The sequence below is a fragment of the Enterobacter cloacae complex sp. IR5459 genome, assembly GCF_049238005.1.
Classification (GTDB): domain Bacteria; phylum Pseudomonadota; class Gammaproteobacteria; order Enterobacterales; family Enterobacteriaceae; genus Enterobacter; species Enterobacter hormaechei_C.
The window spans coordinates 226,204-283,074 of the sequence record NZ_JBMKIG010000007.1 but is presented as its reverse complement, the minus strand read 5'-3'; the positions used below and the strand labels follow the sequence as shown (position 1 = coordinate 283,074).

Annotated in this window: 55 protein-coding genes and 4 tRNA genes (2 of these 59 cut by a window edge); 17 read left to right on the top strand and 42 right to left on the bottom strand. The window is 56.4% G+C overall.

The features are described from left to right. The 4 genes from ACOTX4_RS16625 to ghrB form a co-directional block, all read left to right on the top strand. Nucleotides 1-380 carry the 3' portion of a sugar phosphate isomerase/epimerase family protein gene (locus ACOTX4_RS16625; RefSeq protein ID WP_032608229.1) on the top strand. 370 nt of this gene lie to the left of the window's left edge, so the window shows 380 of its 750 coding nt (coding positions 371-750); its start codon lies off the left edge, out of view; it ends in the stop codon at nt 378-380. Between the two features lie 3 nt (nt 381-383). Continuing rightward, a complete protein-coding gene (locus tag ACOTX4_RS16620; protein ID WP_022650188.1) occupies nt 384-1,322 on the top strand; it encodes a sugar kinase in 939 nt (312 codons plus the stop codon). Between the two features lie 117 nt (nt 1,323-1,439). Next, entirely contained in the window at nt 1,440-2,720 is a 1,281-nt protein-coding gene (locus tag ACOTX4_RS16615; protein ID WP_001089079.1) for an MFS transporter, read from the top strand. Between the two features lie 27 nt (nt 2,721-2,747). Then, nucleotides 2,748-3,722 carry a glyoxylate/hydroxypyruvate reductase GhrB gene (gene ghrB, locus ACOTX4_RS16610; protein ID WP_045332941.1) on the top strand — a complete coding sequence of 325 codons (975 nt, stop codon included), beginning with the start codon at nt 2,748-2,750 and terminating at the stop codon, nt 3,720-3,722. 58 nt (nt 3,723-3,780) lie between these two features. On the opposite strand, the gene cspE is transcribed toward ghrB, so the two are convergent. Continuing rightward, entirely contained in the window at nt 3,781-3,993 is a 213-nt protein-coding gene (gene cspE / locus ACOTX4_RS16605) for a transcription antiterminator/RNA stability regulator CspE (protein WP_003860775.1), read from the bottom strand. Nucleotides 3,994-4,237: 244 nt separating this feature from the next. Beyond that, nucleotides 4,238-4,948 (bottom strand): DUF3053 domain-containing protein, encoded by a 711-nt coding sequence (locus ACOTX4_RS16600; RefSeq protein WP_045332942.1) that lies wholly within the window; start codon nt 4,946-4,948, stop codon nt 4,238-4,240. A 330-nt stretch (nt 4,949-5,278) separates the two neighbouring features. On the opposite strand from ACOTX4_RS16600, the gene ACOTX4_RS16595 reads away from it, so the two are divergent. After that, a complete protein-coding gene (locus tag ACOTX4_RS16595) occupies nt 5,279-5,566 on the top strand; it encodes an HTH-type transcriptional regulator (protein WP_003860776.1) in 288 nt (95 codons plus the stop codon). Nucleotides 5,567-5,604: 38 nt separating this feature from the next. Here ACOTX4_RS16595 and ACOTX4_RS16590 read toward each other — a convergent pair whose 3' ends face one another. The 3 genes from ACOTX4_RS16590 to ubiD all read right to left on the bottom strand — a co-directional run bounded on the left by ACOTX4_RS16590 (nt 5,605) and on the right by ubiD (nt 9,678). After that, complete coding sequence (locus ACOTX4_RS16590; RefSeq protein WP_045332943.1) at nt 5,605-7,224, bottom strand: ABC-F family ATP-binding cassette domain-containing protein; 1,620 nt, start codon at nt 7,222-7,224, stop codon at nt 5,605-5,607. 216 nt (nt 7,225-7,440) lie between these two features. Continuing rightward, nucleotides 7,441-8,142 carry an NAD(P)H-flavin reductase gene (gene fre / locus ACOTX4_RS16585; protein ID WP_003860778.1) on the bottom strand — a complete coding sequence of 234 codons (702 nt, stop codon included), beginning with the start codon at nt 8,140-8,142 and terminating at the stop codon, nt 7,441-7,443. 39 nt (nt 8,143-8,181) lie between these two features. Then, the gene (ubiD, locus tag ACOTX4_RS16580; RefSeq protein ID WP_022650184.1) at nt 8,182-9,678 is read right to left on the bottom strand and encodes a 4-hydroxy-3-polyprenylbenzoate decarboxylase; all 1,497 of its coding nucleotides are present in this window, start codon (nt 9,676-9,678) and stop codon (nt 8,182-8,184) included. Nucleotides 9,679-9,847: 169 nt separating this feature from the next. Here ubiD and rfaH point away from each other — a divergent pair, with 169 nt between their 5' ends. Further along, entirely contained in the window at nt 9,848-10,339 is a 492-nt protein-coding gene (rfaH, locus tag ACOTX4_RS16575) for a transcription/translation regulatory transformer protein RfaH (RefSeq protein ID WP_003860779.1), read from the top strand. Here rfaH and tatD read toward each other — a convergent pair. From tatD to udp, 9 genes are all read right to left on the bottom strand, one after another. Continuing rightward, the gene (gene tatD, locus ACOTX4_RS16570) at nt 10,336-11,118 is read right to left on the bottom strand and encodes a 3'-5' ssDNA/RNA exonuclease TatD (protein WP_045332944.1); all 783 of its coding nucleotides are present in this window, start codon (nt 11,116-11,118) and stop codon (nt 10,336-10,338) included. The genes rfaH and tatD overlap by 4 nt on opposite strands. Before the next feature lie 41 nt (nt 11,119-11,159). After that, complete coding sequence (gene tatC, locus ACOTX4_RS16565) at nt 11,160-11,930, bottom strand: Sec-independent protein translocase subunit TatC (protein ID WP_023315191.1); 771 nt, start codon at nt 11,928-11,930, stop codon at nt 11,160-11,162. Nucleotides 11,931-11,932: 2 nt separating this feature from the next. Beyond that, the gene (gene tatB / locus ACOTX4_RS16560; protein ID WP_003860783.1) at nt 11,933-12,475 is read right to left on the bottom strand and encodes a Sec-independent protein translocase protein TatB; all 543 of its coding nucleotides are present in this window, start codon (nt 12,473-12,475) and stop codon (nt 11,933-11,935) included. 3 nt (nt 12,476-12,478) lie between these two features. Continuing rightward, nucleotides 12,479-12,733, bottom strand: coding sequence for a Sec-independent protein translocase subunit TatA (tatA, locus tag ACOTX4_RS16555; RefSeq protein WP_003860787.1), 255 nt, complete (start codon nt 12,731-12,733; stop codon nt 12,479-12,481). Between the two features lie 76 nt (nt 12,734-12,809). After that, nucleotides 12,810-14,450, bottom strand: a complete 1,641-nt coding sequence (gene ubiB / locus ACOTX4_RS16550; RefSeq protein ID WP_022650180.1) for a ubiquinone biosynthesis regulatory protein kinase UbiB — start codon at nt 14,448-14,450, stop codon at nt 12,810-12,812. Then, nucleotides 14,447-15,052, bottom strand: coding sequence for a ubiquinone biosynthesis protein UbiJ (gene ubiJ / locus ACOTX4_RS16545; protein ID WP_045332945.1), 606 nt, complete (start codon nt 15,050-15,052; stop codon nt 14,447-14,449). Before ubiJ ends, ubiB begins: the two co-directional genes overlap by 4 nt. Before the next feature lie 13 nt (nt 15,053-15,065). Further along, the gene (gene ubiE, locus ACOTX4_RS16540; RefSeq protein ID WP_003860790.1) at nt 15,066-15,821 is read right to left on the bottom strand and encodes a bifunctional demethylmenaquinone methyltransferase/2-methoxy-6-polyprenyl-1,4-benzoquinol methylase UbiE; all 756 of its coding nucleotides are present in this window, start codon (nt 15,819-15,821) and stop codon (nt 15,066-15,068) included. A 66-nt stretch (nt 15,822-15,887) separates the two neighbouring features. After that, nucleotides 15,888-17,345, bottom strand: coding sequence for a DNA recombination protein RmuC (gene rmuC, locus ACOTX4_RS16535; protein WP_023315189.1), 1,458 nt, complete (start codon nt 17,343-17,345; stop codon nt 15,888-15,890). A 139-nt stretch (nt 17,346-17,484) separates the two neighbouring features. Beyond that, the gene (gene udp, locus ACOTX4_RS16530; protein ID WP_003860792.1) at nt 17,485-18,246 is read right to left on the bottom strand and encodes a uridine phosphorylase; all 762 of its coding nucleotides are present in this window, start codon (nt 18,244-18,246) and stop codon (nt 17,485-17,487) included. A 259-nt stretch (nt 18,247-18,505) separates the two neighbouring features. Here udp and ACOTX4_RS16525 point away from each other — a divergent pair, with 259 nt between their 5' ends. Further along, the gene (locus ACOTX4_RS16525; protein ID WP_023302906.1) at nt 18,506-19,312 is read left to right on the top strand and encodes a dienelactone hydrolase family protein; all 807 of its coding nucleotides are present in this window, start codon (nt 18,506-18,508) and stop codon (nt 19,310-19,312) included. A gap of 47 nt (nt 19,313-19,359) precedes the next feature. On the opposite strand, the gene metE is transcribed toward ACOTX4_RS16525, so the two are convergent. Continuing rightward, nucleotides 19,360-21,621 (bottom strand): 5-methyltetrahydropteroyltriglutamate--homocysteine S-methyltransferase, encoded by a 2,262-nt coding sequence (metE, locus tag ACOTX4_RS16520; RefSeq protein ID WP_045332946.1) that lies wholly within the window; start codon nt 21,619-21,621, stop codon nt 19,360-19,362. Nucleotides 21,622-21,737: 116 nt separating this feature from the next. On the opposite strand from metE, the gene metR reads away from it, so the two are divergent. Next, nucleotides 21,738-22,691 (top strand): HTH-type transcriptional regulator MetR, encoded by a 954-nt coding sequence (gene metR, locus ACOTX4_RS16515; protein WP_045332947.1) that lies wholly within the window; start codon nt 21,738-21,740, stop codon nt 22,689-22,691. Here the strand turns inward: metR and ACOTX4_RS16510 are convergent. From ACOTX4_RS16510 to pldB, 3 genes are all read right to left on the bottom strand, one after another. Further along, complete coding sequence (locus ACOTX4_RS16510) at nt 22,579-23,478, bottom strand: carboxylate/amino acid/amine transporter (RefSeq protein ID WP_003860795.1); 900 nt, start codon at nt 23,476-23,478, stop codon at nt 22,579-22,581. The two genes, metR and ACOTX4_RS16510, sit on opposite strands and share 113 nt — an antisense overlap. Nucleotides 23,479-23,560: 82 nt before the next feature. Beyond that, a complete protein-coding gene (gene yigL, locus ACOTX4_RS16505) occupies nt 23,561-24,361 on the bottom strand; it encodes a sugar/pyridoxal phosphate phosphatase YigL (RefSeq protein ID WP_045332948.1) in 801 nt (266 codons plus the stop codon). A 31-nt stretch (nt 24,362-24,392) separates the two neighbouring features. Further along, on the bottom strand, nt 24,393-25,385 hold the full coding sequence (gene pldB, locus ACOTX4_RS16500) for a lysophospholipase L2 (protein WP_015570002.1): 993 nt from the start codon (nt 25,383-25,385) through the stop codon (nt 24,393-24,395). A 111-nt stretch (nt 25,386-25,496) separates the two neighbouring features. On the opposite strand from pldB, the gene rhtB reads away from it, so the two are divergent. Further along, nucleotides 25,497-26,117 carry a homoserine/homoserine lactone efflux protein gene (gene rhtB / locus ACOTX4_RS16495; protein ID WP_003860798.1) on the top strand — a complete coding sequence of 207 codons (621 nt, stop codon included), beginning with the start codon at nt 25,497-25,499 and terminating at the stop codon, nt 26,115-26,117. On the opposite strand, the gene rhtC is transcribed toward rhtB, so the two are convergent. The 3 genes from rhtC to pldA form a co-directional block, all read right to left on the bottom strand. Then, the gene (gene rhtC, locus ACOTX4_RS16490; protein WP_023323988.1) at nt 26,114-26,734 is read right to left on the bottom strand and encodes a threonine export protein RhtC; all 621 of its coding nucleotides are present in this window, start codon (nt 26,732-26,734) and stop codon (nt 26,114-26,116) included. The two genes, rhtB and rhtC, sit on opposite strands and share 4 nt — an antisense overlap. A 61-nt stretch (nt 26,735-26,795) precedes the next feature. Then, entirely contained in the window at nt 26,796-28,625 is a 1,830-nt protein-coding gene (gene recQ / locus ACOTX4_RS16485; RefSeq protein ID WP_003860800.1) for an ATP-dependent DNA helicase RecQ, read from the bottom strand. Between the two features lie 90 nt (nt 28,626-28,715). Further along, a complete protein-coding gene (gene pldA, locus ACOTX4_RS16480) occupies nt 28,716-29,585 on the bottom strand; it encodes a phospholipase A (protein ID WP_003860803.1) in 870 nt (289 codons plus the stop codon). Between the two features lie 160 nt (nt 29,586-29,745). On the opposite strand from pldA, the gene yigI reads away from it, so the two are divergent. Then, the gene (gene yigI / locus ACOTX4_RS16475; RefSeq protein WP_006812366.1) at nt 29,746-30,213 is read left to right on the top strand and encodes an acyl-CoA thioesterase YigI; all 468 of its coding nucleotides are present in this window, start codon (nt 29,746-29,748) and stop codon (nt 30,211-30,213) included. 51 nt (nt 30,214-30,264) lie between these two features. Continuing rightward, a complete protein-coding gene (rarD, locus tag ACOTX4_RS16470) occupies nt 30,265-31,161 on the top strand; it encodes an EamA family transporter RarD (protein ID WP_017694744.1) in 897 nt (298 codons plus the stop codon). Nucleotides 31,162-31,244: 83 nt separating this feature from the next. Here rarD and corA read toward each other — a convergent pair whose 3' ends face one another. The 8 genes from corA to lptM all read right to left on the bottom strand — a co-directional run bounded on the left by corA (nt 31,245) and on the right by lptM (nt 38,176). Beyond that, nucleotides 31,245-32,195 (bottom strand): magnesium/cobalt transporter CorA, encoded by a 951-nt coding sequence (corA, locus tag ACOTX4_RS16465; protein WP_032608220.1) that lies wholly within the window; start codon nt 32,193-32,195, stop codon nt 31,245-31,247. A gap of 150 nt (nt 32,196-32,345) precedes the next feature. Further along, nucleotides 32,346-32,402: a YsgD/CorL family protein gene (gene ysgD, locus ACOTX4_RS16460; protein ID WP_212743980.1), complete on the bottom strand. Its 57-nt coding sequence runs from the start codon at nt 32,400-32,402 to the stop codon at nt 32,346-32,348. A 149-nt stretch (nt 32,403-32,551) separates the two neighbouring features. Then, nucleotides 32,552-34,714: a DNA helicase II gene (gene uvrD, locus ACOTX4_RS16455; RefSeq protein ID WP_017383586.1), complete on the bottom strand. Its 2,163-nt coding sequence runs from the start codon at nt 34,712-34,714 to the stop codon at nt 32,552-32,554. 79 nt (nt 34,715-34,793) lie between these two features. Continuing rightward, a complete protein-coding gene (yigB, locus tag ACOTX4_RS16450) occupies nt 34,794-35,510 on the bottom strand; it encodes a 5-amino-6-(5-phospho-D-ribitylamino)uracil phosphatase YigB (protein WP_003860811.1) in 717 nt (238 codons plus the stop codon). Then, nucleotides 35,510-36,412 (bottom strand): tyrosine recombinase XerC, encoded by a 903-nt coding sequence (gene xerC, locus ACOTX4_RS16445; protein ID WP_023315186.1) that lies wholly within the window; start codon nt 36,410-36,412, stop codon nt 35,510-35,512. Before xerC ends, yigB begins: the two co-directional genes overlap by 1 nt. Continuing rightward, entirely contained in the window at nt 36,409-37,116 is a 708-nt protein-coding gene (locus ACOTX4_RS16440) for a DUF484 domain-containing protein (protein ID WP_063937951.1), read from the bottom strand. The genes xerC and ACOTX4_RS16440 overlap by 4 nt, the downstream gene beginning before the upstream one ends. Further along, on the bottom strand, nt 37,113-37,937 hold the full coding sequence (gene dapF, locus ACOTX4_RS16435; protein WP_022646661.1) for a diaminopimelate epimerase: 825 nt from the start codon (nt 37,935-37,937) through the stop codon (nt 37,113-37,115). The genes ACOTX4_RS16440 and dapF overlap by 4 nt, the downstream gene beginning before the upstream one ends. 35 nt (nt 37,938-37,972) lie before the next feature. Next, nucleotides 37,973-38,176 (bottom strand): LPS translocon maturation chaperone LptM, encoded by a 204-nt coding sequence (gene lptM, locus ACOTX4_RS16430; RefSeq protein WP_003860815.1) that lies wholly within the window; start codon nt 38,174-38,176, stop codon nt 37,973-37,975. 136 nt (nt 38,177-38,312) lie between these two features. On the opposite strand from lptM, the gene cyaY reads away from it, so the two are divergent. Continuing rightward, nucleotides 38,313-38,633, top strand: coding sequence for an iron donor protein CyaY (gene cyaY / locus ACOTX4_RS16425; protein WP_003860816.1), 321 nt, complete (start codon nt 38,313-38,315; stop codon nt 38,631-38,633). A gap of 91 nt (nt 38,634-38,724) precedes the next feature. Here cyaY and cyaA read toward each other — a convergent pair whose 3' ends face one another. Continuing rightward, entirely contained in the window at nt 38,725-41,268 is a 2,544-nt protein-coding gene (gene cyaA, locus ACOTX4_RS16420) for a class I adenylate cyclase (protein ID WP_023315185.1), read from the bottom strand. A 350-nt stretch (nt 41,269-41,618) separates the two neighbouring features. Here cyaA and hemC point away from each other — a divergent pair, with 350 nt between their 5' ends. The 5 genes from hemC to ACOTX4_RS16395 all read left to right on the top strand — a co-directional run bounded on the left by hemC (nt 41,619) and on the right by ACOTX4_RS16395 (nt 47,091). Then, nucleotides 41,619-42,560 (top strand): hydroxymethylbilane synthase, encoded by a 942-nt coding sequence (gene hemC / locus ACOTX4_RS16415; protein WP_032634371.1) that lies wholly within the window; start codon nt 41,619-41,621, stop codon nt 42,558-42,560. Next, on the top strand, nt 42,557-43,297 hold the full coding sequence (hemD, locus tag ACOTX4_RS16410) for a uroporphyrinogen-III synthase (RefSeq protein WP_045332949.1): 741 nt from the start codon (nt 42,557-42,559) through the stop codon (nt 43,295-43,297). Before hemC ends, hemD begins: the two co-directional genes overlap by 4 nt. A gap of 20 nt (nt 43,298-43,317) precedes the next feature. Further along, on the top strand, nt 43,318-44,511 hold the full coding sequence (gene hemX / locus ACOTX4_RS16405) for a uroporphyrinogen-III C-methyltransferase (protein ID WP_006812379.1): 1,194 nt from the start codon (nt 43,318-43,320) through the stop codon (nt 44,509-44,511). 2 nt (nt 44,512-44,513) lie between these two features. Beyond that, nucleotides 44,514-45,713, top strand: a complete 1,200-nt coding sequence (gene hemY / locus ACOTX4_RS16400; protein WP_026080629.1) for a protoheme IX biogenesis protein HemY — start codon at nt 44,514-44,516, stop codon at nt 45,711-45,713. A 166-nt stretch (nt 45,714-45,879) separates the two neighbouring features. Then, on the top strand, nt 45,880-47,091 hold the full coding sequence (locus ACOTX4_RS16395) for a hypothetical protein (protein WP_063937955.1): 1,212 nt from the start codon (nt 45,880-45,882) through the stop codon (nt 47,089-47,091). 505 nt (nt 47,092-47,596) lie between these two features. Here the strand turns inward: ACOTX4_RS16395 and ACOTX4_RS16390 are convergent. From ACOTX4_RS16390 to wecC, 12 genes are all read right to left on the bottom strand, one after another. Beyond that, nucleotides 47,597-47,673, bottom strand: a tRNA-Pro gene (locus tag ACOTX4_RS16390). Nucleotides 47,674-47,717: 44 nt separating this feature from the next. Beyond that, nucleotides 47,718-47,804, bottom strand: a tRNA-Leu gene (locus tag ACOTX4_RS16385). A gap of 21 nt (nt 47,805-47,825) precedes the next feature. Further along, a tRNA-His gene (locus ACOTX4_RS16380) sits at nt 47,826-47,901 on the bottom strand. A 67-nt stretch (nt 47,902-47,968) separates the two neighbouring features. Next, nucleotides 47,969-48,045: transfer RNA gene (locus ACOTX4_RS16375), tRNA-Arg, on the bottom strand. A 102-nt stretch (nt 48,046-48,147) separates the two neighbouring features. Continuing rightward, nucleotides 48,148-49,533: a bifunctional threonine/serine APC transporter ThrP gene (gene thrP, locus ACOTX4_RS16370; protein ID WP_023315180.1), complete on the bottom strand. Its 1,386-nt coding sequence runs from the start codon at nt 49,531-49,533 to the stop codon at nt 48,148-48,150. Nucleotides 49,534-49,731: 198 nt separating this feature from the next. Further along, nucleotides 49,732-50,472, bottom strand: a complete 741-nt coding sequence (wecG, locus tag ACOTX4_RS16365; protein ID WP_063937957.1) for a lipopolysaccharide N-acetylmannosaminouronosyltransferase — start codon at nt 50,470-50,472, stop codon at nt 49,732-49,734. Nucleotides 50,473-50,484: 12 nt separating this feature from the next. Beyond that, complete coding sequence (wzyE, locus tag ACOTX4_RS16360; RefSeq protein WP_045332952.1) at nt 50,485-51,837, bottom strand: ECA oligosaccharide polymerase; 1,353 nt, start codon at nt 51,835-51,837, stop codon at nt 50,485-50,487. Further along, nucleotides 51,834-52,913 carry a TDP-N-acetylfucosamine:lipid II N-acetylfucosaminyltransferase gene (locus ACOTX4_RS16355; RefSeq protein WP_022650167.1) on the bottom strand — a complete coding sequence of 360 codons (1,080 nt, stop codon included), beginning with the start codon at nt 52,911-52,913 and terminating at the stop codon, nt 51,834-51,836. The genes wzyE and ACOTX4_RS16355 overlap by 4 nt, the downstream gene beginning before the upstream one ends. Next, on the bottom strand, nt 52,910-54,160 hold the full coding sequence (gene wzxE, locus ACOTX4_RS16350; protein ID WP_045332953.1) for a lipid III flippase WzxE: 1,251 nt from the start codon (nt 54,158-54,160) through the stop codon (nt 52,910-52,912). The genes ACOTX4_RS16355 and wzxE overlap by 4 nt, the downstream gene beginning before the upstream one ends. 1 nt (nt 54,161) lies before the next feature. Continuing rightward, on the bottom strand, nt 54,162-55,292 hold the full coding sequence (gene rffA / locus ACOTX4_RS16345) for a dTDP-4-amino-4,6-dideoxygalactose transaminase (RefSeq protein ID WP_022650166.1): 1,131 nt from the start codon (nt 55,290-55,292) through the stop codon (nt 54,162-54,164). Nucleotides 55,293-55,296: 4 nt separating this feature from the next. Beyond that, on the bottom strand, nt 55,297-55,974 hold the full coding sequence (rffC, locus tag ACOTX4_RS16340) for a dTDP-4-amino-4,6-dideoxy-D-galactose acyltransferase (RefSeq protein WP_022650165.1): 678 nt from the start codon (nt 55,972-55,974) through the stop codon (nt 55,297-55,299). Further along, nucleotides 55,971-56,871 carry the 3' portion of a UDP-N-acetyl-D-mannosamine dehydrogenase gene (wecC, locus tag ACOTX4_RS16335; protein WP_022650164.1) on the bottom strand. 362 nt of this gene lie beyond the right edge of the window, so the window shows 901 of its 1,263 coding nt (coding positions 363-1,263); its start codon lies beyond the right edge, outside the window; the stop codon is at nt 55,971-55,973. Before wecC ends, rffC begins: the two co-directional genes overlap by 4 nt.

Sequence of the window (56,871 nt, the reverse complement as noted above, 5' to 3'; positions counted from 1 at the left end):
GCGGCATGACGCTGGTGGTGGAAAACGACCAGACCGACTGCGGGCAGCTCGCGCCGATGCAGCGCTTCAAAGCCGCCTGCCGGGTAATGGCGCTGCCGGTCACACTGACGTTCGATATGGGCAACTGGCTGTGGGTTGGCGACTCCCCGGAAGAGGCTGCACGTCAGCTGGCTCCCGCCGTGAGCTATATTCATGTGAAGGCCGCAGTCCCGCATAAGGCGCAGTTCCGCGCCGTCGCGCCGGATCAGACCGATTCTCGCTGGCGGGATCTGCTTAATCAACTGCCTGCCGACGCGCCGCGCGGTATCGAATTTCCGCTCGAAGGGACGGATCTCACCGCCGTCACCCGCCATTACGTCAACCTGCTGCGCGAGGAGTAAACCATGCACAAGACGCTGGACGTTATCACTATCGGCGAGGCCATGGCGATGTTTGTCGCCACCGAAACGGGCGAGCTGAGCGCAGTGGAGCACTTTATCAAACGCGTGGCAGGCGCCGAATTGAATGTCGCTACCGGCCTTGCGCGGCTGGGGCTGAATGTCGGCTGGGTGAGCCGCGTGGGCAATGACAGCTTTGGCCATTTCGTTCTCGACTCGCTGAAAAAAGAGGGCATTGATGCCGCAGGCGTCACGCTCGACGGACGCTTCCCGACGGGCTTTCAGCTGAAATCTAAAGTTGAAAATGGAACCGATCCCATCGTGGAGTATTTCCGCAAAGGCTCAGCGGCAAGCCATCTCTCCGTGGATGATTATCACGCCGCGTATTTCTCCTCCGCGCGCCACCTGCACCTGAGCGGCGTGGCGGCGGCGCTCTCGGCCAGCTCGTACGATTTACTCGATCACGCGGCTTCGGCAATGAAAGCGCAGGGCAAAACCATCTCCTTTGATCCGAACCTGCGCCCGGTACTGTGGAAAAGCGAAGCAGAGATGGCTGAGAAACTCAACCGACTGGCGTTTCAGGCGGACTGGGTTCTGCCGGGCATAAAAGAGGGAATGATCCTCACTGGCGAAAGCACGCCCGAAGGCATTGCTGATTTTTACCTCAACAGAGGGGTAAAAGCCGTGGTGCTGAAAACCGGTGCCGACGGCGCATGGTTTAAAACTGCCGACGGTGAGCAAGGCGCTGTCGCTGCGGTAAAAGTCGACAACGTGATCGATACCGTGGGCGCGGGCGATGGGTTTGCCGTCGGGGTCATCAGCGCCCTGCTGGAGGGCAAACCGCTGTCGCAGGCCGTGGCGCGAGGCAACAAAATTGGTTCGCTGGCGATTCAGGTGCAGGGCGACAGCGAAGGATTACCAACACGAGCAGAGCTCGGCGTCTAAATTCCCTCTCCCCGTGAGAGAGGACCAGGGTGAGGGCAGCAATCCGCACCAGATAATTAAGCCACCGTGTACCCTACAGACAACGGCGGCAACAACCTCAACAACAGAGGCAAGCCTATGAACAGTTCGACCAATGCAGTAAAACGCTGGTGGTACATCATGCCAATCGTGTTTATCACGTACAGCCTGGCGTACCTGGATCGTGCCAACTTCAGTTTCGCATCCGCCGCCGGGATCAACGAAGACCTCGGGATCACCAAAGGGGTTTCGTCCCTGCTGGGCGCCCTCTTCTTCCTGGGGTATTTCTTCTTCCAGATCCCCGGCGCGATTTACGCTGAACGCCGCAGCGTGCGAAAGCTCATTTTCATCTGCCTGATCTTATGGGGTGCCTGTGCGTCGCTTACTGGCGTGGTGAATAACATTCCTGCTCTGGCGGCTATTCGCTTTATTCTCGGCGTGGTTGAGGCGGCCGTCATGCCAGCAATGCTGATTTACATCAGCAACTGGTTCACAAAATCGGAGCGTTCACGTGCTAATACGTTCCTGATACTCGGTAACCCGGTCACCGTGCTGTGGATGTCGGTGGTTTCCGGCTATCTGATCCAGTCCTTCGGCTGGCGCGAGATGTTCATCATCGAAGGCGTTCCCGCGATTATCTGGGCCTTCTGCTGGTGGGTGTTGGTGAAAGATAAGCCAGCCCAGGCGAAATGGCTTTCTGAAGACGAAAAAGCCGCACTCCAGGCGCAGCTGGATAAAGAGCAGCAGGGGCTTAAAGCGGTGCGTAACTACGGCGAAGCCTTCCGCTCCCGGAACGTTATTCTGCTGTGTGCACAGTATTTTACCTGGAGTATTGGCGTGTACGGCTTTGTGCTGTGGCTACCGTCGATTATCCGCAGCGGCGGTGAAAACCTTGGCATGGTGGAAGTGGGCTGGCTGTCATCGGTGCCTTACCTGGCTGCGACCATCGCGATGATTATCGTCTCCTGGGCATCGGACAAGCTGCAAAACCGTAAGCTGTTCGTCTGGCCACTGCTGCTGATCGCTGCTTTTGCCTTCATTGGCTCCTGGGCCGTAGGCGCAAACCACTTCTGGGCTTCGTATACGCTGCTGGTGATTGCGGGTGCGGCCATGTATGCCCCGTATGGTCCGTTCTTTGCCATCATCCCGGAAATGCTGCCGCGTAACGTCGCAGGGGGCGCGATGGCGTTGATCAACAGTATGGGTGCGCTGGGTTCGTTCTTTGGCTCGTGGTTTGTGGGCTATCTTAACGGTGCCACCGGCAGCCCGTCGGCCTCTTACATCTTTATGGGGGTGGCGCTTTTTGCCTCGGTATGGCTTACTCTGATTGTTAAGCCTGCTAATAATCAACAGCTACCCGTCGGCGCACGCCACGCCTGAATCCTTTTAAAATCAACGGAGATTAGCATGAAGCCGTCCGTCATTTTGTACAAAGTACTGCCTGAAGATCTGCAAAAACGCCTGGAGGAACACTTTACCGTTACCCGGGTAAAGAACCTCAGCCCGGAAACCGTGGCACAGCACGCCGACGCGTTTGCCAGCGCCGAGGGCCTGCTGGGTTCGAGCGAAAAGGTGGATGCAGCGCTGCTGGAGAAAATGCCGAAGCTTCGTGCTACCTCAACCGTTTCGGTGGGATACGACAATTTCGACGTGGATGCGCTAAACGCGCGCAACATCCTGCTGATGCACACGCCCCATGCCCTGACGGAAACCGTCGCCGACACGCTGATGGCGCTGGTGCTTAGCACCGCCCGTCGTGTAGTGGAAGTGGCCGAGCGCGTGAAAGCGGGCGAATGGACCAAAAGCATTGGCCCGGACTGGTTCGGCGTGGACGTTCATGGCAAAACGCTGGGGATTGTTGGGATGGGCCGTATCGGTCTGGCGCTGGCACAGCGCGCGCATTTTGGCTTCAACATGCCCATTCTGTATAACGCGCGCCGTCACCACAGTGAAGCTGAAGAACGTTTCAACGCCCTTTATTGCGAGCTTGATACGCTGTTGCGGGAAGCCGACTTTGTCTGCCTGATCCTGCCGCTGACGGATGAAACGCGTCATCTCATCGGCAAAGCGGCGTTTGAAAAGATGAAGAAATCGGCCATTTTCATCAACGCGGGTCGTGGTCCGGTGGTCGATGAGAAGGCGCTGATTGAGGCACTGCAAAACGGTGAGATCCACGCCGCTGGTCTGGACGTGTTTGAACAGGAGCCGCTGCCGGTGGATTCTCCGCTACTGACCATGCCGAACGTTGTCGCCCTGCCCCACATCGGCTCTGCGACTCATGAAACACGCTACAACATGGCGGCGACCGCCGTGGATAACCTGATTGCCGCGCTCGGCGGTAAAGTGGATAAGAACTGCGTTAACCCGCAGATACAACAGTAGAAACGAAAAAACCCGCCAGAAGGCGGGTTTTTGAATTTAGTGCTACTGGGCTGGAAGCTTACAGGCTTACAACGTTACCAGCTGCTGGGCCTTTAGCGCCGCTTTCGATGGTGAAGGAAACTTTCTGACCTTCATCCAGAGATTTGTAGCCATCGTTCTGGATAGCAGAGAAGTGTACGAACACGTCTTTAGAGCCATCGTCAGGAGTGATGAAGCCGAAACCTTTATCAGCGTTGAACCATTTTACCAGACCAGTCATTTTAGCAGACATAGAAATTACCTTATTAACAAATATATTGTGCCTTCCGGCTTGATGGATTGCGTTACAGATTTTTAAGCGATGAAGGAAGGGTCACTACGAAGGGTATCTATGGATAACAATCTGGACTGCTTTACTAAACTGCTTTAGGTCTGTGTAACAAACCGACGAACATAGTTATACCGATGTGGTAGATGAATGACAAGCGTTATTTTCATCAAGCATAAAAAAAACCCCGCCGAAGCGGGGGTTTTTCTTATTCCGTAGCAGCGACCGCTGCGCTCCAGGCCTGGCTAAAGGCCTGATGCTGGGACGCGAGCGGACCGATCAGCGCGTTATACTGGCTCGCCTGCTGGGAGGTCGGGAATTGGATACCGTTAGAGACAAAGCTCACCTGCGTACCTTGTTCACTAATAAAGTCACCCACCTGGACCAACTGCTGAGTAAAGACCTGCGCCGCCGGGATCAGCGGTTGCAAAGCGTTTGACGGCTTGGTCACGACTTTCTCATACACCTGGTCATAGACCGGTTTAAGATCCTCGCCCTGCTTCAACGCGGAACGCGACGCATCAGCCTGCATTTTGGCATTTTGCAGCTGCTGGCTCAGTACCCCAAGCGCGCCATTTGACTGGCGTAGCGGTTCGCGCTGGGTCATATAATCCTGTGGAACACGGATGGCATTCACGCTATCCACTACCGGGCGAAGACCGGAATCCATCGCCTGGCTTACCTGCTGTGAATAGCCATACAAAATGGCGTAATCCGACACGAATGGACCAAACTGTTTTTTCTGATCCGCAGTCAGCGTTGGTAAACGCTCGCCGCTACGCATCACTGTATTCTGTAGAAAATCGATAAACGCTTTGCGCTGATCGCCTTCTTTATCGAAACACCCACTCAGGCTAACAACCATCAATAACGCCGCAATAGGCGCAAACCAGCGAGAGCAGGACTTTCCTGTCGCCATTTTATTACTCCTTTCACCCAAAAAGCGCACACCGGCACACGCGTGCCCAACGCTGACAAGGATAGTCCAGGTCAGCCTTGCAAGATAGAGTTTTCATGCAAAACGGGTATTCCCGTTTTTGTACTGACTATTTACAAAAAAATACCTGTGCATCCCTACATATGACTAATCAGGTAATTAGCATAACTATCCATATAGCTGAAACGTGTAAAGCGATCGTTATCGCACAATTAATCACAGCCGTGACGATCCTGTGTCTGGTTTAGGGACTATTCTTAACAGGCTCTCTGATGTTCATGATCCCGATGTGTGATTTATGAGGAGTTCTCAATGGAATTAAAAGATCCTGAGTTTGAGCTGCTGAGCAGCCTGGAACAGATTATTTTTAAAGATGTACCGCCGACGGTTACCCTGAATCAAAAGTCCAATCCTTTTAGTGAATTTGAGCGTTTACGCAAAGGATCGGGCCTGAAAACAGATGAATTCGCAAGAGCGATGGGTGTCAGCGTAGCAATGGTGCTGGAGTGGGAGTCAAAACGTGAAAAACCTACCCCAGCCGAGCTAAAGCTGATGCGCCTGATCCAGGCAAACCCTGACCTTCGCAAGCAGTTAGCCTGATAAAGTTTGTTTGCCCCCGCCCTTGCGGGGGCTTGTGTTTACAGGCTTTCACATCGCCATCCCGTCTCTTCCCACACCAGTTCATGCGTCAGCTTCAGCCCTGCCAGAAAAGCTTCATCGTGCGACACCACCAGCAGCGCGCCGGGATAATCGGCCAGGGCCGCTTCAATGGCCTGAACAGAGGCCAGATCGAGGTGGTTGGTCGGCTCATCCAGAAGCAACAGCTGCGTTGCCGCTTCACGCCACAATACGCAGGCCAGCGCGGCCTTCAGGCGCTCGCCGCCACTCAGTTCGGCCAGTGGTAGTGTCACTTTCTCTGCGCCCAGTTGAAGCTGCGCTAAACGGGTACGCAGCGCCCCCTCTTCGAGCGGCGTATTGCCCAGGCTAAGGTGAGTCATCACCGACTGCGACAGATCCAGCCGGGAAAGATGCTGATCGAGATAAGCACACCTGACAGAGACCTTACAGGTTCCCGTAACAGGGGCGGTTTCGCCCAACATCACTTTCAACAGCGTGGATTTTCCACAGCCGTTCGGCCCGCGTAGCGCCACGCGCATCGGGCCATCCATTCGCCAGTTTATCGGTGGGACAGGCACGTGCGGAAGCACCAGTTCTTCCAGCACCAGCACCTGTTTCCCTTCCGGGATTTCACTGCCCGGCAGGGTAAACATCACCGCATTATCCTCTTCAACCCGCTCGCGTGCCTGGTTGACCGCAGCGTTCAAAGCATGGTTTTGATCGCTATGCTGTTTTTTCCAGGAACCAATACGCTCTTTCGCCGCCCCTTTGTATTTGACCCGTTCAAACGAGGCGATGTTAAGGCTGTCGACCGTGCGAAGCGTTTTGGCTGAACGCCGCAGGCTGTCGTCATGCTCTTTATGCATACGGGCGCGGGTACGCTTGCGCTCGGTGGCAGCATGCTCCAGCGCGGCGCGGGCAGCCAGCTGTTCAGCATCACGCTGGGTTCGATAGTCAGCATAATTCCCACCGTAGCTGCGCAAGCCCAACGCGCTCAGTTCAAGGATTCGCGGTACCTGGGCCAGCAACTCACGGTCGTGAGAGGCCACCAGCACCCCGCCCTGATACCTGGAAAGCTGCTCGTAGAACCACTTGCGGCCTTGCCTGTCGAGGTGGTTGGTCGGTTCGTCCAGCAGCAGGTAGTCAGCATCCGCGGTGAATGCGCTGCACAGCAAGGCACGAATGCGCTCGCCACCGCTCAACTCTGCCGCGCGTTTACTCGGGTCAAAAGGTGGAAGTTTTGCAGCGATAAAAGCCTGGCTCAGCCGTTCAGCCAGATCCCAATAACCGTCGAGCGTGTCGAGATCGTCGGGTTCATAATGACCGCTGTCGATGCGCGTGCGCGCCGCAAAGATCGCATCGTAACCAAGCAGTTCGGCAAGCGTGGTATCCGCAGAAATATCCTGCTGCTGCGCCACGTAGACGTGTGTACCAAAGCGTTCAATATGACCGCTGGCGGGTTCATCAACCCCTGCCAGCAGACGCAGCAGCCGTGTTTTGCCGCTGCCGTTTCGGCCAACCAGTGCGCACACTGACGCATCCAGAGAAAGATTCAGTGGACCATAAAGGATATCGCCCGTCGCAAACTGACAGGTGACCTGATGCAAAATAAAAGAGGGGGACTGCGCAAAATGAGCCATAAGCACTCCTGAATGAAATCAAAACATCCCCTGCGGACGCGATGCGTTGAGCAAGGATCGAAATTCATCAGTCGTGTTTGTTCATTTTTGGGGGGCGCTCCTGAGGGCGAAATTTAACGGGAACAAGAATAACGGCAATGCGCCGCCCATTTCAAGGTTAAATTTTCACCAGGCTATTGCCCGAGCATAAAAAACCCGCCGAAGCGGGTCTCTCAATCAGATAAACGCAAACGCATCGCCAAACAGACGATCTTCCCGCGCGTCACGCTCGTTGCAGAACAGGTCGCGGGCAATTTTTGCCATTTCAAAGCGACCGGCAATGTAGATATCGTGCCCGGCCAGCGTCCCGTGATCCTGCAATACCGCAGTCAGCACCGTACCGCTGCGCCCGCGCCAGCCCTCTTCCGGCTGCTCGACAACCGGCTCAATGCGCAGGTTTGGATGATTTACACTCAGCGCCTCCAGCTCAGACAGATCGTAAAGGTGCTTCTCTTCACGGCCGCCCCAGTAGATGGTGATATCGCGATTTGGATTACGCGCCAGCGCCGTCAGCAGAATAGAGCGGACATAGGAGAAGCCCGTGCCACCGGCAATCAGGATCAGCGGACGGTCTTCGTCTTCACGCAGCCAGGCCTCGCCATGAGGAATATCGACCACGATTTCACGCTCTTTCAGGATGCGGTCCATCACGGCCATCGCGTACAGGTTAAGCTCAGACGCACCAATATGCAGCTCAATAAATTCCTTCTCTGCTGGCGTTGAGGCCATAGAGAAAGGACGCTTATCACGCTCGTCCATCACGACCATCAGGTACTGACCGGCACGGAATGAGAATGCCGCTTCAGGAACCAAACGGACGCGATATACGGTGTCGGTAATAGCATCTACCGACGTCACTTTACAGCTTAAGGTTGTCATTCGCTCTCTCTGTCGGGAAGTCTATAGGGCTAAACGGTTTTATTCTGCCTTACCGTTATTCATTATGGCCAGCTCGTCCCAGATCGCGTCAATTCGCGCGGTCACGGCAGGATCTTTTTCGATCGGGCGACCCCATTCACGGTCGGTTTCGCCAGGCCATTTGTTCGTGGCATCCAGTCCCATTTTTGAGCCAAGTCCGGAAACCGGCGAGGCAAAATCCAGGTAATCAATCGGCGTGTTTTCCACTAACACCGTATCACGCGCCGGATCCATACGCGTGGTGATGGCCCAGATAACGTCATTCCAGTCGCGGGCATTGACGTCATCATCGCAGACAATCACAAACTTGGTATACATAAACTGGCGCAGGAAAGACCATACGCCCATCATCACGCGCTTAGCGTGACCGGCATACTGCTTCTTCATCGTCACCACCGCCAGGCGATACGAACACCCTTCCGGCGGCAGATAAAAATCAACGATTTCCGGGAACTGCTTTTGCAGGATCGGCACGAACACTTCGTTCAGCGCCACGCCCAGTACCGCCGGTTCGTCGGGTGGACGGCCGGTATAGGTGGAGTGATAGATGGCATCTTCACGCTGGGTAATGTGGGTGACGGTGAACACCGGAAAGTTATCCACTTCGTTGTAATAGCCGGTGTGGTCGCCGTACGGCCCTTCGGGTGCCAGCTCGCCCTGTTCAATGTAACCTTCCAGCACAATCTCTGCGCTGGCCGGTACTTCCAGGTCATTGGAGATGCACTTCACCACTTCGGTTTTGGTGCCGCGCAGCAGCCCTGCAAAGGCATATTCAGACAGCGTATCAGGAACAGGCGTCACCGCGCCCAGGATGGTTGCCGGATCGGCACCCAGCGCGACGGAAACCGGGAAGCGTTCGCCCGGATGGGCCGCGCACCACTCCTGGAAATCCAGCGCCCCGCCGCGATGGGACAACCAGCGCATGATGAGCTTGTTTTTGCCAATCAGCTGCTGGCGGTAAATGCCGAGGTTTTGACGCTCTTTATGCGGCCCACGCGTCACGGTGAGGCCCCAGGTGATCAGCGGTGCGGCATCTTCAGGCCAGCACTGCATGATGGGAATTTTGGTCAGATCCACCGCATCGCCTTCCAGCACTTTTTGCTGGCACGGCGCACCGCGCAGGCGTTTGGTGGGCATATTCAACACCTGCTTAAACTGCGGCAGTTTGTCGAACAGGTCTCGGAACCCTTTTGGCGGCTCCGGCTCTTTCAGAAAGGCCAGCAGTTTGCCCACTTCACGTAACGCCGTGACATCTTCCTGCCCCATCCCCAGCGCCACGCGGCGAGGTGTGCCAAACAGGTTGCACAGCACCGGCATGGTGTAGCCTTTTGGGTTTTCAAACAGCAACGCCGGGCCGCCCGCGCGCAGGGTGCGGTCAGCGATTTCTGTCATTTCCAGATACGGATCAACAGGAAGCGTAATGCGTTTGAGTTCGCCCTGCTTTTCCAGCAGCGCCAGGAAGTCGCGTAGATCGTGGTATTTCATGCAGTTAATCATGGCCTCTCTGTAAGCGCTTCATTATACGGCGTAAGACCGCGTGATGCTGTAATTTTGTTAAATTAGCGTGAACTTCCACGACTTACTCTCTTTTTCGCCATTATAATCACCTTAGCGATCCCGCCAGGGTTTTGGTATGCTTGCGCCCCGAACAATGGGAAGAGTGATTATGCAGGCCTGGTATTTACTGTATTGCAAACGCGGGCAACTTCAGCGCGCGCAGGAACATCTTGAACGTCAGTCTGTTAACTGCCTGACACCCGTGATCACGCTTGAAAAAATGCAGCGTGGAAGACGCACGACCGTCAGTGAGCCTCTGTTCCCGAATTACCTGTTCGTCGAATTCGACCCCGAAGTGATCCACACCACGACGATCAGTGCCACGCGCGGCGTCAGCCATTTTGTGCGTTTTGGCGCCCATCCGGCAAGAGTACCGTCATCGGTTATTCATCAGCTTTCTGTCTACCAGCAGCCTGAAGATATTACCGATCCGGAAACCCCTTATGCCGGCGACAGCGTGGTGATCACCGAAGGCGCCTTTGAAGGCTTACAGGCCATCTTCGCTGAGCCGGACGGTGAAGCGCGCTCCATGCTGCTGCTCAACCTGCTGAACAAAGAGGTGTTGCAGAGCGTGAAAAACACCGATTTCCGCAAAGTTTAGAACTGCACGCCGAACAGACGACGCACGTTATCATCGGTTTGTGCTGCCAGCCACTGCGCATCTTCTCCCCGCCAGTGCGCCACTCGCTCAGCAATATGCCCCAGGTAGGCCGGTTCATTACGTCGTGATGGCGGTTTGGGCTGCATATCCCGGGGCAACAGATACGGCGCATCCGTTTCCAGCAGCAAACGATCGGCCGGGATAACGGGTAACAGCTCACGCAGTTCCAGCCCACGACGCTCATCGCAGACCCAGCCCGTGATACCCAAATAAAGCCCGCGGTTCAGGCAATCCAGCGCTTCCTGACGGGAGCCCGTAAAGCAGTGCAACACCGCGCCCGGCAGTTTCTCCAGCCAGGGTTCCAGTAGCGCCATAAAACGTTCATGCGCATCGCGACAGTGCATAAACACCGGCATCTCCAGCTCTGCTGCCAGCGCAAGCTGGGCGGTAAATGCCTTCTCCTGCTCTTCAGGCGTCGAGAAGTTACGGTTGAAATCAAGCCCGCATTCGCCAATGGCAACCACTTCTGGCGTAGCCGCCAGACGATGAAGCGCCTCAGTGCTTTCATGCGTCCACTGGCTGCTGTCATGAGGATGCACGCCTGCGGTGGACCAGCAGTGTTGATAGCGTTGCGCCATCTGCCGTGCCTGCTCACTCTCATGCAGATTTGTTCCCGTCAGTAACAGCCCGTTCACGCCGGCGGCAAAGGCGCGCGCCACCACCTCATCGTGGTCTTTCGCAAACTGGGAGCTAGTGAGGTTAAGCCCGATATCAAACATACGTATCCCCATATGACAACCGCCCTGACGGGCGGTTGGTTTTATTCTTTCGTGGTCTCTTCAGACGGCTCGTCTTCTTCGTCCCGGGTACGCCCCTTTCCGACGTAGAAACGAGCGAAGAATACGCCGACTTCAAACAGGCAGTACATCGGTATCGCCAGTAAGGTTTGCGAGAAGACGTCCGGTGGCGTTAACAGCATACCTACAACAAATGCCCCCACCAGGATGTACGGGCGCTTCTTACGCAGATCGTCAGGCGTGGTCACCCCTACCCAGCAGAGCAGGACAATCGCTACGGGCACCTCGAAGGCGACACCAAAGGCCATAAACAGCGCCATCACGAAGCTGAGGTAGCTGGCGATGTCCGTCGACACCTGCACCCCTTCTGGCGCGGTATGCGTCAGGAAGCCGAAGGCCAGCGGGAAGACAACGAAGTAGGCGAACGCCATGCCGATGTAAAACAGCAGCGAACTGGACACCAGCAGCGGAATAACCAGCTTGCGTTCATGCCTGTACAGCGCGGGCGCCACAAATGCCCAGACCTGATACAAAATGACCGGCGCAGAGGCAATCAACGATACCCAGAAGGTCAGCTTGATGGGGGTAAAGAACGGTGAAGCAACGTCCGTTGCAATCATCGTCGCGCCCAGCGGCATCTGTTTAATCAGCGGTGCGGAAACCACCTGATAGATATCGTTGGCAAAATAGACCAGACATAAAAAAATGAGGAAAACCGCAATAATGCAGTTTAACAGGCGCTTACGCAGCTCAATGAGGTGCGCAATCAGCGGTTGAGTATCATCTACTGCCATGTTTACGCTTTATCACTCGACGAGGGGGATGATTCGGAAACAGGCGCGGCGGGTTTTACCTCAGCCGTTTTGACCACGGGCTCTTCCGGCGGCACCTGCTTTTTCACTTCGGGCTCCTGCGGCGATTGCTCTGGCGAAGCGGCCTGATGCTCCGCGCTGGAAGGCGTCACACCCTCGCGCTGCTCTTCGCTGCCCTTCACCACCGGATTATGGATGGTGTTTGCTTCATCGCTCGCCTTCTCAGGATCGTTAATGCTGTATGAGCGCTTCATGGATTCAGCCGCTTCGCGTAACTCATCCATTGATGCTTTCAGCTCCGGCGTCAGGTTATCCATGCTCGCCTTTTCAACCTTTTTCAGGCTGTCCTGAAATTCCTGAAGCTTCAGCTCCTGTGCCAGCTCGTTCTGCACGGTAGTTGCCAGCGAGCGAAGTGCCCGCACCCAGCCCACGACGGTTTTCACCGCAACGGGTAAACGCTGCGGCCCCAACACAATCAGACCAATCACAAAGACCAGCAGTAACTCACCAAAACCAATGTCGAACACGAATTACACCTGCTCTTTATCGTGACGTTTAGCCTCTTCCTTTTTGGCTTCGTCCTGCTTATCGGCGATGGATTTAGCGGTAAAATCAGCATCCTGACTGGTTTTTTCCTGCTTATTCTCATCATCGCTCATGGCTTTCTTGAAGCCTTTGATTGACGCGCCCAGGTCGGAACCAATCGATCCGAGTTTTTTCGTGCCAAACAGCAGCACAACGATGACGGCAATGATCACTAACTGCCAGATACTGATACCACCCATGCGTGTTCCCCAGTGATAGATGATTAATTAGTCAGATCGCATTATACGTATGCAATCTCTCGATAGCGACGCTAATTCAGCGCGTTTTTCGCCAGCCAGCAAGCCAGACAACCACACCGGCAGCCATAATCCAGGCTGGCATCATTTCCCAGTCCGGACGATTGATCAACAGCAACGTGCCGCTTATCAGCAGCGTCGCGCCAATTCCGAAGAGATAGCGGGACTGCCCCTGACGCACGCGACTGGATTGAAGCTCGTGCGCGATTTTATCCATGCTGTGCTGAAGGTTCTTGCTCTGACGCAAACTGTCGTAAACCAGTTCAGGAATTTCAGGCATTTTTTCAATCCAGAACGGGCCTTTCTCTTTAAGCGAGCGAACCAGGGCTGGAATACCGACCTGATCCTTAATCCAGGATTCGAGGAACGGTTTCGCGGTTTTCCACAAGTCTAACTGAGGATAGAGCTGGCGGCCTACGCCCTCAACGTAAAGTAATGTTTTCTGAAGTAAAACTAATTGTGGCTGCACTTCCATATTGAAACGGCGTGCGGTGTTGAACAGGTTGAGAAGGACGTGTCCGAAAGAGATCTCCGAGAGCGGCTTTTCAAAAATCGGCTCACAGACGGTGCGGATCGCAAATTCAAACTCTTCCACGTTGGTATCTGGCGGAACCCAGCCTGAATCCACGTGCAGCTCGGCCACCTTACGGTAGTCGCGATTGAAGAAAGCGATAAAGTTCTCGGCGAGATAACGCTTATCCTCTTTATTCAGCGAGCCGACAATACCGCAGTCGATGCCGATGTATTTAGGATCTTCCGGGTGCTCATAGCTGACAAAAATGTTGCCCGGATGCATGTCAGCATGGAAGAAGCTGTCGCGGAAAACCTGAGTAAAGAAGACCTGCACGCCACGTTCGGCCAGCAACTTCATGTTGGTGCCCTGTTTTTCCAGCGCCGTCACGTCCGAGACCGGAATACCGTAGATACGTTCCATCACCATCATGTTCTGACTGCAATAGTCAGAATAGACTTCAGGAACATACAGCATCGGGCTGTCTTCAAAGTTTCGACGCAGCTGAATGGCGTTCGCCGATTCACGCAGCAGGTTAAGCTCATCAATCAGCGTTTTTTCGTATTCCCGTACCACTTCCAGCGGACGCAGACGGCGGCCATCCGGCAACAGACGCGGCACCCAGCGAGCCAGGCGATAAATCAGCTTCATGTCTGCTTTGATAACCGGCAGGATATCCGGACGAATCACTTTAATGACCACCTCTTTGCCATTTTCCTTCAGGCGCGCAGTATGAACCTGCGCAATAGAGGCAGAGGCCAGAGGCTGAATATCGAAATCATCAAACCAGGTCTCGATGGGGATATTGCCCATCGCTTCTTCGATTTGTTTCTTAGCTCTCTCTCCGTCAAACGGAGCGACGCGATCCTGCAATAGTGCGAGCTGATCGGCAATCTGCGGTGGAAAAAGGTCGCGACGTGTTGAGAGCATCTGCCCAAACTTGATCCAGACCGGTCCCAGCTCCTGCAACGCAAGACGCAGGCGTGCGCCCAGCTCCTGATCCTTATGGCGATTCGGCATCCAGAACAGCGTGCGACGCCAAAGCCGAAGCGGCAGGGTGATACGCATTCTGGGGATAAGCTCGTCGAGCCCGTAGCTCAAAAAGGTGCGAACGATAAAATAGAGGCGCCGAATTTCACCAGGCGTCATTTGCCCTCCAGTTTTTCCAGCCGTTTGGTTAACGCATCAACTGCGCGCTCAACTGCCGCGGTCTCTTCTGCAAACCAGGCGACTTCTAAAGGCCCCGGCGCCATACGCCACTCTTCGGTCAGCACCTCGGCAGCGTAGCGCTGTTGACGGAGCAGACCTTTACGCAGGAAAGCGGAACCCGTGCGCAGCGTTTTGCTTATCCCTTCAGCCGCGATGTCGCCGATATAGGGCGCCAGCAGTTCCGCCGGGTCGAATTCAGCCTGATCGCTGAGTGCAAGGAAGTTCTGTACCACCTGAATATCGCCTTCGACCTCCAGCTCACCGCTGCGAATAAGCGCCGTCATCTGCTGACGGTCACGCAGTTTTGGTAAGACGCTCATGTGCGTAATTACCGAGCAATCAGCTTCGCCTTCCCACTCCCCCAGAACGTCAAGCCGGCGTTCGCTGAAGACCAGCACAAGCGGCGTCGAGAACTCCTTTAACACGATGCGCAGCACCTTTCCGTTAAGCCGCTGACGTGCGGTTTTCAGCGCCGGAGCGCGATACAGAAAGGCATTCAGTACATTCTCGATGCCTGCGGTGACTAAGGGTTTAATGGGCACGGGAAACCTCCACTCAGAACTTGTAACCACGATGCAGCGCGACGACACCCGCCGTCATATTGAAGTATTCCACGTTTTCAAACTCGGCATCCTGCATCATCGCTTTCAGCGTGTCCTGATCCGGGTGCATTCGGATGGATTCGGCCAGATAACGGTAACTTTCTGCATCGTTTGCCACCAGCTCGCCGATGCGCGGCAAAACGTGGAAGGAATAGGCATCGTAAGCTTTGCTCAGCGGGTCGATAATCGGTTTAGAAAACTCGAGAACCAGCAGTCGGCCGCCCGGCTTCAGCACGCGGTACATGGAGCGCAGCGCTTTATCTTTATCGGTCACGTTACGCAGACCGAAAGAGATGGTGATGCAGTCGAACGTATTATCCGGGAACGGCAGCGCTTCGGCGTTGGCCTGAACATATTCAACGTTGCCTACCACGCCGATGTTACGCAGCTTTTCGCGTCCCATTTTCAGCATGGAGTCGTTGATATCCGCCAGCACCACGCGGCCGGTTTCGCCAACCAGACGGGAGAATTTAGCGGTCAGATCCCCTGTGCCTCCGGCTAAATCCAGCACCGTTTGTCCACGGCGCACGCCGCTGCAATCAATAGTGAAGCGCTTCCACAAGCGATGAATGCCGAATGACATCAAATCATTCATCACATCGTACTTCGCCGCCACGGAATGAAATACGTGGGCCACCATGTCAGCTTTCTGCGCTTTGGCGACAGTCTGAAAGCCAAAGTGCGTTGTGTCTTGTGAATCGTCAACCATCTCAGAGCCTGCTAATCAGTCAAATGTTCGTGAAGTGTAACAGATTGGGCGCATTTGCCCTACGTTTCAACCACCGTGAAAGAAACGTGCCGGCTGCGCTTCGGGGGATAAACTCGCCGCTAAACCGTTGTCTTCATTGCGGCTATTTTGCTCACCGTCGCCTTCACGCAGACGAAACTCTTCGTCCTGAGCGGTAGCCTGCTCCACCAGTTCCGGATTAATCTCGCGTTTAACTTCCACCCCCAGGCTGCGAAACGCCTCCGCCTGCGCCAGCAAATTGCCACGCCCGGAGGAGAGTTTTTTCATCGCCTGGCGGTAGTTATCCTGCGCGCGATCCAGGCTTTGCCCCACCGAGGACATATCGTCCACAAACAGCCGCATTTTGTCGTACAGCTTGCTGGCGCGATCGGCAATCTGCTGCGCGTTACGGCTTTGGTGCTCATAGCGCCACAGGTTGGCAATGGTACGTAACGCCACCAGTAGCGTGGTGGGGCTGACCAGCATAATGTTATTTTTCAGCGCTTCGGTGATCAGTTCGGGCTGTCTGTCGAGCGCCAGCAGGAAGGCTGGCTCAACCGGAATAAACATCAGCACATAATCCAGCGATCGCAGCCCCGGCAACTGTTGATAATCTTTTCTGCCCAGCAGACGGATATGGTTACGCACGGAGGCGATGTGCTCCTGCAACGCTGTTTCGCGGGTGTAGTCATCTTCCGCGTTGAAGTAGCGCTCATAGGCCACCAGCGTCATTTTGGCGTCGATAACCACATCTTTGCCCTGTGGCAGACGAACAATGACATCCGGCTGCATCCGCGAGCGCGCATCGTTTTCAATGCTGACCTGCGTTTCGTATTCGTATCCTTCACGCAGGCCAGAGGCCTCCAGCACGCGCGTCATGACCACTTCGCCCCAGTTTCCCTGCGCTTTGTTATCACCTTTCAGTGCGCGCGTCAGGTTAACCGCCTCCTGAGCCATCTGCGCATTCAGCTGCTGGAGATTACGAATTTCATGCGCCAGCGTGTGGCGCTCGCGGGCCTCCTGACCAAAGCTGTCCTGTACCTGACGTCGAAAGCCGTCCAACTGCTCACGCAGGGGCGTCAGCAGGCTGTTCAGGCTCTGACGGTTCTGCTCATCCACGCGACGATTGCTGTGCTCAAAAATGCGGTTCGCGAGGTTCTCAAACTGCTCGCTAAGACGCTGCTCGCTGTTGATCATCTGACGGATTTTGTCTTCGGCGTGCAGTTGGGTGGACTCAAGACGGGTGGTCACTTCACGGAGATCGGCCTCCAGCGAGGTATTGATATCACGCAGATTGCGCAGTTCGTTATTGAGCAGTTCGCACTCGTCGCGCCAGTGGTCACTCAGCGCAAGCTGTTGTTTCGTTGCGCTGAGTTCGGCGACGATCTCTTCGCGCTCTGCCAGCTGTTCGGCTTTCTGCTGCGCATGCTGGTAGCCGGAAATGAGCCAGCCAATCCCCACGCTCACCAGCGCAACTACCGCATAAACCAGGATTGAGATATCCACAATGCCCCCTGCATCCACGTCTAACCCGCACAAAATAGAATTGTGCTGTATGAACGTCCAGTTTGAAAGGGTTTTCCTGCGAGGCGTTACGCAAAAAGAAAAGGCCGAGCATGTCGGCCTTTTAGCACTGAAGAGAGAATTAGATCAGGCGGCGCGCCGCTTCAACCACGATTTTCACCGCATGGCTTTCAGTCTGCTTCATGGTTTCAGCGTTCGGGATCTCCTGTTGGGTACGGTTGACGATAACGCCCGCCACCATACCGGCACGCAGACCCTGGCTCGCGCACATGGTCAGCAGCGTCGCAGATTCCATTTCGTAGTTCATGACGCCCATCGACTGCCACTCTTCCATGGAGCCTTTGAAACGGCTCACCACGCGACCAGAGAAGGTGTCGTAACGCTCCTGGCCCGGGTAGAAGGTATCGGAAGAGGCAGTTACGCCCACGTGGGTGGTGGCGCCCACGGATTTCGCGGCTTCAACCAGCGCGGTGGTGCATTCGAAATCAGCCACTGCCGGGAATTCCATCGGTGCAAAGTGCAGGCTTGCCCCGTCCAGACGCACGGATGCGGTGGTAACCAGCACGTCGCCCACGTTGATGTGCGGCTGAATGGCGCCTGTGGTGCCGATGCGCAGGAAAGTACGAATGCCCAGCTGCGCCAGCTCTTCAACGGCGATAGAGGTAGACGGGCCACCAATACCGGTAGAGCACACGATCACCGCTTTACCGTCCAGCTCTGCGCGCCAGGTGGTGAATTCGCGATGCGCTGCCAGCTTAACCGGCTTATCCATCAGCGCGGCGATCTTTTCCACACGCTCTGGATCGCCAGGGACGATAGCAAGCGTAGCCCCTTGTAAATCGTTTTTAGTGAGGCCGAGATGAAAAACATCAGACTTAGACATAGGTGACTCCTCTGTGGGTCGGTTTGTCAGAAGAAGTAAAACGGTACTTTACAGAAGCAATGTGCATTATTTCGTGACACACCTCACCATGAATGAAAATGATTGCAGCTAATTTCCATAAAATAGTGATTCACATCACATTAACAAGTTATATCGCCGGGTGTTGCACAAAAGATAGACGCTATAAGGCACTGTGGGTTGTTAACCTGGTGTCTATATTTATCTTTGCGCTAATCCATTCATTGGTACGGAGAATGCCATGACTGAAAAAATCGGTTTTGCACCTGCTGCGGCCCCGCACGCTTCAACCATCGTCTCAACCCCTGAAGAAGCCATTACCGCAGGCGAGACCTCCATTCCCTCCCAGGGAGAGAACATGCCAGCGTACCACGCGCGGCCAAAATCTGCCGATGGCCCGCTGCCCATCGTGATCGTGGTGCAGGAAATATTTGGCGTTCATGAACATATTCGCGACCTCTGCCGCCGTCTGGCGCTGGAAGGTTACCTGGCCGTTGCGCCGGAACTCTATTTCCGTCAGGGCGATCCGAATGATTACAGCGACATCCCGACGCTGTTCAGCAACCTGGTCAGCAAAGTGCCGGACGCGCAGGTACTGGCCGATCTCGACCACGTTGCCAGTTGGGCGGCGCGCAACGGTGGCGACCCGCACCGTCTGATGGTGACCGGCTTCTGCTGGGGTGGACGCATTAGCTGGCTGTATGCCGCGCACAATCCGCAGTTGAAAGCGGCCGTGGCCTGGTACGGCAAACTGGTGGGCGAAAAGACGCTGAACTCGCCGAAACATCCGGTTGATATCGCCACCGATTTAAATGCCCCGGTGCTAGGGCTGTATGGCGGTCAGGATACCGGCATTCCGCTTGATACCGTCGAGACCATGCGCCACGCGCTGCGGGCGGCAAACGCGAAGGCCGAAATCGTGGTGTACCCGGATGCGGGACACGCGTTTAATGCCGATTATCGTCCGAGCTATCACGCGGAATCCGCGAAAGATGGCTGGCAGAGAATGCTGGCGTGGTTCAGCCAGTACGGCGGGAAGAAAGCGTAATACCAAAAGCCCGGTGGCGGCTACGCCAACCGGGCAATCCAGCACCACTACGCCTGACGCAAATTCTGCGCCGCCTGCACCATGTTCGCCAGCGCCGCGCGGGTTTCAGGCCAGCCGCGGGTTTTCAGGCCGCAGTCCGGGTTTACCCACAGACGTTCCGCCGGAATGCGCTGGGCCGCTTTTTGCAGCAGCGATTCAATCCACTCCACGCTCGGCACGTTAGGGGAGTGAATGTCATACACGCCCGGCCCGATTTCGTTCGGGTAGTCGAACTCTTCGAACGACTCCAGCAGCTCCATGTCTGAACGCGAGGTCTCGATGGTGATCACATCGGCGTCGAGCGCGGCAATGGAGTCCATGATGTCGTTAAATTCGCAGTAACACATGTGGGTGTGGATCTGCGTGTCGTCCTTCGCGACGGCCGCGTTGAGGCGGAACGCCTCCACGCCCCACTGTAAGTAAGCATCCCAGTCGCTGCGACGCAGCGGCAAGCCTTCACGCAGCGCCGGTTCGTCGATCTGAATGATGCCAATCCCCGCCGCTTCCAGATCCGCCACTTCATCACGCAGCGCCAGGGCGATCTGTTTGGCGATGGTTTCCCGGGAAACATCTTCACGCGGGAACGACCAGCAGAGAATGGTCACCGGCCCCGTCAGCATGCCTTTTACCGGTTTGTCGGTCAGAGACTGGGCATACTTCGCCCACTCCACGGTGATCGCTTCCGGGCGGCTGACGTCACCGATCACCACCGGCGGCTTCACGCAGCGGGAACCGTAGCTCTGCACCCAGCCGTTCTGGGTAAAGACGAAGCCGTCCAGGTGTTCACCGAAGTATTCCACCATATCGTTACGCTCGGCCTCTCCGTGCACCAGCACGTCCAGACCCAGACGTTCCTGCTCGACGATCGCCTGTTTGATGTGTTCCGCAATGCCGGTGCGGTAGTGATTCGCATCCAGATTGCCCTTTTTGAAGTCCAGGCGCAGGCCGCGGATCTCGGTAGTCTGCGGGAAGGAGCCGATGGTTGTGGTCGGCCACGCGGGCAGGTTAAAGCGCGCACGCTGGGCTTCGGCGCGCACTTCATACGGGCTCTGGCGCTGGCTGTCCCGGGCAGTGATGGCCGCCAGACGTTTTTCCACCGCCGGGTTATGCACGCGCGTCGAGTGACGGCGCGCCTGGATCGGAGCGCTCCAGTGGGTAATCGTAGCCGTGTCGCCGCTGTTCAACGCGTCGCGCAGCAGAGCCAGCTCCTCACACTTTTGCAGGGCAAAGGCAAACCAGCTTTTCACCTCAGGGTCGAGTCGGGTCTCTACGCTCAGGTCGATCGGGCTGTGCAGCAGGGAACAGGAAGAGGCTACCCACAATTCACGTTTACCGACAATGTCCTTAATTTGTGCATATTTCTCGGTGAGATCGGCACGCCAGACGTTACGACCATTCACCAGACCGGCAGAGAGCAGCCACTCCGCAGGCAGACGCTTGTGCAACTCTGCCACATCGTCTTTGCCGTGAACGAGATCAACGTGCAGACCCTGAACCGGCAGCGCAGTAATGGTGTCGAGGTTAGGCGTTACGCCCTCGAAATAGGTGGTCAGCAGCAGCTTCACCTGGCCCGTGAGCGCGTCATACGCCGGTTTGAAGGCATCCAGCCACGCCTGCGGCAGCTCAAGCACCAGCGCCGGTTCATCGATTTGCACCCACTGAATACCGCGCTTACCCAGCTCAATCAGCACCTGCTTATAAACCGGCAGAATATCGTTCAGCAGTCTGAGGCGGTCGAACTGCTCACCTTTCACTTTGCCCAGCCACAGGTAGGTGACCGGCCCCAGCAGCACGGGTTTCACCTGGTGACCCAGCGCCAGCGCTTCGTCCACTTCATCCAGAAGTTGGGTCCAGGTCAGTTTGAACTGCTGGCCCTTAACGAACTCCGGCACCATATAGTGATAGTTAGTGTTAAACCACTTGGTCATTTCCGCCGCTGCCGCTGGCTCACCCGTTGGCGCGCGGCCACGGCCGATGCGGAACAGGGTATCGATATCCACCGATCCATCGCTGTTCTGATGACGAGCCGGCACGTTGCCAAGCAGCAGGCTGGTGGTCAGAACATGGTCGTACCAGGCGAAATCGCCCACCGGCAGCAGGTCTACGCCCGCCTGTTTTTGCTGATCCCAGTGACGCGCGCGCAGCTCGCGTCCCACCGCCAGCAGTTCTTCGCGGGTGGCGTTACCCGCCCAGTAGCTTTCTTGCGCTTTTTTCAGCTCGCGACGCAGACCAACGCGAGGGAAACCGAGAGTGTGAGTGCGGATTGTCATGGCATACCCCTTGTAGAAATTCGTTATTTAGACGTCCAGATGTTTACACTTCTATAATTGGCAGGTACTGTATATTCCTCAAGCGCAAAATGTTCATGCCGAAGTGAAGGACTTTCATGATCGAGATTAAACACCTGAAAACGCTACAAGCGTTGCGGAACTGCGGTTCTCTTGCGGCGGCAGCGGCCACGCTGCACCAGACTCAGTCTGCCCTTTCTCACCAGTTCAGCGATCTGGAACAACGCCTCGGCTTTCGTCTTTTTGTGCGTAAGAGCCAGCCTTTGCGCTTTACGCCGCAGGGCGAAATTTTGCTTCAGCTGGCGAACCAGGTGCTGCCGCAGATTGCCAGCGCGTTGCAGTCCTGCAACGAGCCGCAGCAGACCACCCTGCGCATCGCCATTGAGTGTCACAGCTGTATTCAGTGGCTGACCCCCGCGCTTGAGAACTTCCGCCAGAAGTGGCCGCAGGTGGAGATGGACTTCAAATCCGGCGTCACGTTTGATCCGCAGCCGTCGCTTCAGCAGGGTGAGCTGGATCTGGTGATGACCTCAGATATTCTGCCACGCAGCGGTCTGCACTATTCGCCAATGTTTGATTTTGAGGTGCGTCTGGTGCTGGCCCCGGACCATCCGCTGGCCGCCAAAACGCGTATCACGCCGGAAGATCTGGCAACGGAGACGCTGCTGATTTACCCGGTACAGCGCAGTCGTCTGGATATCTGGCGCCATTTCCTGCAACCCGCGGGCATCAGCCCACAGCTGAAAAGCGTGGATAACACGCTGCTGTTAATTCAGATGGTGGCGGCCAGAATGGGGATTGCGGCGCTGCCGCACTGGGTGGTCGAGACGGTTGAACGCCAGGGTCTGGTGGTTACCAAAACCCTGGGTGAAGGACTGTGGAGCCGGCTGTACGCCGCCGTGCGCGATGGCGAGCAACGTCAGCCAATTACGGAAGCGTTTATTCGCTCAGCGCGGAACCACGCGTGCGACCATCTTCCGTTTGTGCGGAGCGCGGAGCGACCCAGCGGCGATGTACCCACAGCGAAGCCAGGATCACAGTTCCCCCAATAAGGAAACTCGGCCAGTGCGGCTGCTCCTGCCAGATGGCGAGGTTCACCAGTAGCCCCGCCGGCACGTGCACGTTGTTCATGATCCCCAGCGTTCCGGCGTCTACCTGCGTCGCGCCGTAGTTCCACATAAAATAGCCCAGCCCCGACGCCACCACGCCCAGCCAGACCAGAACGCTCCACTGCACGGGGGTGGTCGGCAGCTTTTGCGGGTTGCCGAGCATAAACCATGCCGCAATCGCGACAATCGCCGCACCCATATAGAACCACGCAAACGCGTTATGCTGCGGCATCGGGCGGGTCTCCATCAGGCGTTTGTAACCCACCATCCCGATGGCAAAGCTGATATTAGCGAGCTGGACGAACATCAACCCGGTCCAGAAGTGATCGCTTACCTTGTCATAGCGAATAATCGCCGCGCCAATGACTGCCAGCGCAGCGCTCAGCAGGTATCCCCAGCGCAGGCGGCGCCTGCTGAGCAGGTCATAAATCAGCGTGATGTAGAGCGGCGTGAGCACGGTGAAGAGCAGAAATTCCGAGACGGACAGGTAAACGTAGGCCCGGAAGCTGAACAGGTACATGATGCCGAGCTGCATCGCGCCTACCAGCATGTACAGCAGAATGGTTTTTAGCGACTGCCCGCGGGTACGCAGGAACGGCAGGAACACCAGTGCCGCCAGCCCCACGCGCATCAGCACCGAAAAGTAGCTGTCGACCGATCCGGCAAGGTATTCGCCAATCAGACTAAAGGAGAAGGCCCACAGGATAGTGGTGATAATGAGTAGCGCCACAATGCTTGTCTCTCAAAAAGAAGGAGAGGCATTGTAGCGAACTCTTTAGTTGACATCTGAACAATAAACAATCAAATGAAGATTATTCAAGGAACAGTTTGCGCAGATACTTAGGTACCGCGTTGTCTGCGTTCGTGCCAATCACTTCCAGCTCCGGGTGCAGATCTTTCAGGCGCTGGTGCGCGTTCTGCATGATGCAGCCTTTACCCGCCATGGAGAGCATCTCGGCATCGTTCATGCCATCGCCAAAGGCGATACAGTCTTTCAGTTCAAAGCCCAGACGCTTCGCGACCGCTTCCAGCGCGTGACCTTTGGACACCCCGCCCGCCATCACTTCCAGACAGGTCAGCGTGGAGAAGCTCACGTTCACGCGGTCGCCCCAGCGGGCGTTGATCGCCTGCTCCAGCGGAAGCAGCGCTTCGTGACTTTCGCAGGTAAAGAACACCTTGCTGATCCCTTCAGGATCCAGCAAACCCGGCTCATACAGGGAGTAGTTGAAGACGGCTTCCTTGAAGAAACGCATTTCGTCCGGGCGATGACGGTTCATAAACCACTCGTCGTCGCGGTAAACGTTAGTCACGATATCCGGGTTGTTATGCACAATGCCGAACAAATCAGTGGCGATGTCACGATCGAGATTATGGGTAAAAATCAGGTTGCCGTCCGTGTCATGTACGCGCGCACCGTTAGAGGTGATCATGTACGACTTGATCTCCAGGTTATCGCGGATCTGCCCCACGTCCACGTGGTGGCGACCGGTGGCGAACACGAAGTTCACGCCACGGGCAGTCAGGAGTTTTAGGGTCTCTTTCGCATAAGGCGACAGGGTGTGGTCGGGGGAAAGCAGCGTGCCATCTAAATCAGATGCAACAACCTGGTACATAGGGATTTCAACCTCTGGTGGAAAACAATAATCAGTTATGCCTGTTGAAAAATTCAACAATGGCGTTGAGCGCGACTGAGCGCATAGCGTCCTTTTCAAAAAGGATCTCATGGTACGCACCGTTGATGACCAGCGGTTTACCCCCTTCACAGGGATGGCCCGCAGCGGCGCGAAGTTCACAATAGCGGTCATGCATGCGGTTATCCACCACACGCTCTTCTTCCGCCTGGATCAGGAGCGTCGGCGTGTCATCATCGCCTACGCCTGCCAGCACCTGTTCACCGGCATGAATACCTTCCCGCACCCAGTGCCAGGTGGGGCCGCCGACCCGCAGACGCGGTTCATCGGCATAAAAACGCAGGTTGCGCCGATAACGCTGCCGACTGTGGGTTAACACGTTGATGGCAAACGGTAACGCCCGCCAGCGTCCTGTTCCGATGGCATAGCCTTCTCGAATGCGCTGATGGCCCTCAGCCCAGTCGAGAAGATGGCGCACCATCCAGTCAGGAAAACGTATCACAATGCCGTACATCGGCGCGGTCAGCGCAATGGCGTCGCACTGGTGCTTATGGCGCTGCAAAAACAACGTCGAGATCGCGCCCCCCATGGAGTGGGCAAGAATATAACGCTTGCGCCACGGTCCGGGCTGCACTTCCTGCTGCCAGAACGCGGCCAGATCGTCGACGTAATCGCTGAAGTTATCCACGTGGCCGCGATGGGTATCCGGTAACATCCGGCCGGAAAGCCCCTGCCCGCGATGGTCGATAATTAACACATCAAAGCCCAGATGGAACAGGTCATACGCCAGCTCGGCATATTTGATATAGCTTTCGATGCGCCCGGGGCAGACCACAATCACCCGGTCATTTTTTTCATCACGGAAACGAACGAAGCGTACCGGGATTTCCCCGACGCCCATAAACTCATCTTCCTCACGCTGGCGCCAGAAATCGGTCAGCGGCCCCATGGAGAAAGCAGCAAATGCGTTTTCTCGTGTTTCCCAGTCCTTTTTCTGCTGAAACATTGGGTTTCCACCCCCCGTAATTCAGGGAATATCGTTTTTTTCGTCACCGGTCACAAAATGACTCAACAATAGCGTATTGTGGCATAAAAACAGACGATCCGGGAGTTTCAAATGACCTTCGAGTGGTGGTTCGCCTACCTGCTGACATCCATCATCCTCAGCCTTTCACCTGGCTCGGGCGCAATCAACACCATGACCACCTCCATTAATCACGGCTATCGCGGCGCGGTGGCGTCAATCGCCGGTTTACAGACCGGGCTTGGCATTCATATTGTGCTGGTGGGGATTGGTCTGGGCACGCTGTTCTCCCGTTCGGTGCTGGCCTTCGAGGTGCTGAAATGGGCTGGCGCAGCGTATCTTATCTGGCTGGGTATTCAGCAGTGGCGCGCCGCTGGCTCGATTGATCTGCATACGCTCTCCCGGACGCAAACACGCGGCCACCTGTTTAAGCGCGCGGTGTTCGTTAACCTGACCAACCCGAAAAGCATCGTGTTCCTCGCCGCCCTGTTCCCGCAGTTTATCGTGCCGCATCAGCCACAGGTGATGCAGTACGTGGTGCTGGGCGCAACCACCATTATTGTCGATATCATTGTGATGATTGGTTACGCGACGCTGGCGCAGCGAATTGCGGCGTGGATCAAAGGGCCTAAGCAGATGAAGGCCCTGAACAAAGTCTTTGGTTCGCTGTTTATGCTGGTTGGCGCGCTGCTTGCGTCAGCGCGTCATGCTTAACGAGAAATGATGAGATGAATGCCGAAGCCGGCGAACAACGCGCCGGCGAAGCCGTCGATCCACTTCGCGATGCGCTGGTAGCCGCGACGCATCGCCGGTAAGGCAAACAGGCTTGCCACAACGGTAAACCAGGCGAACGTTTCCACAACGATCAGCAGGAAGATCCCCCAGCGCGCGCCCGCGCCGACGTTATCCCCCACAAACAGCGAGAATACCGAGCCGAAGTAAATAATTGCTTTCGGGTTCGCCAGGTTGGTCAGCAGCCCTTTCACAAAGCTACGGCCGCCCGTTGCCAGCTCAACCTTTGGCTCTTCCGGCTTGTTCTCTTCTTTCTTCAGCGCCCCGCGCAGCATCTGGTAGCCCATCCAGCACAGGTACAGACCGCCGCCAACCATAATGATGTTATGCAGCCACGCCATTTTCGCCAGGATCAGGTTCAGACCGAGCAGCGCAACCGCCGCCCAGACCATGACGCCCATGGTAATACCGAGCACACCCATCATCGCCTCTTTGCGGGAGCGGCTGACGGCCGTTTGCGACACGAAGAAAAAATCAGGGCCTGGGCTCATCAGCGCAACGATGTGCACTAACGCCACGGTGAGAAATAGCATTAACATAATTAGCTCGCGGGGAAATAATACAGTGAGTCACCATCCTGGCACTTTTTCGCCCGGCTGACTACTCCTCATCATCACCATCAGCGTGGGAACGGATGAGCGCCATAAACTCTTTACCGAAGCGCTCCAGCTTGCGCGTGCCGACGCCGTTGACGCTGAGCATCTCGCTGGCGCTGAGCGGCATTTGCTCGGCCATCTCGATCAGCGTCGCGTCGTTGAACACCACGTATGGCGGGATGTTCTCTTCATCGGCAATAGCTTTACGCAGCTTACGCAGCTTGGCGAACAGCTTGCGGTCGTAGTTACCGCCGTAGGATTTTTGCATCACGCGCGGCTTCAGGGCGACGACGCGCGGAACGGCGAGCTTCAGTTCAACCTCGCCACGCAGGACCGGTCGCGCCGCTTCGGTCAGTTGAAGCGCAGAGTGCTGGGCAATATTTTGCGTGGCAAAGCCGAGGTGGATCAGCTGGCGGATAATACTCACCCAGTGCTCATGGCTCTGGTCTTTCCCGATGCCGTAAACCGGCAGCTTGTCGTGACCCATATCGCGGATACGCTGGTTGTTAGCCCCGCGCAGCACTTCAACGACGTAGCCCATCCCAAAGCGCTGGTTCACGCGTCCGATAGTCGAGAGCGCTTTGCGCGCGTCCATCAGGCCATCGTACTGCTTCGGCGGGTCGAGGCAGATATCGCAGTTGCCGCACGGCGCCTGACGCCCTTCACCAAAGTAGTTGAGCAGCACCAGACGGCGGCAGGTTTGCGCTTCGGCGAAGGCCCCCATCGCGTTAAGCTTGTGGCGTTCGATATCCTGCAACTGCCCCTGCGGTTTCTCTTCCAGACAGCGGCGCAGCCACGCCATATCCGCCGGGTCGTAAAACAGCATCGCTTCCGCAGGCAGGCCGTCACGCCCGGCGCGGCCGGTCTCCTGATAGTAGGATTCGATATTGCGCGGAATGTCGAAATGCACCACAAAGCGCACGTTGGGCTTATTGATCCCCATCCCGAACGCCACCGTTGCGACCACGATTTGCAGGTCGTCGCGCTGGAATTTTTCCTGCACATCGGCGCGGATGTGGTTCTCTAACCCGGCATGGTATGCCGCCGCGCTAAAGCCGCGATTTTGCAGACGCGCAGCGGTGTCTTCCACCTTTGCGCGGCTGTTGCAGTAGATGATGCCGGACTTGCCGCGCTGCTCCTGCACGTAGCGCAGGAGCTGATCCAGCGGCTTGAACTTTTCCATCAGCATATAGCGGATGTTCGGGCGGTCGAAGCTGCTGACCTGAATATACGGGTCGTTCAGTCCCAGCAGGCGAACGATGTCCTGACGCGTGGTGTCGTCCGCCGTGGCGGTAAGCGCCATAAACGGTAGCTCGGGGAAGCGCTGACGAAGCTGGCCGAGGGCGGCGTATTCCGGGCGGAAATCGTGCCCCCACTGGGAGATACAGTGCGCTTCATCCACCGCCAGCAGCACCGGGTTCCAGTGCGCCAGGTGGTCGAGGAAGTTGTCCAGCATCAGGCGCTCTGGCGCGATATACAGCAGGCGAACCTGTCCGGTGCGGCACCCGGCCATCACCTCTTGCTGCTGCTCGCGAGTTTGCGTTGAGTTAAGACAGGCCGCCGCCACGCCGTTGGCGAGCAGCTGGTCGACCTGGTCTTTCATCAGGGAAATAAGGGGTGATACCACAACCGTCAGGCCATTAAGCACCAGCGCGGGCACCTGATAGCAGAGCGATTTACCGCCGCCGGTCGGCATGACCACCAGGCAATCGCGGCCTTCCAGCACGGTTTCAATGATGGTTTCCTGGCCAGGACGGAACTGCTGGTAGCCAAAGGTTTCATGCAAAACCTGTTTAGCCAGCGATTCCTGATTCAATACTTCCGCCTGCGCCACGTTAACCCCATATGCCAGAAATGAAACAGGCGCTATTTTCAGCGCCTGAGAGAGAAACTTCAACGTTTAACGCAAAAACATTCGAGCAGCTTAGAAAATATCGTTCAGCATGACGCCCACACCGACGCGGGTCTGGTTGAAGTTGTAGTCGATCAGCGATTCGCCGTACCCGCTATACACCTGAGTATAGAGACGAACGTGTTTCGTTACCGGGTAGCTCAGGCCCAGCTCTGCACCGCCGTAGCCGGTATTCCAGTTGTACTGGCCTTTGGCGCTCAGCACCGCGTCACCCAGCTGATAGCCCACCTTAAGCTGATAGTAGCCCATGTATTTGGTGATATCCGGGTTGTCATCGGTGCTGCCTACTACGTACCACGGCTTCACTTCCACCATGAAATTGCCGTTCTGCGCCATCAGACGCGTATAGATGCGGTTCCAGCTGCGTGAGGTTGGGTCGGAACGACCGTTGGAATCGTGGTTATAGCCCACCTCCACGTCTCGCAGCGTCCAGCCTGCAAACTCATAATCGGTGGCGAAACCGAGGAACAGCTGCGGTTCATAGTTGGTTTCGCGGAACGGTGATGATTCCCCGCTGTTGGAGAGCTGCCACCATGACTTCTGCGTGTAGGACGCGCCAAGTACCGAGTTCGGCCCCAGGATGCCGCGCCAGAACGGGAAGGCGAGGCTGAGCTGGAACTTCACCTCATCTTTACGCGCATTATCAGACCAGTTATAGGAGCTTATCGCCTCTTTGTTGAGATCGCTGGTCTGGGTGTAGATCACGTAGTTTGTGTCATACGGGTACAGCGTGAACGGATTGTCATGCTCCTGAAGCATATTGGCGATGATGCTGCCCTTAACGGCAGGTTTATCATGCACCTCTTTGATCGTCGCTTCCTGCGCATATGCTGTGAGGGGCAGCGCAACCGCCGCCAGTAACCAACCCAGATACGTCCGCATCGGTGGTGTTCTCCTGAAATGGTGACATTTAATGAATAGTTTTGTCCGGGCATTCTACAGACTTCTGCGATAACTTCCGCTTCCTCGTTTCTTAAAGTGGCATTCCTTTATCCTGAAGCATAAAATCAACATTTTGTTAACAACAAGGATGCCACGTCAGATGTCAGCCACACTCACCGCCGAAGAAACCTTAAAGCTCGTGGGCGAGATTTTTGTGTACCACATGCCGTTCAACCGTGCACTGGGTCTTGAGCTGGAGCGATACGAAAAAGACTTCGCTCAGCTGAGTTTCAATAATCAGCCAATGATGGTCGGTAACTGGGCGCAAAGCATTTTGCACGGCGGGGTAATTGCCTCCGCGCTGGACGTGGCGGCCGGTCTGGTGTGCGTGGGCAGCACGCTGACGCGCCACGACACCATCAACGAAGATGAATTACGCCAGCGCCTGTCGCGCATGGGCACCATCGATTTACGCGTCGACTACCTGCGCCCAGGACGCGGAAACCGCTTCACCTGTACCAGCAGCCTGCTGCGCGCCGGGAATAAAGTTGCCGTCGCCCGCGTTGAGCTGCATAACGAGGAGCAGGTTTATATCGCCAGCGCAACCGCCACTTATATGGTGGGTTGAGACGGCAAATTCGGGTAAAATTACTTCACTTTTTTGTAACGGATTTTCCCGATGGATGCTAAACAGACGCGGCAGGGCGTTTTACTCGCCCTTGCCGCTTATTTTATTTGGGGTATAGCACCGGCGTACTTCAAACTTATTGCCTATGTTCCGGCGGACGAGATCCTCACTCACCGCGTCATCTGGTCGTTTTTCTTCATGATTGCGCTGATGAGTATCAGCCGTCAGTGGTCAGGCGTCAAAACGCTGCTGAAAACCCCGAAGAAGGTCTTCCTGCTCGCCCTCTCTGCGGTGCTGATTGGCGGAAACTGGCTGCTGTTTATCTGGGCGGTGAATAACCATCACATGCTCGAAGCCAGCCTGGGCTACTTTATTAACCCGCTGGTCAATATTTTGCTGGGGATGATTTTCCTCGGCGAGCGCTTTCGCCGGATGCAGTGGGTGGCAGTGATTCTGGCCTTCTGCGGCGTGCTGGTACAGCTGTGGACCTTCGGCTCACTGCCGGTTATCGCCCTGGGGCTGGCGTTCAGCTTTGCCTTCTACGGCCTGGTGCGTAAAAAAATCGCCGTGGAAGCGCAGACGGGAATGCTGTTTGAAACCCTGTGGCTGCTGCCTGTCGCCGCGATCTACCTGTTCGGTATTGCCGACAGCGCCACCAGCCATATGGGCAGCAACCCATGGTCGCTGAACCTGATGCTGATGGCCGCGGGCGTGGTCACGACGATTCCCCTGCTGTGCTTCACCGGCGCGGCAACGCGTCTGCGCCTCTCCACGTTGGGCTTCTTCCAGTACATTGGCCCGACGCTGATGTTCCTGCTGGCGGTGGTGTTTTACGGCGAGGTGCCGGGTGCGGATAAGATGGTGACGTTCGCCTTTATCTGGGTGGCGCTGGCCATCTTTGTTGCGGATGCGATTTATACCCAGCGCAGGGTGCGCAAAGGGCTGTGATGTTGCCCTCACCCTAACCCTCTCCCACAGGGAGAGGGAATTCGATCGTAGGGCGGGTAAGCGCAGCGCCACCCGCCAGATTTTTACAGCCAGTTCCGGCGTTTAAAATAGAGATACGGCGCCAGCCCGGCGAGGATCATAAAGATAATCGCCCCCGGGTAGCCAAAGCTCCACTTCAGTTCCGGCATAAACTCGAAGTTCATCCCGTAGCTGGAGGCTACCAGCGTCGGCGGCAGGAACACCACGGACACCACCGAGAAGATCTTGATGATGCGGTTCTGCTCGATGTTGATGAAGCCCATCGCCGCCTGCATCAGGAAGTTGACCTTCTGGAACAGGGATTCGTTGTGCGGCAGCAGGGATTCGATATCGCGTAAGATCTCACGCGCCTGCTCCAGCTGACCGCCCGGCAGACGCGCCTTGCGCACCAGGAAGTTCAGCGCGCGCTGGGTATCCATCAGACACAAACGCACCTTCCAGCCGATATCTTCCAGCTCAGCCAGCGTGGACAACGCTTCGTCGTACTCATCGCCCTGATGGCCTTCCATGATCACGCGGCTCAGCTTTTCCAGGTCGCTGTAGATGTTTTCGATTTCATCCGCCAGCTGTTCGATTTTGGTTTCGAACAGATCCAGCAGCAGCTCATAAGCGTTGCCGTCCATCATCGCCTGGCTGCGGGCACGCATACGGTAGAGACGAAACGCAGGCAGTTCGCGCTCGCGCAGGGTGAACAGGCGGCCATCGCGGATGGTAAACGCCACGGTGGAGTTCCCCGCGTGGTCTTCGGCATCCTCGAAAAAGAAGAAGGAGTGAATGTGCAGGCCGTCTTCGTCTTCAAAAAAACGGGCGGATGCTTCGATGTCTTCCAGTTCCGGGCGTGTCGCCAGGCTTTGCCCCAGTTCAGATTGTACGCGAAGGCGCTCATCGTCGTCCGGCTCGACCAGATCCACCCATACGGCATCAATGAGGGGCTGTGACTCTTCGGCTTCAAGCCGAGTCAGTCGGTTATTTTCGAGTTGAAATGCGCTCAACATGACCGGGACTCCCAATGCAAAAAATATCGGACAGTTCGGTGGGCACACAGAAACAAATTGGGTTTCAGACCATTAAACAGCCTGACTCAGCGCGACGGGAATGATGCAGTCGCTGACAACCACTAAGGCCATCAGCAAGAGGAGATAGCCTTAGGAGTTGTTCCTGGATGACAGGGAATTGAGCCAGTATCTACTGGGTGTGTCCAAGGCGAATGTCCTCTTAGCGTAATCGTGCGCGCATGTTACGCCAGCAATAACTGTGGCGTCAACACGCAACGGAACGCTGAAGGGCATTAATTGACCTTCAACGTATAAGGCTAGCAGATTATTACAAAATAGTGATACTTTTCTGAAAGTTACACACTTTCCAGCTTGGCATAGGCTGCCACCAGCCATTTGATCCCCTGCCCCTGGAACGCTACCTGCAAACGGCTGTGCTCGCCGCTGCCTTCCAGGTTGACGATGGTGCCTTCGCCAAACTTCGAGTGGCGCACGCGCTGGCCCAGCTTGTAACCGGTGTCGGTTTCAGAGATCGGCGAGCCCATACGCTGATGGCTGACCGGACGGCTGATGCTGGCGCGCAGGCGCACCTCTTCCACACACTCTTCCGGCAGTTCGCCGATAAAGCGCGACGGACGGTGATACACCTCTTTCCCGTACAGGCGGCGGGTTTCCGCGTAGGTCAGAGTCAGTTTCTGCATCGCACGGGTCACGCCCACGTAGGCCAGACGACGCTCCTCTTCCAGACGCCCGCCTTCATCCAGCGACATCTGGCTCGGGAACATCCCCTCTTCCATCCCGACGATGAACACCTGCGGGAACTCCAGACCTTTCGCGGAGTGCAGGGTCATCAGCTGAACCGCATCCTGCCAGGTATCGGCCTGCCCTTCACCCGCCTCCAGCGCGGCGTGAGAGAGGAATGCCTGCAACGGCATCAGGTCTTCGTCTTCTTCGTTGTAGCTGAACTGGCGCGTTGCCGTCACCAGTTCCTCTAAGTTCTCAATACGGGTCTGGCCCTTCTCGCCTTTTTCCTGCTCGTACATGGTGCGCAGGCCGGAATCTTTAATCACCCGGTCGGTCTGGACGTGCAGCGGCATGTCGGCCGTTTCCTGCGCCAGCGCGTCGATTAACTCCAGGAAGCGTTGCAATGCGCTGGCGGCGCGCCCGGCGAGGGCTTTTTCCTGTAACAGCTCGCGGCATGCCTGCCACAACGTGAGCTGACGATCGCGCGAAGCCTGACGCACCACGTCCAGCGTACGATCGCCGATGCCGCGCGTCGGTGTGTTCACCACGCGCTCAAATGCCGCATCGTCGTTACGGTTGGCAATCAGACGCAAGTACGAGAGCGCATCTTTGATCTCCTGACGTTCGAAGAAGCGCATACCGCCATAAATGCGGTACGGCATGCTCACCTGCAACAGCGCCTCTTCCAGCACGCGCGACTGGGCGTTGCTGCGATAGAGAATGGCACACTGCTCCAGCGCGCCGCCGTTCTCCTGCCAGGTTTTAATGCGGTTCACCACGAAGCGGGCTTCGTCGAGCTCGTTGAAGGCGCAGTAAATCGAAATCGGTTCGCCGTCGACGCCATCGGTCCACAGCTTTTTACCCAGGCGCCCGTTGTTGTTCTCAATCAGGGCGTTGGCCGCGCTCAGAATGTTGCTGGTAGAACGGTAGTTCTGTTCCAGACGGATGGTTTGCGCGCCGGGGAAATCGTTGAGGAAGCGCTGGATGTTCTCCACCTGCGCGCCGCGCCAGCCGTAGATAGACTGGTCGTCATCGCCTACGATCATCACCTTGCCGGTATCCCCGGCCAGCAGGCGGATCCAGGCGTACTGGATGTTGTTGGTATCCTGGAATTCGTCCACCAGGATGTTGGTAAAGCGTTCACGGTAGTGTTGCAGGATATGCGGTTTGTTCAGCCACAGCTCGTGGGCACGCAGCAGCAGTTCGGCGAAATCCACCAGACCGGCGCGATCGCACGCTTCCTGATAGGCCTTGTAGACGTTCTGCCAGGTCTGCTCGACCGGGTTACCGAAGCTCTGAATATGATGCGGACGCAGCCCTTCGTCTTTCTGACCGTTGATGTACCACATCGCCTGACGCGGCGGCCACTGCTTCTCGTCGAGGTTCATCGCCTTGATCAGGCGTTTCAGCAGGCGCAGCTGATCTTCGCTGTCGAGGATCTGGAAATCCTGCGGCAGGTTAGCGTCCATATGGTGCGCGCGCAGCAGACGGTGCGCCAGGCCGTGGAAGGTGCCAACCCACATGCCGCCCTGGCTGGTGCCCATCAGCTGTGCGATACGGTGGCGCATCTCCGCCGCCGCCTTGTTGGTGAACGTCACGGCCATAATCGAGTACGGCGAACAGTTCTCCACGCTCTGTAGCCAGGCGATACGGTGAACCAGCACGCGCGTCTTACCACTGCCCGCTCCAGCCAGTACCAGCAGGTTTGTACGCGAGGCGGCAACCGCGTCACGCTGTTTATCATTAAGGCTGTCGAGCAGGTAAGAAACGTCCATTGGCACCGTCACGTCATGGCGGGCAGGCAAATGTTTCCATTCGCCAAAACCCTGTTAATTTATACAGAACAATTGATGATTATATCAGCGTCGTGAGGGATGCCAACCGTGAAATTTCCACGTGCGGCAGAAGACGGCTATCCGGGGTAGTCATCAGATCGGCATTTTCCGGCTTGATCCAGCAGGCCTGCATGCCGCAGCGGATCGCCCCGGCGACGTCCGTGGTCAGGTCGTCGCCCACGTGCAGGATCTCACCGAGCGGCAAATCCAGTTTTTCCGCTGCCAGATGATACATATCGTTGAACGGCTTCGAGCGTCCGTGCGGGCCCGCGCGCAGCACGAACTGAAAATAGTTCCCCAGACCAAACAGTTCAGGCTGAGCGTTGCCGTTGGTGATGGCCACCAGCGGCCACTTTTCGGCGAGCTTCGCCAGCGTGTCGTGGGTCTCCTGCGGCACGTCGATCCGACTGCGCCATTTGGCGAAGTTTTCCATGGCCGCTTCGGCACCCGTGGCCGCGTCCTGCGCGCTCAGGCCGGCATTGAGCATCGCCTGCTCAACCGCACGGCGGCGCCATTCGGTCACGTCATGATAAATTTCCGGCTCGGTTTCCCGCAGGGACTGACGCAGCTTCTGGAAATCTTTGTTCTGCATTGTTTTCAGCGCAGGATGGTAGTTCTGCACAAACGCCAGCGACTCCTGCTCGGTACGCAGGATCACCGGACGATTGTCGTAAAGGGTGTCATCAAGATCAAACGTCAGGGCTGAGATCTGACCAAGTGGGCGGTAAAAACGCATTATTTCCCCCGTTTGGCGCGTGGATGCGCCGCGTCATACACCGAGGCAAGGTGTTGGAAGTCTAAGTGGGTATAGATTTGGGTGGTCGACAGATTCGCGTGACCAAGCAGCTCCTGTACGCCGCGCAGGTCGCCGCTTGATTCCAGCATGTGCGTCGCAAAGGAGTGGCGCAGCTTGTGGGGGTGAACGTGGCTGTTCAGCCCCTGCTTAATGCCCCACTCCGCAAAGCGCTTCTGCACGTTACGCGCCGAGATCCGCTTGCCGAGTTTCGACAGGAACAGCGCATCTTCGTCGGCGCCAAACAGCCCGCGAAGGTCCAGCCAGTGCTCAATCCAGGAGACCGCATTGCGGCCGATCGGCAGGCGGCGCTCTTTGCTGCCCTTGCCCATCACCCACACCTCGCCGGATTCCAGATCGAGGTGCTTCAAGTCGAGGTTCACCAGCTCAGAGAGACGCAGGCCCGCGCCGTACATCACCTCCAGCATTGCGCGGTCGCGAACGGCCAGCGGATCGTTAAGATCGATATCTAGCAGGCGGTTTACGTCGTCGACGTCGATATTTTTCGGCAGATGACGCGGGGCTTTCGGCGTGGCGATCCCTTTTGCCGGGTTGGCTTTCAGACCGCCCTGACTGACCAGCCAGTCGAAGAAACTGCGCAGGGCAGAGAGCCGGAGCGCCAGGCTCGCCGGGCTGAGATTTTTTTTACGGCTACGCACGACGAACCCGCGTACCGTGGCGGCGTCACATTGTTGCCAGCTTTTCAGGCCGATTTCATCGGCAATCTGCATGATGGCATCAAGCTGACGCTGATAGTTGAGCAGCGTAATAGGGCTGAGCTGGCGTTCTACGCCCAGATAGCGCAGAAAGCGGATGACGTCAGTGGCGAGCAGTCCGTCCGTCATACGCGCTCAATCCAGCGCTCCAGCAACTCAGGCAACATCAGGGCGATCTCCTGCAACAGTTGCGTACCCTGCCCCTGTTCATAGTGATGCGCGTCGCGGCTGGTAAATAACATCACGCCCAGGTCACCATCGCGCCCCATCAGCGACATCGCCACCGAGCCGATAGCTTTGGCTTCCGGCAGCATCACCAGCAGTTCTGGCCCGTTGAGCGGCCCCAGATAATGGTGCTCATGGCCCAGACGCTGAATGCGCAGCGGCTCAAACGCCTGACGGCTCAGCGCCAGATGGGTAAACCCGGACGGCGCGCCAATGCGCCAGCGGTCAGGGAAGAGACGGATCGTCGCGCCTGCCAGCCCCAGCTCGCGCGCCCAGCGGTGGAAGCGGTTGAGGAACTCTTCGAGACTGTGTGCGGAAGCCAGACGCGCCTGAAGGTGCAGAAGACGGTAGAACAGGCTTTCGTTATTGCTGGCCTGCTCCATCAGCAGCGTCATGTTCTCTTCGAGCTGATTGATGTGGTTGCGCGAGCGCGCCATGTGCCATTCAACCAGCGACACGGTCTCGCGAACCGGATGCGGCACGCGCATCCGTTCGACGATGCGTGCATTGCGGATAAAAAACTCAGGATTGTGCAGCAGATAATCCACAACAGTGCTGTCGTCCAGCTCTGTTACAGGTTCCCGCAGTTCTTCCCCTGGTTGCTTCATAGATGGATAAACCCGTCATAAACATGTGTCGCCGGGCCAGTCATGTACAGTGGATGACCCGCTCCTTTCCAGGCGATATCAAGCCGACCGCCTGGTAATTCCACGCGAACCTCTTCTGCCAGTAACCCCTGTGAGATACCGACGGCCACCGCCGCACAGGCACCGCTTCCGCAGGCCTGGGTTTCGCCCGCGCCGCGCTCGTAAACCCGCAGGCGAATATGTTCACGCTTCACCACTTGCATGAAACCGATGTTCGCCCGCTCCGGGAAGCGCTCGTGGCTTTCCAGCACCGGGCCGAGCGTTTCAACCGCCGCGGTTTGCACATCATCCACCTGAATCACGCAGTGCGGGTTACCCATTGAGACGACGCCGCACAATACTGTCTGCTCGGCGGCACGCATGATATAGGTCTTTTCCGCTTTGTTGGCGCGAAACGGCACGGCAGAGGGCTCGAAGTTCGGCTCTCCCATGTTCACGCGCACCAGTTCGTCGTCGGTGACGCTGAGCACCATCCGGCCATTGGCGGTGCTGACGCGGATATCGCGCTTGTTGGTCAGCCCTTTCAGCCGTACAAAGCGGGCAAAACAGCGCGCGCCGTTGCCGCACTGGGAAACTTCGCTGCCGTCGGCGTTAAAAATGCGATAGTGAAAGTCCAGGTCAGGATCGTAAGGCGGCTCCACCACCAGCAGCTGGTCAAACCCCACGCCCACGTGTCGATCCGCCAGACGACGGATCAGTTCCGGGGAGAAAAAGACATTCTGCGTTACCGCGTCGACGACCATAAAGTCGTTGCCAAGGCCATGCATTTTAGAGAACTGCATCATTTGCTCCATTGCGCGGGTACAGAACGTAATTGTCAGAGATTGACCTGAGTCGGGCCGCCGTTATTGCCGCGATCGTTGGTATCCGGCGTAGATGACTCGATACCACTTTGCACCGGTTTTGTCGGCGGTGGTGCGTTTTTATCCTCTGGCGGGAAGTACAGTGGTCCCTTCAGTCCACAGCCGGTCAGGCTAAACAGAGTGACAAGAACGACAAGCGTTCGGAAGACGTTTTTCATGTAGAGGTTGCCCGTAAGTTCAAATCTGTTTCTATCATCGCAGGAGAAGACACAAAAGCAAGAGTTTGCCGCTTTCCTGCAACGGGAATTATTTAGCGTTATACTGCCGCCATCACGAAAAAACAGGAATAAAACCATGAACGACAGTGAATTTCATCGCCTTGCCGATACCCTGTGGATGACCATCGAAGAGCGTATCGACGACTGGGACGGCGACAGCGATATCGATTGTGAAATCAACGGCGGGATCCTGACCTTAAGCTTCGAAAACGGCAGCAAGATTATTATTAACCGTCAGGAGCCGCTTCACCAGGTGTGGCTGGCGGCGAAACAGGGCGGCTATCACTTTGATCTGAAAGGTGACGAGTGGGTCTGCGACCGCAGCGGCGAAACGTTCTGGGATCTGCTGGAGCAGGCAGCGACCGCGCAGGCGGGTGAGGACGTGAGTTTCAGGTAGTTTTGTTGCCCGGTGGCGGCTACGCCTTACCGGGCCTACAGCGGCTCGAACCGTAGGCCGGGTAAGCGATAGCGCCACCCGGCGAAAAGCCTCAGGAAAAATACTGCTGCAACAGCGGCGCAGTTTCCTGGTTAGCGGGCGCCGCAGTGGTAATCGCCTGCGTACGGAACGGGATCACCTGCGCTCGCCCATCCACATTCACAATCTGGTAGAACTGCGGCAGGTTGAAGTTGATAAAACTTGAGCCGTAGGTAAAGCGATCGTGCGAAGACGAATAGAAGCGGCTGACGTCGCGCACCAGCTCCTCTTTGCTGCCTTCACAGTGGTGATACACCTCGGCACGGTTGGTTTCATCCAGAATGTAGATGTTAAACCCGGCATTATCGCCCGACTCTTCGAAGAAGAACTGAATAATCCCTTCACTCGCAAAGCCATCCACCACCTGCGGCAGCTTAACGTGATTGGTTTCCACCTGAACCGACAGGCCATGCAGTTTGTTGTGTGAAATCGCGCCGTAGAATTCAATGGCGTTCTCCAGCTTCTGCACCGACACGTTCAGGCGCTCAAAGAACAGGCCCCAGGTCTGGCCGGAGACGCGCAGCGCTTTAAAGCGCCCGGTTTCCTGACGGGTGCTGGAGAGACGCAGTTCGATGCACTCAGACACCAGCTGCTGCACGCGGGTACGAATCAGGCCGCGCAGGTGCTGGCTGTAGCAGAACACCTCCACGCTGTCCGGGGGTGCGGCGTCCTGGTGCATCTTGCCGAGGATCGTTTTCAGCGCCTCGATCATCGCCTGCTCGCCGTTAAAGTGTAAGGTACGCACTTCGTTCCACGAGTTGCGGTACAGCAGATCCACGCTACCCACCAGGCAGTTTTGCTGCTCGCCGAAGCTAAAGACGTCCAGCTTGCGGAAGTCAAAGTGAACCACCTGATTGCGGAAGGCCGCCGTCGGGTCGTATTCCAGGTTGACGATGATCGCCAGATGGCGGATCTCACACGGGCTGTAGAGCGCCTTTGGCGTCGGCGCAGGCAGACGCAGTGGGAAGTGGTGCGAGACATCCGCCACCATCTCCTGCAACTTGGCTAAATCGACCACCTCGTTACCCTTGATAAACAACCGGGTGCGTGAGGTGAGAAGGCCGTTAAACCAGGCCCAGGCCACCAGCTTGTTCAGATAGCGGTTATATTCCAGCGGCTGATGGCTGATGATCGAATCCATGCTTGGCGCACGGTTGTACAGATACCACCCGGTGCGGTTTGCGCGGCCCGGCGGCACGTAGATAAAGGTCAGATTCGGCTCAGACAGGTCAGGCGAAATCTGTGGGTTAACCAGCGTAACCTTGCCCGGCAACGCTTCAAACGCGGCGTACAGTTTACGGGTCAGCACCCCGATATCCTGTGGGCTGGCAGAAACGCTAAGGTTGTTACGGCGGGCAAAGCGGATCAGGTTGCGGTAGCTCTGCATCATCGCATCAAGCAGCTCGTTGTGCGCCTCGCGCACCTGATCGATCTTCCAGTTGGCGCGGTTGTCCAGCATGGCGAGACGCGCTTCGTCCCATCCCCACTCTTTGACTAACTGGCTGACGACTTCACGACGCCAGCCCACGCAGGCGCGTTCGCGGCTCAGTTTTTCACAAACTTTGAGATAGAAACATCGACGCACCAGGTCAAGACGCGTGGCGTCCTCAATGGCTGTCAGGTATTCGGTGACGCGTTCCAGCATCATGCAGTAGGCATCAAGCCCGTAGGAGACGATCTCCCCGTCGTGCAGACGCTGTTTAATATCTTTCGCCAGCAGGCGCGGCGTGGGGTATTCCCAGGAGTAAGCTTCCAGCAGCAGGGTTTTCAGCACCGCTTTGTATGGTGAATCAATGCTCTTATAAAGCTGCCAGAGGCTTGCGCCAAAGTACTCTTCGGCGGACAGGGAGCTCAGGCCGCCCAGATCCAGCCACTCGTTTGGCGTCAGAACGCCCTGCGAGTAAAGCGACATGACGTAGTCGTCATAATTCTCTTCTTCATCGCACGGCACCATATTCCACAGAATACGTTTCCCGGCCAGGCGAACGGCAGTACGGTAAAACTCATCCAGCAACAGGATGTGCTGAGTCGAGCCGCAGTCTTCACCACCCAGACTGCCGCTTTCGTTATGGCGGAAACGGTTTTCATCAATCAGGAAGAAGCTCACTTCCACGCCGAGCGACGCCGCCCAGCTCTCCAGCAGGCTGCATTTACGCTGCAACAGCTGGCGCTCTTCATTGTCGAGCCAGGACTGATGGCAGACCCAGATATCCAGGTCAGAAGAGCAGCTTTGCCCAACCGATGATGTGCTGCCCATGGAGTAAACCCCGGTAATCGGCAGCTCGCCTTTCGGCGAATCCTGCGGCGGCATACCACGGTAGAGTTCAAGTTCAGTCAGGTAATGCTGTTGGGTTTCATCAGGCGTGAAGAGGCAAATGCCCTGGGGAACGTTACCATCGAGGTAACCCGGCATTAGCGGATGGTGATAGTGCAACAATGTCGGCAGAAGACTGTATACCTGCTGGAAAGCAGGGCCCATGGCAGCAAGCGCGCGATCCACGCGCAATTGATTGATGGCATCCAGTCTCTGTTTCAGAGTCTCAATATAGAGGTACAAGACGTATCGCCTGATGTTTCCGGGTGTCGCATGCCAGTCAGAACAGAAAAAGCAGCGGACCCGCAGTATTTCAAAAAATAACCGTTACCCTTTTTTCGCCTTTTGCTTTTCTGGTGGTACAGACGAAAAAATGGTCTAAAACGTGATCAATTTAACACCTTGCCGGTTGACCGTAAAGAAAGATGCGCTACATACAAGTGTAGCACCGTTCTGTACGTGTAAATTCCTGAATACGGCGATGGCTGACGAATACGCCGCCCTGTCCCTCTCACTCTTCATCAACCGTAAAACTGCCATCCGAGTGTCAACAATGTTAGGATGGTTAGCGATTGATAATGACGGTAACAAGCATGTTAGACAATGTTTTGAGAATTGCCACACGCCAAAGTCCTCTTGCACTCTGGCAGGCACATTATGTTAAGCAGCGCCTGGAAGCCTGCCACACCGGATTACGCGTTGAGCTGGTGCCAATGGTTACGCGTGGCGATGTCATACTGGATACGCCGCTGGCCAAAGTGGGCGGAAAAGGTCTGTTTGTCAAAGAGCTGGAGCTGGCATTGCTTGAGAACCGCGCCGATATCGCCGTGCATTCGATGAAGGATGTGCCCGTTGAGTTCCCGGAAGGGCTGGGGCTGGTGACCATCTGCGAGCGCGAGGATCCGCGCGATGCGTTTGTCTCTAATCGCTATGACTCGCTCGATGCGTTGCCGGCAGGCAGCGTGGTCGGCACGTCAAGTTTACGCCGCCAGTGTCAGCTGGCTGAACGTCGCCCGGATCTGGTGATCCGTTCGCTGCGCGGGAACGTCGGCACACGCCTTGGCAAGCTGGATAACGGCGACTACGATGCCATTATTCTTGCGGTTGCGGGCCTGAAACGCCTGGGGCTGGAAAAACGCATTCGCGTGGCGTTGCCGCCGGAGCTGTCGCTGCCCGCCGTCGGCCAGGGCGCCGTCGGCATTGAGTGTCGTCTGGATGATGTGCGCACTCAGGCACTGCTGGCGCCGCTGAATCATGACGATACCGCCGTTCGCGTAAAAGCCGAGCGCGCGATGAATACACGCCTCGAAGGAGGCTGTCAGGTGCCAATTGGCAGCTATGCTGAATTAACTGACGGTGAACTGTGGCTGCGTGCGCTGGTTGGCGCGCCGGACGGCTCGCATATGGTTCGCGGTGAACGTCGCGGCAAACCGCAAGATGCCGAGGCGCTTGGCGTATCGCTGGCGGAAGAGCTGCTGAATAACGGCGCACGTGAAATTCTGGCCGAGGTCTATAACGGAGAGCCCCCTGCATGAGCATACTTGTCACCCGCCCTTCTCCCGCAGGAGAGCAGTTAGTGAGCCGTCTGCGCGCACTGGGGCAGGTGGCCTGGAGTTTTCCGCTGATTGAATTCTCCCCCGGTCGCGAGCTGCCTGAGCTCGCTGACCAGATGCGTCTCTTGCAGGAAGGCGATCTGCTCTTTGCGCTGTCGCAGCATGCCGTGGAGTTTGCCCATGCGCAGCTGCAACAACAGGGCGTTCGCTGGCCTCACGCCCCCCGCTATTTCGCCATCGGGCGCACTACGGCGCTGGCCTTACATACCGCGAGCGGAATCGATGTTCGTTACCCGTTAGATCGGGAAATCAGCGAAGTCTTGCTACAATTACCTGAATTACAAAACATTGCGGGAAAGCGCACACTTATTTTGCGCGGCAACGGTGGCCGCGAACTGCTGGGCGAGACGCTGCGCGAACGCGGCGCAGACGTGACGTTTGTGGAGTGCTATCAGCGCTGTGCAAAACACTATGATGGCGCGGAAGAAGCAATGCGCTGGCACGCCCGCGGTATTAATACGCTGGTGGTCACCAGCGGTGAAATGTTACAACAGCTTTGGTCGCTGATTCCGCTTTGGTATCGCGAAAACTGGTTACTCCGCTGTCGGCTTCTGGTCGTCAGTGAGCGTCTGGCGAACCACGCCCGGGAACTGGGCTGGCAGGATATTCGGATCGCTGAAAACGCCGACAACGATGCGCTGCTGCGCGCATTACAATAACTCTCAAATGGGAAGCCATAATGACGGAACACGAAAAATCCTCCGCCGTGGTTGAAGAGACCAGGGAGACTGTGGACACCACGTCACAGCCAGAGACGACAGACACAACCGTTGAGAAGAAAAACGGCAGCAATAAAACCAGCCTCACGCTGAGCGTGATTGCCATCGCGATTGCGCTGGCCGCAGGCGTGGGTCTCTACGGACTGGTGAAGAAACAAGGCACCAACCAGACGGCCACCAGCGACGCGCTGGTTAACCAAATCACTGCCCTACAGAAAGCGCAGGAGACGCAAAAAGCTGAGCTGGAAGGTGTGATCAAACAGCAGGCTGCCGCCCTCGCCGACGCGAACAGCAAACGTGAAGAGTTGACCAAACAGCTGAGCGAAGTGCAGGAAAAAGTCGCCACAATTTCGGGAACCGATGCCAAAACATGGCTACTTTCACAGGCCGATTTTCTGGTGAAACTGGCCGGGCGCAAGCTCTGGAGCGATCAGGATGTCACCACCGCCGCCGCGCTGCTGAAAAGCGCCGACGCAAGCCTGGCTGATATGAACGATCCGAGCCTCATCAACGCACGCCGCGCTATTACGGAAGATATCGCCAGCCTGTCCGCGGTTTCTCAGGTCGACTACGACGGTATCATCCTTAAGGTGAATCAGCTCTCGAACCAGATTGATAACCTTCAGCTGGCCGATAACAACGACGATGACTCTCCGATGGATTCCGACGGTACCGAGCTGTCCAGTTCCCTGAGCGAATGGCGTATCAACCTGCAAAAGAGCTGGCAGAACTTTATGGACAGCTTTATAACCATTCGCCGCCGCGATGAAACTGCCGTGCCGCTGCTGGCACCGAACCAGGACGTCTATCTACGCGAAAACATTCGTTCCCGCCTGTTGGTCGCGGCGCAGGCCGTGCCGCGTCACCAGGAAGAGACCTACAAACAGGCGCTGGATAACGTTTCAACCTGGGTACGTGCTTACTACGATACCAATGATGCAACCACGACCGCGTTCCTTGAGGATATCGACAAGCTGAGCCAGCAAAACATCACCATGAACGTACCGGACAAGCTGGAAAGCCAGCCGATTCTGGAGAAGATCATGCAGACGCGCGTGCGTAACTTGCTGGCCCAGCCGGGCGTTCCGGCAGAGCGTCCGGCTGAAGCACCTGCCGCCGCGCCAGCGCCTGAAAGCGCGCCGCAAGGAGAGTAATGATGCTAAAAGTCTTCTTACTCTTCATCCTGCTGATCGCCGGGATTGTACTGGGGCCGATGCTTGCGGGTCACCAGGGTTACGTATTGATCCAGACCGATAACTACAACATCGAAACCAGCGTAACAGGGCTGGTGATTATCCTGATCCTGGGTGTGGTCGTTCTGCTGGCAGTGGAGTGGCTCCTGCGTCGTATTTTCCGTACCGGCGTACATACGCGCGGCTGGTTCGTTGGCCGTAAGCGCCGTCGCGCCCGTAAGCAGACCGAGCAGGCATTGCTGAAGCTGGCCGAAGGCGACTATCAGCAGGTTGAAAAGCTGATGTCGAAAAATGCCGACCATGCAGAACAGCCGGTTGTTAACTATCTGCTGGCCGCTGAGGCGGCGCAACAGCGAGGCGATGAGGCCCGCGCCAATCAGCATCTTGAACGCGCGTCTGAGCTCTCTACTAAGGATCCGATTCCGGTTGAGATCACCCGCGTTCGTCTGCAACTGGCGCGCAATGAAAACCATGCCGCACGTCACGGCGTTGACCGTCTGCTGGAAATTACCCCTCGTCATCCGGAAGTGCTGCGTCTTGCTGAGCAGGCATATATTCGGACCGGTGCATGGGGCTCGCTGCTGGACATTATCCCTTCCATGGCGAAAGCCGACGTGGGTGATGATGAACATCGTGATGAACTTCAGCGTCTGGCCTGGATTGGCCTGATGGATCAGGCGCGCGCCGATCTCGGCAGCGACGGCCTGAAAACCTGGTGGAAAAACCAGAGCCGCAAAACGCGCCAGCAGGTTCCTCTTCAGGTTGCGATGGCAGAACATCTGATTGAGTGTGACGACCATGACACCGCGCAGGAGATCCTCCTCGACGGTCTCAAGCGACAGTATGATGACCGCCTGGTGATGGTCATCCCGCGTCTGAAAACCAACAATCCGGAACAAATTGAAAAAGCACTGCGCCAGCAGATCAAAACCGTGGGCGATCGTCCGCTGCTGTGGAGTACGCTGGGCCAGTCTCTGATGAAACACGGCGAGTGGCAGGAGGCGAGTCTCGCCTTCCGCGCCGCGCTGAAGCAACGCCCGGACGCATTTGATTACGCCTGGCTTGCTGATTCGCTGGACAAGCAGCACAAGCCGGAAGAGGCCGCAGCTATGCGCCGTGATGGGCTGTTATTGACGTTGCAAAATAACGGAACGCAGCAGTAATTAAAAGGAGGCCAGATGGCCTCCTTTTTTTATCTCATTTCTCCTGCTACATTCTTTTAACACTTACCTGCAAACGAACCCGCCAATGTAACGATGTCTTTTCCTTAACCTTTTTTGCACACGCGCTTACCGGCGTGGAATAAACCGTTTCTGAAAGGATATCGTCATGAACTCGCTTTTATATGCGCTTTTCGAAGCGCTGCGGTGCCATCGCTGGCTCCGCCTGCTGGCCTGCGCCTTTATCTTTAGCGCCCTGGGTAATGGCTTAACCCAGGTTGTTGTTTTCGGATTATTGTTACAGTGGTCAGCCCCGTCAGCGCTGTTAACCCTCGCCTTCCTTTTTGCTACGGTGCCCGGTTTTATCGGCAGCCTGATTGGTGAAAAGCTGTACCAGCGGTTTTCACCTCTCTACCTGTTGATGCTGACCGAATGGCTGGGCTTGCTCGCCCTGCTCTTTCCCCTTTCAGGCGCACATTACCACAGCATACCGGCGCTGCTTGCGGTGCAATCCACAGAAGCGTTGCTGAGCGGGATGAGCTGGCCTGCGTTAACGCTTCTGTTTAAACGCGGACTGCATGAGGCAGAACTGCCTGCGGCAACGTGTCTGGAAAATGTGATTTTTGCCTCCCAGGTTTTGTTAGGAACCGGGCTGGGTGTGGTGTTGTTCCAGCGCATCCCGGTCTTCGCCTTACTGGTCATCGACGCCGCCAGTTTTATGGGATCGCTGGTCATGCTATTTCTCGCAGAACGCCAGTATGTAGCGCGTCCAGCATCGTTGCCTGTCGGGGACCCTCAACCTGTGGCATTGCGCTGGCAAACTCTGACCCTTCGACAAAAACGCAGTTTGCTGATTTTGCCTGCCCTTGCTGCCGTAGGCTCGCCTGCAATGGCGTTGCTGCCAGCACTGGCGCAGCAGATCAACCCCGAGAATGCCGCTGGGCTTGCGCTGCCCTTGCTTTTTGCCAGAAGTCTGGGACAGCTTTGTGGCCCCTTGCTGCTCAGAAAAGAGAGTCTGACGCGCTTTGCAGCAAGATCGCCTTTGCTACTTAGCTGTCTTGCTCTTTTTCTGGCAGCCTATGGGTTGCTTCCGTTTTTATCCGCATGGGTCGTGCTTGCGCTGGGGATGATCTTTATCGCGCATCTGGCGTCGAATATCGTTTTTGCGGCGGGTACGTTTGGGGTACTGAGTAATTTTCAGGCTATACAGATATCCGCTGCCAGCGGTAAGGCCTGGCGCTGGCAAACGTTGAGCGCTTCCCTTTTTACGGGCCTCGCCGCAATGACAGCGACGATATTGGGAGCGGCTCAGACGCTATATGCTGTCTCTGCTATCGCACTGCTGTTGGTGGCGCTGGTCCTGGCCCATTATCGTGAATAAGGCATAAAAAAACGCCTGCTATAAAAGCAGGCGTTAAAACAGGTCTGTAAGACAACATATTTGGTGCTTCACTCAACGTTGTGTCCATGGTGTCTGATGAGGCCGAAGCGACATCTGTCAGTGGACGATAAGCACCGTAAACGGCTCTGCGTCATTCCTGAGTTTATGAGGCCTTAAGGCGAACATAAGAGATGGAATGAGCATCTACACGCATATTATTGCATGTAATGTGCCAGGTTTACACGCAGAACTTTTACATCGCGCAACATTTTAAGATAAAAGGAAATTATGCTGTTAAGAACCGCCTGAAGCCATACAACATCGCGCTAAAGTCGGTGATCTGTCGCCACAAGGAGACAGGTTAAGAGGTAAAATAATAAATACTTAAATATTAATGGTTTATATGTCGCTGAATCGCGACAAGGATGTGGGGTGTTGTCGGGAAATGACTACAGGATAAAAAAACGCAGAAAACAAAAAACCCCGCCGAAGCGGGGTTCAAAATTGGTCGGCGAGAGAGGATTCGAACCTCCGACCCACTGGTCCCAAACCAGTTGCGCTACCAAGCTGCGCTACTCGCCGATGTACTGCTTTTTTGAATTTTTAGTTCAACTCATTAAAAGTCGTGGTGCGAGGGGGGGGACTTGAACCCCCACGTCCGTAAGAACACTAACACCTGAAGCTAGCGCGTCTACCAATTCCGCCACCTTCGCAATTCACAACTCTTTCAATAATGGGGTGGCTAATGGGATTCGAACCCACGACAACTGGAATCACAATCCAGGGCTCTACCAACTGAGCTATAGCCACCACTGTATTCTTTCACGCGGTTCTGACTACTTCTCAGACCACCGCAGCTCTAGCGCCGGGACTAAAATGGCGCGCCCGACAGGATTCGAACCTGAGACCTCTGCCTCCGGAGGGCAGCGCTCTATCCAGCTGAGCTACGGGCGCTTAGCGCCGTTGCGGGGCTGGATATTACGTACCTCCGTCCCCGCTGTCTAGTGCTTTTTTGAAAAAAATGCGCGTTTGGTTATGGTTTGCACATTTTGCCGCTTATTCCTCCACTTTATGGGCGGAGCCACGGCGACCCAGGCCAAAAAGTTTATATGCAGCTGTGACGGCAGCCAGGAAGATCATCCCGACAAACAGCGACATGCGGGTATCTTCATTAAAGTACATTCCAATTAATACGCAAATCAGGAACGCCATCGTCAAATAGTTCGCATACGGGAACAGAATGGAGCGGAACGGATGGCTGGCGATCGCTTTTTTGTGCGCCTGCCGGAAACGCAACTGGCTAATCAAAATGACAAACCACGGTACCATCCCCGGCAGCACGCTGGCGCTATAGACGTAAACAAACACGCGCTGCGGATTTGGGATGATGTAGTTCAGGCAAGAGCCAATCAGCAAAATCACAATCGACACGGCTACGCCCGCCACCGGTACACCTACGCGGGAGACTTTGCCCATCACAGCCGGCAGCTGTTTGTTTTGCGAGAGCGCGTAAAGCATACGCCCACAGCTGTACATTCCGCTGTTACAGCCGGAAAGCGCCGCCGTCAGTACCACAAAGTTGATAATGGCGGCTGCCGCCGTGATGCCAATCTTAGCGAAAGTTAGGACAAACGGGCTGCCGGTGGTGCCGATCTCGTTCCATGGGAAAATGGTCACGATAACGAAGATCGCGCCCACATAGAAAATCAGGATACGCCACAGCACCTTGCCTACCGCGCTACGCAGTGTGACCTGCGGGTTTTTCGCCTCACCGGCGGTAATGCCGATCAGCTCAACGCCCTGATAGGAGGCGACAACGATACAGAGCGCCGTCAGAAAGCCCTTCCAGCCACCCGCAAAGAAGCCGCCGTGCCCGGTCAGGTTACCGAAACCGACAGCGTGCCCGCCGTTACCGAAGCCAAAGAAGATGACACCCAGACCCACAACAATCATCACGATGATGGTGGTAACTTTGATCATCGCAAACCAGAACTCGATTTCACCGTAAAGACGAACGGCGGCAAGGTTCGCCAGCGCCACCAGCCCTACGGCAATAAGCGCAGGTATCCACTGGGCCATCTCCGGGAACCAGAACTGCACGTAGACCCCGATGGCGGTGATCTCCGAAATCCCGACGGCCATCCACATAAACCAGTACGACCAGGCCGTGAGATAACCAAAGAACGGGCTCATATACCGGTGGGCGTAAACGGCGAAAGAGCCCGTTACCGGCTCCAGGAACAGCATTTCGCCCATTGAGCGCATGATGAAGAAGACGAACAGTCCGGCAATAATATACGCCAGCAGGACGGAAGGCCCCGCCCATTTCAGCGTGCTTGCCGAGCCCATAAACAGGCCAACGCCGATAGTCCCGCCCAGCGCGATCAATTCAATATGTCGAGCTTCCAGCCCACGCTGAAGCTCCGGTTTTTTCTCTGCCATAATTCCTCGGTTGTGTTTGCTGTTTCCCGACTTATTGCCGGGTATTGTTTTTGAGGGGTACTGAAATACGGAGCGAATGGTTTCTTAAATTCTGGCAAATGGCAAACAATGCATTAAAAAAATGAATGCATTGCACAGAAATTCAGCAGCTTTGCAGGGGGCGTTGCAGCGCGAACAGCAGATCGCGCTGCATATTGATTACATTTTCCCGGTGTAGTGCCAGGCGAGGTAGCGCAGAAGACGGATCTGTCGTTTGATTCGTGTCGGTTGAGAAAGCAGGCGGTAGAGCCACTCCAGCCCCAGGTTTTGCCAGACTTTGGGCGCACGCTTAACGTGGCCGGTAAAGACGTCGTAGGTGCCGCCGACGCCCATATAGAGCGCATCCGGGCTGACCAGACGGCAATCGCGCATCAGAATTTCCTGGCGCGGCGACCCCATGGCGACAGTGACAATTTTCGCCCCACTGTCGCGTACGCGCTCATATAACGTCTGGCGATCTTCCGGCCTGAAATAGCCATCCTGACTGTCCACGATGTTAACATTCCACTGGTTACGCAGCTTTTGTTCGGTCTGCGCCAGCACCTCTGGCTTGCCGCCGATCAAAAATACCGGTGTGCCTTCAGCGCCTGCGCGTTCCATAAGCCGCTCCCAAAGGTCAGCTCCCGCCACGCGAGACACATTAGCGTCTGGAAACTTTTTACGAATTGAACGCACCACGCTAATACCGTCTGCGTATTTAAACTCCGCGGCTTCAATCAGGCTTTTCACTTCCGCATTATCTTCAACCGCCAGCATTTTTTCTGCGTTGATGGCCACAAGCGTGCCCGATTTCATCTGCCCGTCCGCGAACAGGAAATCCAGCGCGTGCTGCATGTCTCGCCAGCCAATCAGCTGTAGCCCGCGCAGCGCATAACGCGGGGCTGAAGTTGTATCCGTCATGATAATCCCTACTCAGACTTGCGACAGCGTTGTGCTGCCCTGTGGCTCACGTCTGTGCACAAGCCCTGCACTGTCAAACAACCAGTACAGCAGTTTTGCCAGCAGCAGACAGAGTCCGAAAACGACCATAAAGAACACCACGCGTGAGACGAATGAATCCAGCCCCTCGCGCGCCAGAACGATCATATTGAAAATGGCACCGAAACAGAAACTGTGCAAAACAGCGGCTTTGTAGCGGTTGGTCTCTTCGTTACCCAGCGTATATAGCCAGTCGAACCATTTTATTATCAACCCGACCGCGATCGCGCCCGGCAGGATAAACCACGTTCCGCCCATCACTACCAGCGAGCCAATCAGGGTTGGGGAAATCGCCAGGCCCGAATGGTTGTTCAGCACTTCCCAGGTAAAGTAGTTCGCCGTGTTCAGGACAATACCGGGACGGTCAGGCCACAGCCACGTCGGTATAAAGACATAGAAATCGCGAACAATCGGCGCCAGCCCCTGGAATTCGATTTTGTCGTAGTTTTGCAGCAGCAATGCCAGGTTTTCCCACGGCGAGAAGGTGTCGCGCGTCAGATACAGGAAGGTATAAAACGCTTCGTCGCCCGCCACGTTCAGTCCGTAGCGCTTCAGCGCCAGCCAGAACATCCCCACAATGCCAAAGACGCCTGCCGCCGCCAGCATCCACAGCGAGATCCAGCCGCGAATAATGCCGATAAACAGGAAAATCGCGAAGGCGATAATGATGTTGGCGCGGGTGCCGCCGACGATCATGTAGGTCAGAATGCCAAATGCGACGGTGCTGACCAGGAAGAACAGCCAGGCTTTGCTGTCCTGACGCAGGAAAAAGACCACCAGCATCGCCGGAATGAAGAAATAGAAGAAACGCTTGAGCGCGACACCAGAGACTTCGGCGGAGAAAATCTGGCTATAGGACTGTAACTTAAACAGTAAAAAGCCGTTATGCATGAAGAAAATCGCCACGCTGACGAGGGCGATGGTCATCAGCATAACCCACGTCAGATGGGTTTCTACCCGGTTCATGGTAAACAGCGGACGACGGGGTGCGGTGTCTTTCGCCGCGTGCAGGCGCGTTTTATAGGTGACGTAATACACCGCGTAGAAGCAGGTCGCAGAGAGCAGTGCCTGCAACAAGATTTCCGGCGGAGCGACGCCAACATCAAAGCGGAACACGAGGATGCTGGTCAGCGGGAAGCCAAAGAAAAAGGTCAGCAAAAACAGCAGCGAGAAGAAAACGTTGAAGTTAAAACGTACGCGCCGGAACTCAAACCAGGTGAGCGTGGCGATAAACAGCGTGCTCAGCAGCCAGACCACCAGCAAGCCGCTAAATTGCAACTGGCTCATGCGTTGTCTCCTGAAGCAATACGCAGCGCGTGGTGCCACGGCGTGAGGTAGTTCGGGCTGAAAAAGTCGATGCTATTTTTATCCACCAGCGTGAGCTGACGCTGCGCTTCCCGTACGACCTCGACATTAAGCGTGTCAGAGGTAAACAGCACCGGAATATGCTGTTCGGCCATGTCCTGCCAGAACGGGTTTTCGCGGTTGAGCACGCACGGTACGCCCGCCTGAATCAGCAGACACAGCGTACCAATCCCCTGCTGACGGGCAAAGATGAAATAGCCCAGATCGCATTTTCGCAGGAGCGCGAGATAGTCATCAAATTCCAGCTTATCGTTGAGAATGTGCAGATTTTCCGCGCTAAACAGCGCAAGCCCCTGCTGGCGAACGTCATTGATGTAGGCGTCGTTATTAGCGGGATAGCCCATCGGCACCACTACGTTCACCGTATCGCCAAACTGCTGATGTACCGCCCGCAGCGCCGCGACATGCTCGTTACTGCGATCGCCGGAATTTCCCACCAGGATGGTCAGTTTGCCCTCACGAATCGCGTCATTCGCCAGGGTGTTCAGCGCCGGATCCATACGGGTCGGAAAATAGAGCAGCTCCCCGCGAACCTTCGGGTGCTGTTTAGCAAAATAGTTGAGATCGCCACGGGTAGCAAAAACGCAGCCCACGCGCGCCTGGGCCAGACGACGCAGCGGATAGAAAAGACGGAATTTCCAGCCACGTGAGACTTCGTAGAGATCCGCTCCCCAGATATGCCAGCTGAACTGGGAAGGTTTTATCCCGCCGCTTAACAGCGCCAGCCACAGGCCAGTATTGAACTGTCCGTGGAAGAAGAAACGCTGGCTTCGGTCCGCTTTAGCTTTCGCGACAACGGCTTTGGTCAGCGCCGCTTTGTCTGGCCAGAAGGTGATGTGCAATGCCGGACACGCCGCGCTCAGACCGTTATCGCGTCCAACGACCATAAACTCGCGCGCATCGGGCGTGCCGGATGCCAGTTCATCATTGAAGAAACGTAGAACGGTCTGGTTGTGATGCGGGATATCCGATCCCAGTATGTGTATCAGTGCAGTCATGCGCGTTTACGCCAAAGTAAAAATACGCCGCAACAGGCAGCGAAATAAACGATATAAGTTGCCATATAGGCCTGAGCCGCCCCCAGCGCACCGTGGGTGGGGATCAGCCAGTGAGAAAATGCCGTCAGCAGCGCAAACTGGCCGATCTCTGCCAGGATATACAACCGCAGCGAAGCCTTCGCAATCACCAGATAGCCGAAAACGTATGCCCCCACTTTCAGCACATCGCCGACCAGTTGCCAGGCAAACAGATCGCGCATGGCGGTAAACTTCGCCGAAAACAGCAGCCAGATGGCGAAATCACGCAGTAACCAGACGGTAAAGCTGGCGATCGCAACCGCCGGCAATACAAAACGCAGGGAGCGAAAAATCTCGCGGGCAATATCCTGCCTGGAAGTCAGGCGCGATAAGGTTGGCAGTAAATAGACGCTAAAGGAAGCCGTAATAAATTGGAGGTAAGCATCTGAAATGCTGCTCACGCCCTGCCAGATCCCCACTTCATCCCAGCTGTAATGCGCTGCCAGCAGGTTTCGCATCATCACGTAGGCAACGGGAAGCGTTACCGAAGTGATGAGCGCCATCAGGGTAAACTTACCGAGCTGCCCCGCCAGCATCTTGTCCCACTGCGGTTTCAGGTAATTCAGCGGGACATTGCCTCTGCGCATCAGCATAAACGCTGCCGGAATGACAACGAGCGCAGGCACCAGCGCCAGCCCCAGCAGCGCGCCTTCATAGCCGCCCAGCCGATAGCAAAAGTAGTAGGCGATAACGCCGATGATGCTGCCGAGGATCAGCGCCAGCGCATTCCCGGCGGCATCACGGAAGCCTTTCATCAGCGCCAGCAGCAGGTTTGCCCAGGCGATCCCCATCTGAACGAGCGCCACCAGGCGCACCAGCCCCTGATAATGCGTGTGTCCGAACAGCCCCTGGCTGATGGGTGCCGCCGCCAGCAAAAAGACGACGGCCAGCAACGTAGAGAAGCCCAGCACCATAGCCGAGGAGGTGCCCACCACCGTGCGGAGCTTTTCGGCATCGTCATGATGCTGCGCGACGTATTTGGTGACGCCATTGAATATCCCGGCTCCCGCCAGCACGCCAAGCACCGTGACCAGCTGGCGGAAGTTCCCTGCCAGCCCAACGCCTGACGGACCAAATGAGACGGCCAGCAGCTTGACGACCAGTAACCCGGCGCCAATTTTTACTAGCGTGGACGCTGCCGTCCACACCGACGCTTTTGCCAGAGACATATCAGGCGAAATAACTCAGAAGCGAATTGATCACCGTACGCTGGTTCACCGGCGCGAGGTTGTAGAACAGGGGCAGGCGGAGCAGACGTTCGCTCTCTTTGGTGGTGTAACGGTCTTCACCGGCAAACATCCCGAAGGCTTCGCCAGCCGGGCTGGAGTGCAGCGGAATATAGTGGAATACCGCCATAATTTCCGCCTCTTTCAGCCAGGCAATCAGCTTGCTGCGATCGTCGTTATCGCGCAGCTTGATGTAGAACATGTGAGCGTTGTGGATGCAGTCTGCCGGAACAGTCGGCAGTTCAATACGTCCGGCTTTTGCCAGCGGCTCCAGCGCGTCGTAGTAGGTTTGCCACAGGGAGAGGCGTTGCAGATTGATTCGCTCTGCCGCTTCCAGCTGCGCCCAGAGATACGCGGCCTGCAAATCCGCCATCAGGTAGCTTGAGCCGATATCGCGCCAGGTGTACTTATCTACCTGACCGCGGAAGAACTGGCTGCGGTTGGTCCCTTTTTCACGGATCACTTCCGCACGCTCCACCAGGGCACGATCGTTAATCAACGTCGCGCCACCTTCGCCGCCTGCGGTGTAGTTTTTGGTTTCGTGGAAGCTAAAGCAGCCGATATGACCAATGGTGCCCAGCGCGCGACCTTTGTAGGTGGACATCACGCCCTGCGCGGCGTCTTCCACCACAAACAGGTTGTGCTTTTTGGCGATGGCCATGATGGTGTCCATCTCACAGGCCACGCCCGCGTAATGCACCGGCACAATCGCCCGCGTTTTGTCAGTGATCGCCGCTTCAATCAGCGTTTCGTCGATGTTCATGGTATCCGGACGGATATCCACAAACACGATTTTCGCCCCGCGCAGGACAAACGCGTTCGCCGTGGAGACGAAGGTGTAGCTCGGCATGATCACTTCATCGCCAGGCTGGATATCCAGCAGCAGCGCCGCCATCTCGAGCGATGCGGTACAGGACGGCGTCAGCAGCACCTTGGCACTGTGAAAACGTTGCTCCATCCACTGCTGGCAGCGGCGGGTAAAACCGCCGTCGCCACAGAGCTTGCCGCTGCCCATAGCCGACTGCATGTAATCAAGTTCAGTGCCCACAACGGGAGGCGCGTTAAATGGAATCATCTTGTCACCTGTATAACCAGTAGGCGGTGGCGTCGATGCTGGCACCACTCGCAATATAACGTTTAAGCGCAGCGGTGTTGCCCATCTGGGTTGCGACCCGCAGCGTCGATACCTGTTGTTGCTCCGCCCAGTGCAGCGCCGCCTGCATGAGTTTCTCGCCCATGCCGCGCCCGGCTAACAGTCCGATGCGCGCCTCGTGCTCGGTGAGCCTGCGAAGCGAAACAAAACCCTGAATCTGTCCCCCGTCAGTACGGAACACCAGACAGACGTGGTCAAACGTGCCTTTGACCGCATTCTCTATCCACTGAGCATAAAAGCGACCGCTGTCATCGGGCGCATACCAGGGCGCCCGGAAACGGCTCTGAGCGAAGGCCAGCGCCGCCATCTTGCGCAGCGTGGGGATATCCTGCTCCGTTGCAATTTCCGCGCCCGGTGAGGCGTAGCGAGCCACGGTAACAGAGAGATCAACCTCGCCCTCGACCAGCCGGAATCCGTGCTGCTGGAGGGCGTCCAGCAGATCGGCGCGGTCCGCCGGGATCTTAGCCTGTACGCGCTGCCAGGCACTGAAGTCTGCATCCTGCAACGCAGGGGCATTGTCGCGCAGACGCACTATCGCTGAGGGACGCGCAAAAAATGCGCTTTCCCACTCAAGAGACTCCAGCACGCCGTTGAGGATACTCAACGCCACACGCCTTTGGTATCAACAACATACTGCTGACGTACGGCATCACCGGAAACCGCTTTAAACGCATTGTGATCCACCAGCAGCACCAGCACATCCGCCGTCGCCAGCGCGTCATCCAGGGCGGTAAGGGTGCAGTGACCGGCAAGTTTTGCCGGCAACGCATGAATATTCGGCTCAACCACCAGCGTTTCACCGCTGTGCCAGGCAGCGATCATTTCGGCAATTTCCATCGCCGGGCTTTCGCGCAGATCGTCAATATTCGGTTTGAATGCCAGACCAAAGCAGGCAATTTTCAGCTCACTGGCGCGTTTGCCGCTGTCGGCCAGGCAATCCGCGACCGTGGCTTTGACCTGGTTGATAACCCAGTGCGGTTTATGGTCGTTTACTTCGCGCGCGGTGCGAATCAGGCGTGCCTGTTCCGGATTTTGCGCCACGATAAACCACGGATCGACCGCGATGCAGTGCCCACCCACGCCCGGCCCCGGCTGAAGGATGTTCACGCGGGGGTGACGGTTGGCAAGACGAATAAGTTCCCAGACGTTAATCCCCTGATCGGCGCAAATCAACGACAGTTCATTCGCAAACGCGATGTTAACGTCGCGGAAACTGTTTTCGGTCAGTTTGCACATCTCGGCGGTGCGGGAGTTGGTCACCACACATTCGCCTTCAAGGAAAATTTTATACAGCTCGCTGGCGCGCGCGGAGCAGACTGGCGTCATGCCGCCAATCACGCGGTCATTTTTAATCAGTTCCACCATCACCTGGCCTGGCAGTACGCGCTCAGGGCAGTAGGCGATATTGATATCGGCCTGGTCGCCCACCTGCTGGGGGAAGCTAAGATCGGGACGCGCCTCGGCCAGCCACTGTGCCATCTGCTCGGTTGCCCCAACAGGT

Bases quoted from the DNA above. Each gene is read 5' to 3' on its own strand.
- rhtC (WP_023323988.1), bottom strand. From the start codon at position 26,734: ATGTTAATGCTATTTCTCACCGTGGCGTTAGTGCACATCGTTGCGCTG.
- hemY (WP_026080629.1), top strand. From the start codon at position 44,514: ATGCTAAAAGTCTTCTTACTCTTCATCCTGCTGATCGCCGGGATTGTA.
- pldA (WP_003860803.1), bottom strand. From the start codon at position 29,585: ATGCGGACGTATCTGGGTTGGTTACTGGCGGCGGTTGCGCTGCCCCTC.
- rhtB (WP_003860798.1), top strand. From the start codon at position 25,497: ATGACCTTCGAGTGGTGGTTCGCCTACCTGCTGACATCCATCATCCTC.
- xerC (WP_023315186.1), bottom strand. From the start codon at position 36,412: ATGACGGACGGACTGCTCGCCACTGACGTCATCCGCTTTCTGCGCTAT.
- ghrB (WP_045332941.1), top strand. From the start codon at position 2,748: ATGAAGCCGTCCGTCATTTTGTACAAAGTACTGCCTGAAGATCTGCAA.
- hemD (WP_045332949.1), top strand. From the start codon at position 42,557: ATGAGCATACTTGTCACCCGCCCTTCTCCCGCAGGAGAGCAGTTAGTG.
- rarD (WP_017694744.1), top strand. From the start codon at position 30,265: ATGGATGCTAAACAGACGCGGCAGGGCGTTTTACTCGCCCTTGCCGCT.
- ubiE (WP_003860790.1), bottom strand. From the start codon at position 15,821: ATGGTTGACGATTCACAAGACACAACGCACTTTGGCTTTCAGACTGTC.
- ACOTX4_RS16395 (WP_063937955.1), top strand. From the start codon at position 45,880: ATGAACTCGCTTTTATATGCGCTTTTCGAAGCGCTGCGGTGCCATCGC.
- ACOTX4_RS16595 (WP_003860776.1), top strand. From the start codon at position 5,279: ATGGAATTAAAAGATCCTGAGTTTGAGCTGCTGAGCAGCCTGGAACAG.
- tatA (WP_003860787.1), bottom strand. From the start codon at position 12,733: ATGGGTGGTATCAGTATCTGGCAGTTAGTGATCATTGCCGTCATCGTT.
- ACOTX4_RS16600 (WP_045332942.1), bottom strand. From the start codon at position 4,948: ATGGCGACAGGAAAGTCCTGCTCTCGCTGGTTTGCGCCTATTGCGGCG.
- rffA (WP_022650166.1), bottom strand. From the start codon at position 55,292: ATGATTCCATTTAACGCGCCTCCCGTTGTGGGCACTGAACTTGATTAC.
- thrP (WP_023315180.1), bottom strand. From the start codon at position 49,533: ATGGCAGAGAAAAAACCGGAGCTTCAGCGTGGGCTGGAAGCTCGACAT.
- ubiD (WP_022650184.1), bottom strand. From the start codon at position 9,678: ATGATTAACTGCATGAAATACCACGATCTACGCGACTTCCTGGCGCTG.
- ACOTX4_RS16525 (WP_023302906.1), top strand. From the start codon at position 18,506: ATGACTGAAAAAATCGGTTTTGCACCTGCTGCGGCCCCGCACGCTTCA.
- hemX (WP_006812379.1), top strand. From the start codon at position 43,318: ATGACGGAACACGAAAAATCCTCCGCCGTGGTTGAAGAGACCAGGGAG.
- tatC (WP_023315191.1), bottom strand. From the start codon at position 11,930: ATGGCAGTAGATGATACTCAACCGCTGATTGCGCACCTCATTGAGCTG.
- metR (WP_045332947.1), top strand. From the start codon at position 21,738: ATGATCGAGATTAAACACCTGAAAACGCTACAAGCGTTGCGGAACTGC.
- tatD (WP_045332944.1), bottom strand. From the start codon at position 11,118: ATGTTTGATATCGGGCTTAACCTCACTAGCTCCCAGTTTGCGAAAGAC.
- udp (WP_003860792.1), bottom strand. From the start codon at position 18,246: ATGTCTAAGTCTGATGTTTTTCATCTCGGCCTCACTAAAAACGATTTA.
- rfaH (WP_003860779.1), top strand. From the start codon at position 9,848: ATGCAGGCCTGGTATTTACTGTATTGCAAACGCGGGCAACTTCAGCGC.
- yigI (WP_006812366.1), top strand. From the start codon at position 29,746: ATGTCAGCCACACTCACCGCCGAAGAAACCTTAAAGCTCGTGGGCGAG.
- cyaY (WP_003860816.1), top strand. From the start codon at position 38,313: ATGAACGACAGTGAATTTCATCGCCTTGCCGATACCCTGTGGATGACC.
- pldB (WP_015570002.1), bottom strand. From the start codon at position 25,385: ATGTTTCAGCAGAAAAAGGACTGGGAAACACGAGAAAACGCATTTGCT.
- ACOTX4_RS16590 (WP_045332943.1), bottom strand. From the start codon at position 7,224: ATGGCTCATTTTGCGCAGTCCCCCTCTTTTATTTTGCATCAGGTCACC.
- wecG (WP_063937957.1), bottom strand. From the start codon at position 50,472: ATGACGGATACAACTTCAGCCCCGCGTTATGCGCTGCGCGGGCTACAG.
- uvrD (WP_017383586.1), bottom strand. From the start codon at position 34,714: ATGGACGTTTCTTACCTGCTCGACAGCCTTAATGATAAACAGCGTGAC.
- ACOTX4_RS16440 (WP_063937951.1), bottom strand. From the start codon at position 37,116: ATGAAGCAACCAGGGGAAGAACTGCGGGAACCTGTAACAGAGCTGGAC.
- ACOTX4_RS16615 (WP_001089079.1), top strand. From the start codon at position 1,440: ATGAACAGTTCGACCAATGCAGTAAAACGCTGGTGGTACATCATGCCA.
- wzyE (WP_045332952.1), bottom strand. From the start codon at position 51,837: ATGAGCCAGTTGCAATTTAGCGGCTTGCTGGTGGTCTGGCTGCTGAGC.
- wzxE (WP_045332953.1), bottom strand. From the start codon at position 54,160: ATGTCTCTGGCAAAAGCGTCGGTGTGGACGGCAGCGTCCACGCTAGTA.
- ubiB (WP_022650180.1), bottom strand. From the start codon at position 14,450: ATGACGCCTGGTGAAATTCGGCGCCTCTATTTTATCGTTCGCACCTTT.
- dapF (WP_022646661.1), bottom strand. From the start codon at position 37,937: ATGCAGTTCTCTAAAATGCATGGCCTTGGCAACGACTTTATGGTCGTC.
- ACOTX4_RS16620 (WP_022650188.1), top strand. From the start codon at position 384: ATGCACAAGACGCTGGACGTTATCACTATCGGCGAGGCCATGGCGATG.
- ACOTX4_RS16355 (WP_022650167.1), bottom strand. From the start codon at position 52,913: ATGACTGCACTGATACACATACTGGGATCGGATATCCCGCATCACAAC.
- yigL (WP_045332948.1), bottom strand. From the start codon at position 24,361: ATGTACCAGGTTGTTGCATCTGATTTAGATGGCACGCTGCTTTCCCCC.
- yigB (WP_003860811.1), bottom strand. From the start codon at position 35,510: ATGCGTTTTTACCGCCCACTTGGTCAGATCTCAGCCCTGACGTTTGAT.
- lptM (WP_003860815.1), bottom strand. From the start codon at position 38,176: ATGAAAAACGTCTTCCGAACGCTTGTCGTTCTTGTCACTCTGTTTAGC.
- cspE (WP_003860775.1), bottom strand. From the start codon at position 3,993: ATGTCTGCTAAAATGACTGGTCTGGTAAAATGGTTCAACGCTGATAAA.
- metE (WP_045332946.1), bottom strand. From the start codon at position 21,621: ATGACAATCCGCACTCACACTCTCGGTTTCCCTCGCGTTGGTCTGCGT.
- fre (WP_003860778.1), bottom strand. From the start codon at position 8,142: ATGACAACCTTAAGCTGTAAAGTGACGTCGGTAGATGCTATTACCGAC.
- corA (WP_032608220.1), bottom strand. From the start codon at position 32,195: ATGTTGAGCGCATTTCAACTCGAAAATAACCGACTGACTCGGCTTGAA.
- hemC (WP_032634371.1), top strand. From the start codon at position 41,619: ATGTTAGACAATGTTTTGAGAATTGCCACACGCCAAAGTCCTCTTGCA.